Raw genomic sequence first — 57,671 nt, 5'->3', positions numbered from 1 at the left:
TTAAAAGGTAGTGAAGATAACGCTGTTGAGCTATTTAAAGAAATTTATCCGCTTATTGTATTTGGTACACCATACTACAATCCTAAAAAATTAGCTTTTGTAGAACAAATTGAATATATTTTTGCTCAATTAAATAAGAAAAAAATTGGCTTATTTATTGTATTTGATGAATTTGGTCGCTTTCTACAAACGGTGTCTAATCAAACAATATATGATACGATGCAGCAAATTCAAAATTTAGCGGAATTTGCAAACCGTCAATCTAACATGGGTTTAGTATTAATTACACATACTGGTTTACAACAATATTCTGCAGCTAATAAAAATTTATCAAAAGAAGAATTAGAACGTGTAGAGAAACGCTTTTTAGAACATCGTTTAGAGAGTGATTCTGCCATTTTTTATCGCTCTGCACACAAACTAATTAATAAAAAGGACGATACTAAAAGTTTATTCCTCTCAAAAGATTATGAAGATATTAGCTATTTTATTATGAAGTATAATTTATTTGCTGGAATGACAAAAGAAGAAATTGAAGGTGCAATTATATTAGGATGCCAACCAATTCATCCTTTAACGATTCAGCTGTTACCTGCAATATCAAATCAACTTGGACAAAATGATCGCACACTATATATGTTTTTAAATCAATTTGATGCTGCTAGTGTAGAAAATGATTGGTATTACGCAGATCAATTATTTGATTATTTTTATCCTGATGAAGCGATGCTGTTAACATTAGAATCTATGAAGTATTATCGTCTAGCACTTAAATATAAGCTTTCAAATAATGCAGTGAGACTTGTGAAAATTACTACATTATTGAATTTGGTCAATACAATTTTCCCTGTAAATAAAGAGTTTATAGGATTTGCAATGGGTCTATCAAAAGAAGAGACTCATCTTGCTTTTACAGAACTAGAACAGGCAAAACTTCTTCGTATGAATCCATTTACAAAATCATATGAATTATATGAAGGAACTTTATTATCAGTTGAAAATTTAATAGAAGAAGTAGCAGCTACATTTACAATATCAGATAAACAGCGTTGTGAAGCTTTAGAAATAATTCATGATGTACCTTATTATATTCCACTTCGTTATAACACAACGAAAAGTATGACACGTTTTATTTCATCACATTTTACATTTGAATTACCGACACATATTTTAGAAGAACGTAATAATGATGGAGATTTGTATTATGTAATAGCACAATCAGAACAAGAAAAATTGCAATTAATGGATCAAGTCGAAAATCATAAAAATAATAATATTTTATTTGGTTTAATTAATCTAGATATAATGCAAATGTTTAAAGAAGTGGACCATTATTTATTACTTCAACGCATTTTAACAACGCCAGAATTATTAAACCAAGATTATAATTTAAAACAAGAATTAGAAATGCGCATCGAGACAACTAAATATACTATTAAACAGTTTATGATGCCTATCAAAGACTTAACTGAAGAAGCGGTTACTTTTTATCTAGAAGGCGAAAAGCTTGAGCATATGACTAAATCGCAATTTGAAACATTATTAGATCAATGGATGTTTACACGTTACCCATATACACCGGAAATACGCAATGAAAGTTTTAATAAATCAACTGTAATGGGTGTTCAGAAGAAATCAGCTATCCAAATTTTAAATCAGATCTTAAATCCAAGTTTCCATGGAGAATTTAATATTGATGGAAATGGACCAGATTATTTAATTTATGCAACTACGTTTAAAAATTCTAACTTTAATTTTAATGATTTAGACAATCAAGAAAATAAAGATTTTTCTAAATTAAGACAAGCATTGTTAGAAGTCCTAGAAGAGAAAAATCGTAATTCTATTTCAAAATTATTTAATGTAGCATTAAATAAACCTTTTGGTGTAAGAGCGCCGTTAGTTCCATTATTAGTTATATCTCTATTAAAAGATAAATGGCATCAAATGGCTTTTTATGCAAAGGATTTTAGCATTCCAGAAATGAATGCTGAAATGTTGTATGAAATTTTTGAACATGATGCTGCATTTTATGAATATGAAATTTATAATTTAGATCAAGAGGTTGTAGATGTTTTACAAAAATTAAATACAGTTTATTGTGATGGACGCAGTGTGGCGCATCCACATGTATTGTTTAAAGACTTAAATAAATGGTTGTTAAATTTACCACGTTTTACGCAAATAACTAATAAACAAATAAATGAATTAGATGTGTTCAAACAAATCATTCGTTCTAGTGAATCAGATCCTATCTTAGCAAGCAAAAGAATGTTAGAACTTCAATACTCTACTGAGAAACTAAAAGAAATTAAAGAGACTTTAGAGGTATTTATTGAAGAGTTTAAATCTCATATTATCCAAAGAACTTTAGAGATATTTGAAGTGAAAACAAAAAATGAAATTAAAGAAAAATATATTGAGTTAATTAAAAAATCTCCTCAATTATTAGAAGTAACAAAAATATTAGAGGAAGATGATTTTATTGACGAATTGATTTTAAAAATTGTTGGTGTACGTTTAGAAGAGTGGTCTGATATAACATATGATTCCTATTTTTCTACGTTAGAACAATTATTAATTGCAAATGACACAGATATAATTCAACTTGTAGAAGGCAATCAAGTAGTAGATACTATTAAAGAGATGGAACTGTCTGTAAAAGGAAAAACGATTTATAAACAGTTAGAACGTATTGTAACTGCTGGTGGTCGTACAATGAATCCAGATGAAGTAAAATATATTTTATATAAAATATTACAAGAAATGAAATAGATTATAAAAAAGGAATCGCGATTGCGACTCCTTTTTTTTATGAGTATGAACAAATGCAAGGGACCGTGTCATCTTTTTCATTTAAGAATTTTTCAACACCATCTCGTTCTAATTGTTCACGATATGTTTTTAGTGGGAATGGGCCACCATTTCTTTTTAGAATGGAAACATCTTTATTGAATTTTGCACGGAATCTTTCTTCCATTTCTTCTTGTTCTTTAAATTGTTCTGGCCACACTTTATAAAGTAGCGCGTAGTGGCCAAGTCCACCACGTACGCAACGACCTGCACAGTTAGCATGAGAGAAACCTAAATCATACATGCGTGGCAATTTAATTTTCCATTCATTTTGAATGACTTCTTTTGTATCAATATCACCAGTGAAAGTTTCAATCATAGGAAATCGTGTTGCGATAGGTTCAATTGGATTGTGCTCATAAAATGCTTGTAGATTAACTGCTCGATGCTGTTCATGTGGTCCAATGCCAAAGTAAAGAATAGGTTCTAAATTATGTTCATCTCGCAATTCTTCTAAATAAATTAATGTTTGACGAACCTTTAATTCCTCTGAACATTTGGCCATACGAGAGTTTCCTAAGAAATGTGTGTCGAAAAATACTTCTTCAGGTGTACGGCCGTCAATTCGATACGTAATATCAAGGCCGATGTATTCCGCTACCTCTTCCATAAAACGGTAATTATCGACATCTTCCCAGAGAGTGTCTGTAAAAAATAAGGCGCAGTTTTCTTTGCCATATTTCTGAACAATATAATAAGCAACATAAGCAGAAGATGCTCCTCCGCTAAACATTGCTACATGAACAGGTTTTCTGGTTGTATTGAATTCTACTTCACTAGGGTGAAGGATACCGAGAGCACATGACTCTGAAGATTTTTTGGTTTTTGCTTTATTTACGTTCATGTTAACGCCACCTTCAATTTTAATTCACTTATTAGTATAACGCTAGAATTTCTTAAGTTCTATATTTTTTGCTCAATGCTTTCTAAACTTTAGATAAATAGTTAATAAGAACCTTATAAAATGTAGGAAAAACCAATTTAAGTTATTATTATGTTAAGAGATTTAAAAGGAAGAGAGAGGATAAAAGTGGAAAGAAGCTTTTCGTGGTCAAAACCTAACAAGCCACAACTTATTGGCCGTAAATGTGTAGATTTATCGTTAATGGATAATGGAGAGACCGGGATACCAGTAGCTTTCCAAAAATATTTTGATGCAGCGAATTCTCAAAAGATAGCGCCTGGAAAAAAGAAAGAAGTTAAATTCCATTATTATGGTTTAACTTATTCAGCAGCGATTAAAAATATTGCACGAAAAGATAGCGCCAATAATTCATACAAAATAGTGAGTATATCACCAGAGTTAAGAGTAGTATTCCAACAAAAATTTGAAAGAAGTTATCGGTACTTAAAAAATGAATTTGCTATGAAAAGTACTCAGAAACTAAAAAAGATAATTGTTAAATTGCCGGAAGAATTAGAGCAATATTTACTTTTTTACGAAACAGGTAAACCATTTGAATACCGTATTGACTTTGAAAACTTTGTATTAAATGATGAAGAAATAAAACAAATTGAAGAAGAGGTTTATGCTCAAAGAATTGAAGGGAATCTTATAAGAGAAGGATTATCTAAACGATTTTTAACAAATCGATATGAACGCAATGCTCAAAATAGATTAAAAGCAATTCAAGAACATGGAATTTCCTGTATAGTATGTGGTTTTAACTTTGAAAAAGTCTATGGAGAATTAGGGAAAGATTTTATTGAAATTCATCACGCTGTCCCTATTAGCCAAACGGGAGAGATATTTATAGATCCTGTAAAAGATTTAGTTCCTTTATGTGCTAATTGTCATCGTATGATTCATAGAAAGCATGAAGAAACGTTGACAATTAAAGAATTAAAAGCAATTTATAATGAAAAGCTTTAAATAATTTAAAATATTTGTAAAAATATGAATTTTATATTAAAAATATATCAAATTTATGTAATAATGATACCAGATGCAACTTTTAATATGAGGAGGTGTGAAATGAGTTTTAAAAATTTGAATATTCAAAGTGAATATAGGTCATTTGAAGATAATATTGTAGATAGCTTTTATCTCCCCATTTTAAAAGAAAGTGTGCAATATGATAGAGCTGTCGGTTTTTTCTCGTCTACGGTTTTAATTGAAATGATGAAGGGCTTGAAAGGTCTTATAAGAAATGAAGGGAAAATGCGCTTAATTATTTCTCCCAAATTATCGGAAGAAGATATCGAAGCCATTCTAGCGGGGTATGAACAAAGGAGTAAGATTATTGAATTAAATTTCCTATCTTATTTATCGGAAGAACATAATGAAAAAACAAAACAACATTTAAACCTATTAGCAAAATTAATTGCATACGGCATTTTAGATATAAAGATAGCTATTATAGAGCAAACAAATAGTATAGGAATGTTTCATGAAAAAATGGGCATATTAAAAGATAAAGAAAAGAATATAATAGCCTTTACAGGTTCAATGAACGAAACAATTAATGGGCTCTCATATAACTATGAAAGTATCGATGTATTTAAATCTTGGACGTATGATAATGAGAGGGTGCAAAAAAAGGTAAATAGTTTCGATAAAATTTGGAATAACGAAGCGGTTAATATTCTTTCTATGGAATTTTCTGAGACCATTATTGAAAAAATTAATTCTTTCAAGGTTGATGATGGACCGATAGAAAAAGATTTAGATCTACTAAATCAAGAAGACACGCTTCCTAGTGAAATTCAGTCTATTGAAGGGCCTTTTAAACCTTCTCATATAAAATTAAGAGATTATCAAGAAGAAGCTATTGAAGCTTGGGAGTCAAATGACTTTAAAGGTATATTTGATATGGCGACAGGAACAGGAAAAACAATTACTGGTTTATCAGCAGCAACACATTTAGCAAAAATATTAAACGGTAAACTGGCTATTATTATTGTTTGTCCATATCAACATTTGGTGAATCAATGGGTAGAAGATATTCAACAATTTAATATGCGCCCGATTATTGCTCACTCAGCCTCTCGTCAAAAAAATTGGAAGAAAAGATTACAACAAAAAGTAGAGGCTTATAATTTAGGCATTCTCAATCATTTTTGTTTAGTAACTACAAATGCGACTTTTTCTACTGAAAATATTCAGAAAATTTTGAATTCTATTTCAAAAAACTTATTATTAATTGTTGATGAAGCACATAATTTTGGGGCAATTAATTTACGTGAAAAATTGTTACTAAATGCAACGTATAGACTAGCTTTATCTGCTACAATACATCGACATAATGATGAAATAGGAACGGAAAGTTTATTTGAATATTTTGGAACTATTTGTTTGGAATATACATTAGAAGAAGCTATTGAGAATGAAATGTTAACGCCATATTATTATTACCCAATCCCTGTTTTTCTTGAAAATAATGAATTAAATTTATTTAAAAAATTAACATCCCAAATTGCCAAAATGATTAGAAAAGATAAATTTGGCAGAGTGACATTTAGTGAATCAGCACAAATGCTACTGTTAAAAAGAGCAAAAATAATTGCAGGTGCCCAAAATAAATTAAATATATTAGAAAAGATTATGGCCGATTATCAAGATAAATCGCATATATTAGTGTATTGTGGAGCAGCCACGATTCAAGATCCAGGATATAGTGAAATTGAAGATGATGTAGATGAGGTTCGCCAAATTGAATTAGTCACAAGGTTATTAGGAAATAAGTTAAAGATGAAAGTTTCTAAATTTACTTCTGAAGAGAGTGCCCAAGAACGGCATTTGATAAAAAAGTCATTTGAAAATAATGAACCACTTCAAGCTTTAGTTGCTATTAAGTGCTTAGATGAAGGGGTAAATATCCCAAGCATTAAAACGGCTTTCATATTGGCTAGCAGTACTAATCCTAAAGAATATATTCAAAGGCGAGGAAGAGTATTAAGAAAGTTTAAAGGTAAAGAATACGCTGAAATTTATGATTTTATTACGCTTCCTATGTCATTTGAAAGATTAAATGAACTTTCAGATGAAGAGATTTTGCAATTGAAATCATTGCCAAAACGTGAGATTGAAAGAATGCAAGATTTTGCGCGAATAGCAGTAAATTCTTCAGTAGCAGATGGATTGATTGAAAATATTCGCAACAGCTATTTGTTGAACCGAAAGGAGATAAACGATGATGGAATACAAAATTGAAATTGATAATGAAAAACTTGAAAAAATGAAGATAAGAATTTTGAAATTAGAAAAACAAAATTTGAAAACGAAAGAGAAAAATGAAGCCACTATGATATCTGAAATTAAGACTATTATAGTAGAAGAATCCAAAAGAAATTATTAGAGGAGGCAGCTTATGATTGTAAAAAAAATGTTACTAAAAAATTTTCGGCAATTTTATAAAGAAAACATAATAGAATTTGCTCAACATAAAAATCAAAATATTACATTAGTTTTAGGAGATAATACGAGTGGTAAGACAACGCTTTTGCAAGCATTTCTTTGGGTGTTTTATGGTGAAGCAAACTTCAGAAGAAAAGAAGCGTTGCTAAATTCAAAAGTAGCTGAAGAAATGTTACAAAGCAATGAAGAAGAAAATGTCGAAATAGAAATTGAGTTAGAGCATCAAGGGGTCGAATATACAATACATCGTAAATTAACTTATTATTTTGATGATAACGGTGTGAGACCTAATAAAACGAGTGAAGTGAGGATGACCTATAAAGATATAAATGGGGAAACGGAATCAATTGTTCCACATAAAATTCCTAATAAGATCAGCGAAATTTTACCGAAAAACTTATCGCCTTACTTTTTGTACGATACAGAGAGATTTGACTCTGTTGCGACAAAATCAGATGTGGCAAATTCGGTAAAAGGTATTTTGGGTCTTACGGTATTAGAAAATATAAGGGCGCATTTAGGAACTATAGGGCGTTCAAAAAGCGTAATTGGAAAATTATATGCTAGCTTAAACGAAAAAGGAGCAAAAGAGGCTAGCGAAGCATACGAAATTTTAACAGAAAATACAAAAGAAAAAAAGCGCTTAGAAGAAAAAATACAAAACGGTACAGAAGAATTAGAAAATTATCGTAAGTTAATAGCTGAAAAACAAAATATTTTGAAAGATTTAGCAGCAAGCGCTTTTTCACAAGAACAAAAAGAAAAAGCTGTTTTAAATTTAGAAAGTATAAAGGAAAAAAAGTATGATGCCGAAAACGCTTTTCAAAAATTATTTCAACAAGACATCTGGCAATATTTTGGAATGCCTTTATTTAATAGAGTTAAAGATAATCTAGAAGAAACTCAATTGGATCAAAAAGCTATCCGAGACATGAATGTGAATGCGATTGAAGACATTATTGAACGTGGCACTTGCGTTTGTGGAACCAAAATTGAAAAAGGAAATGCAGCTTACGCTTATTTACTAGAAGAAATGCAATATTTGCCACCTGAATCCATCGGTACATTAATCAAATATTTCAAAAAAGAAGCAGTTAATAATTATAAATCAGGGGAAAAATCTTTTACAGGTCTTGAAGCTACCTATAAATCACTTGTAAGTTATGACAATACTATTGGCGATTTAGAAGATGAAATTCAAATTCTGAACGATGAATTGATTCAACAAGATGATATAGGGGAGCATCAACAGCAGTTGCTTTCTTATGAATCTAAAATTCTTCATTTTGAACAACAATTAGGTATCCTAAACCAGCGTTTGGGTATTCTAACAAAAGAGATTATAAGTAATGAAGAAAAATATGAGAAAAATATAGACGTTTCAGAAAAAAATAAGGAAATTTATAGGTATTTAGCGTATGCTGAAGAAATTGTAAATTGGTCTATCAATCAATATACTAGCAGGGAAGAAGCTATTAAAATTCAACTTGAAAATAAGGTGAATGAATATTTCCAACAAATGTACCATGGTTCAAGAAGGTTAGAAATTACAGACAAATTTGAAGTGAAACTAATTACAACAGATTTAAAAATAGAAATTCAAACAGATGAATCTCAAGGTTTAGGAACTGTGAAAAATTTTGCTTTTATTGCTGGATTAGTTGATTTAGCAAAAGAAAAATTAGTTAATTCTATAGAAAAAGATGCAGAAGAATACCCATTAATCTTAGATGCACCATTTTCTAATGCAGATGAAAAACATGTAGAAAACATATCTAATATTTTACCGAAAGTTGCCAATCAATTAATTTTAATTGTAATGGCAAAAGACTGGAATTATGCTAAGAAATCATTGAGTTCAAAAATAGGAAAAGAATATTTATTAGATAAGCAAACAGAAGTCCACACGTTAATTAAAGAGGTGAGATAAACATGTTTGATAAAAATATAATAATAGAAGGTAAACATGCAACGTTTTTAGAAGAACTTGATAATCAAAGTTTTTTTGGAAGAATTATTGACATTTATATGTGTGCAGCGGTAGTTGGTTTCAGATATAATCGGAGGAGTAAGGTTGATAAAAGTGGAATTTATAAGAATCAAAAGAAAAGCATCTTTGCTGAACAAGTCTTAAAGGAAAGTTCAAACTTAACTTTTATTTATCGCTTGATTATGTTATTACATGAACAAGATATTTTAAGTTTAGAAGAACGAACTAAAAGAGCTTTTAAACATGATTCTTCGCAAGAATTAAATGAGTTACATGCAGAGAATATGAAAATTTTTGATTCTTATGTATTTGGTGGTATAGAAGTTTTATATGAAAAACTTGCTAAAGAAGGAATTACGAAAGAAGATTATTTAGCTAATGCATATCAATTTATAATTGAACAAAATATACAAAAAGAACCACAAAGTGCAGATGATTTAATAGAAAGTGATTACCTTTATTAAGAGTGCTTTTTAACTTAACTAATTTTAGACGTAAAATATAGGATAAGAAGTTTTAAAAGGCTGAAGAAAATTCAGTCTTTTTAATTTGTACCCATTATTAGTTTCGTTCATCCTAAATATAAAAAAATAATGTTTTATTTGTAAGCCCGTAATCAAATAACGCATATAATCTTGTAGGCATCTCCGATACGATAAATGTATCAATCAATGGAGGTGCTTTTATTATGTCTACGAACAAACCAATTATCGTCCCCGTTCATTTAGATCCTCTCCCTTTAGAACTCCCTCCGGGATCCTCGCCTCAACAAAAAATCGAGCCAACCTGTGTGATTAAAACAGCAGCAGTTGAAATCTCTTTCTTCAATGGCGTAGATGCACACCTTGTCCAAACCGTATTGAAAGGATTGGTGTTGAAATGAAAACAGATTTCACAAAGGTAAAAAATATTTATATTGTCTGTGGCAGAACGGATATGCGGAAAGGAATTGATGGCCTGGCGGCCTTAGTTCAGGATTCATTCGAATTGGATCCATATAGCGATGCTATTTTTTTATTTTCGGGTACAAGCAAAGATCGCTATAAATGTCTTTATTTTGATGGCGATGGTTTTGCTTTACTGTACAAGCGGTTAGATCAAGGTCGTCTGCAATGGCCGAAAAATGAGCAACAAGTCCGTAACCTTTCGCAGCAAGAATTGCGCTGGCTATTAGAGGGGTTATCTATACAACAGCCAAAGGCGATTACAAAATCTTTAAAAGGTGTCTTTTAATTACTTTGTATAAAATGGTATAATTATCCACAACATACCGAACGAAATGTGGTGAATGATTTGGAAAACGCTTCTATGAACAATGAACGGATTATACAACTTTTAGAAACTCAACTAGCGCACTCGAACAGACAGAATGAAGAATTAACACAGAAATTAGATCAATCGTTTAAACAAATTGAAGCGTTGACTGAACAAGTCCGTCAATTAACAAAAGCTTTATACGGTTCCAAATCAGAAAAATCAAAGTACCAAGTGCCCGATGGGCAAGGTTCTTTATTTGAGGATGATCCGTCTTTTAACGAATCTGAGCAGACAGAAGAAAAAAGCACCGAAACAATTAGTTATACGGTTAATCGTAAAAAGACAAATAAAAAACGTAATGATTCATTTGGAGAGCATATAGAAATTGAAGAAGTTCATTATCATCCAAATGATTCATCTTGCGATTGTTGTCATGAACCAATGGTCGAATTTAGCTCTGTCTTAGTTAGAGAAGAAGCAAAATTTATACCAGCTACACTAAAACGTGTACAGTACTTTGAGCATGTCTATGAGTGTCGATTATGTAAAAATGATTCTTTGAAAAAATCTCAAATTAAACGCGGCCAAGCACCAAAAGGTGCAATTCAAAGAAGTATTGCAGGGCCTACTGTTTTGGCAAAGCTTATTTATGATAAGTTTGCGCAATATTTGCCACTTTACCGTCAAGTAAATGAATGGTCAAGACATGGCTTATTAACAAACGATAAAAATTTATCCAATTGGGTAATACGTGTAGCAACAGATTGGCTGCAACCAGTGTACGAATTGATGAAAAAGCGTTTAATAGCAAAATCCGTTTTACATATTGATGAAACCTTTGCGCAAATTCTTAAGCGTTCCGATGGAAGACCAGCACAATCAAATGCTTATAACTGGGTAGCTCGCAGTGTTCAAAGTGAAGGCCCAGTGATTATTTTGTTTAAGAGTGCATTGTCTCGTGGTCGTGCGACCTTAGAAGATTTCATTCAAGGGTTCAAGGGCACCGTCATTTGTGATGGCTATTCAGCTTATAATCATTTGCCTGATGTTCAGTTCGCTAACTGTTGGGCCCATGTCCGCCGCTATTGGTTAAAGGCTGATAGTAACAATGGTCGAAAAGGCGTGCAATATTGCGATCAGTTATTTCATATTGAGCGTAAGATCAAGCATCTTTCACCGGAAGAACGTGTGAAAATTCGTCAGCAAGAATCCAAACCGATTGTAGATGAATTTTTTGAATGGGTGGATCGTTCGCCGTTCTTCGGAAAAAATGCACTTGCTAAAGCTGCTGACTACACATTGAATCGTAAAGTTGCATTAAAACGATTCCTTGATAATGGCTATATAGCCATTGATAATAACGCTGCAGAAAATGCGATTCGTCCAAATGTGATTGGTCGAAAAAATTGGCTGTTTTCTGTCAGTGAAGCAGGCGCTCATTCAAATGCCATTTGTTTAAGTCTTGCTGAAACTGCTAAAGCCAATGGCATTGATTTCTATCAATACTTGGTGAAATTGATGACAGATTTACCGAACCTGCCTTTTCAGCAGCAACCAGAAATTTTAGAGCGTTATCTACCATGGTCCGAAGATATTCAGGCCACTTGTAGAAAATAAATAGCCGACTTAGTCAAAAATCATTCGACTAATCGGCTATTTGCTGTGCGTACCGTTAAGGTGCGCGTTTTTTTATATTTCGGGCTTACTTTTATTTTGTGTTCTTAATAATTTATAGAGCGATTTTACTAGGACGTGTCTAAAAACTCTACCTTATTGCGTCAACTTGAAAATCGCAGCGATATAAACGAATGCCAAAAAAGAAGTGGCTAATTTGTCGTAACGGGTTGCCACTCGGCGAAAGTGTTTGATTTTATTGAAAAAGCATTCGACTACGTGACGCTCTTTGTAGAGATACCAATCGACAGACCACGGTTCTTTGGCGTTCGTACGTGGTGGAATCGTATAATGTGCGCCTTTACTTGTCAGTTTGTCGCGAATCGCCTTTGTACCGTACGCTTTATCACCTAATACGTTACTGCCCGCGATTGGAAGTTGGTCGAACATATCACAAGCAGGTTGGCTATCATGCACGTTTCCAGCTGTTAGTTGAAATAACAATGGGTTGCCTAACGCATCCACAATGGCATGGATTTTCGTTGTTTTTCCGCCACGACTTACACCGATGTGTTGGGCAACTTCGGTATCGATGGCGTTTTTTTTGCCCCCGCACTATGTTGGTGAGCGCGAACGCTTGTTGAATCGATGCTTACGTTTTCAAAATCAGGTTCGATTTGAAGCGCCTGAAAAATCAAAATGAGTGTCCCGTCATTGCGCCATTTACAAAAGCGCGCATATGCCGTTTTCCAAAAGCCATAGCGTTCTGGCAGATCACGCCAAGGTGCGCCACTACGCGCAACCCACAGCATCGCATTGAACATCTCACGGTTACTTCGTTTCGAAGGACGACCGGTTGTGTACGGTGGGAAGAACCCTTCAATTTGTTTCCACTGTTCATCTGTTAATTCGTAACGACTTGGCGCCATTTCATCCACCCCATTTTCTGATTTACACCATTGTATCATGGGGTGGAAATAGTTTTTAGACAGAACCTAAAATAACTAATTTTATATAAAGCGAATTTAACTTTTAAATTGTTTTATATTGTAAAAAAATAGTTCTTTATATATAATAGTTCTTGTAGTAGAAATTCTTATTACAATGCCTACTATGAAACTGATAGTAGTAAATGATGTATCAGACTGTCAAGCAATTCGAGGTTAGTTTCTGAACTTATTATCAACAAGCAGCTTCTTAATAATAAGTTAACTAGCGAATTGTTAGTCAAGTTAGTCGTTGTCTTCATAAGTACTCCTTCCAGATAAGTGAGAGCCATTGATACAGCTACATCGTAACATACTTGCATGAAAGAAAAGATATTACAAGATAAGAAATTATCCTATCATGTAATAAAAGCTGATCGACTACATAGTTAATAAAAGAGGGCAAAGGTGTAGGGTGTAGCCCCAGTGTCCAGGTTGAACGTCTAATTTTTTAGAAAAGTAATCAGGGCTTTAGTTCTTCCTGATCCAAATAATAGGGTGGTATATATGGTGAAAAATGAAGATGAAATTTATCAAAAGAAACGATATATACACTTTGATCATAGAAAAGAATATAAACAGGTAAAGAGCTATGTTAGTAATCCCGATAAGATTGCAAAACATAGCTTTTTACCATTTATTTATTTTCCAATTATTTTTGAAAAATTTTCAAAAGAGAAAAATATAGAAAAAAATAATAGGCCGGTTAAAGTGAAAAAACGTGAAATTATGTATGCAGGGCACTTAGATAATTTTATTTATAAACATTATTCTATTAAATTAAACAATAAATATAATGAATGGGTGCAGAAGCAAAAAATTGATGAATGCTCTATAGCATATAGAAATAAAGGAAATAGTGAGGAAAATTTTTCTAACATTACATCTGCTGCAGAGGTTATTAATAAAATAGTAAGTTATAACGAAGCTTATATTCTAATTGGAGACTTCACTAACTTTTTCGGGAGTTTAGATCATAAATTACTAAAAGAGCGTGTAAAGGTAGTATTAGGTGAGAACAGGTTGCCAGCAGACTGGTTTAATGTATTTAATTCAATTACAAGGTATGGATTTTATGACAAAGAAATTTTAATTCGAGAAAAAGGAACTGATAAGGATCTAAAAAATAATAGGCAGTATTCGTATTTTAAAAAACTAAGTGACTATCGAAAATTTAGTAGAAGAATACCTTGTAAATCGAATAAAAATAATTATGGAATTCCACAGGGATCTGCAATTAGTGCCGTATTAGCAAATGTGTATGCTATAGATTTTGATAAAAAAGCGAAAGAATTAGCAAGTAAGTATCAAGGTATTTATCGTCGTTATTCGGATGATTTTATTTTAGTAATACCTAAAGGGAATTTAACGTTAACAGATTTTATACATATGCGTAATGAAATTATTAAGCTATCTAAGGAGAATAAAATCGAATTACAAAAAGAGAAAACAAAAAGCTATCTATATGAACAAAAAAAAATTATTAATATCGATAAGGTAGATCATTTTCATTTAGATTATTTAGGGTTTACATTTGATGGGCAAAACGTGAGAATGCGAAATAAAAGTTCTTATAAATTTTATAGAAATGCATATAAGTTAATTCGAAAAGCGCATTATGTAAAAAGGCAGAAAGATTTAAAAAAGTTACCATATCGCAGGAAAATTTATCGCTACTTTACAGATTTAGGGGCATTTCCTGAAGAATATAATACTGAAATAAAATTAGGTGTTAAAAAATATGGGAATTTTATTAGCTATGCGGAGCGCTGTCAAAAATCGTTTAATAAAATTTCGCCCAACACGAATAACTTGATGATGGACCAAATGAAAAATCGAAAAAAATATATTGAAAAAAGATTGGGCTATCGTATACATACTAAAGTTTAATCTAAAAACCCTAGTGACTTCCAATCACTAGGGGTTTTTTTGTGCCTTAAATTTTAAAAACTCATAATATGTTTCCACGTCCTGCAGCACTTTTTGCAAGGTCTCCGCTTCCCCTTCATCAAATGAAAGGGAGGGGCTATTTTCGAAGAAATCGAGGATCGTTTTTTGAGTTGGTGTTATGTTTGCGTATGTATTTTTTTCGTCAGAATACCCTAATAAATAATCAATCGAGACGTCATAAAATGTTGCAAGTTTGAATAATGTGTCAAAGTCTGGTTGGGTCTGAGAGGTTTCGTACCGCGCATAGGTAGAGCGATTGATTTGCATATAATCTGCTAGTTCTTGCTGCGATAATTTTTTTTCTGTGCGTAGTGATTTGAAAATGGCTCCATACTTCATGCGACAACCTCCTCTTTTCTCTTAATTATAGGCGAAAGAGAGTCTTGAAGTATTATTTGTGCAAAAAATACACAAATAAATTGACGTGATACGATAATAACCTTATAATTTGTGTAATAACAGCACTTTAAATGATTTTAAGTGTAATAAGTGCACATTTTGTTAGGGTACAAATCGTATCCATAGCAAAAAATTAAAGGAGGCTCCATTATATGAATTCAATCCTAGCAGAAGGTTATGGCATCATTCCTAAAATCGTTATGCGTGATGAAAAGTTGTCAATTGAAGCGAAGGCGATTTATGCGTATTTAGCAGCGTTTGCGGGCAATCGTTTTGAGGCATATCCTAGTGTTGAGCTGATATGTCATGATTTAACTATTTCAAAAAAACGCTTATTGGCGCACAGGAAACAGTTAGTCGAACGAGGTTATTTGGACATTAAACGGCAGCGTACAGACAATGGTTTTTCAAATAATATCTACGTGCTGAAGCAGTCGGTTTGTTATAGTAACAAATCGTTGCCACACGAAATGGTAGCGGTACAGGGCGTAACCGAACAATCTGTAGCGGAACAACATGTGGCCACTATAAGTAACAGGTTTAATAATAACAGTCTTAATAATAACAAGTTAAAAATACAGCAGCTCACAGAATTTTATGAAGAGCTCACCGGTGAACAGGCACCTGCTCAATTAACGGCATTGCTCACAACGTATCAAGATGTGTCAGCGATCATGGAAGCGTTAAGGGAAGCCCACGCCAAAAAGAAGCCGCTACTTTTTTACGCCGATTATTTACTGAAAAATGCCTGGTCGTCAACGTCATTTGGTGGCACACAAATTCCATTTTAAAACAGAGGAGTGCTGAGTATGAAAAACATACGAGATGTCTTAAGTGCGTTGCAGTGGGACAAGTCCAACTACTGCATGCGGCATGACAGTGATTTTGTTTATTTACCCCCGACTTATCAAGTATCTCAATGCCCATTTTGCGGAACGGAGGCATTGCAGCAGCAAATCGAAGAAGCGGAGCAGCAGCGCTGTTTGGATATTGAGCGATTGGCGCGCTACCGCACACTAGCAAGGCATTCGATTATTCAAGATGAGACGATTCGGCATGCGCGCTTTGAAAACTTTTTAGCTGAGACGGAAGAGGAGCAACTCAATAAAGCGCTGGCTATACGAGCTGCTGAGCGTTTTGTAGCTGGGGACGTGTTTAGTGTGTGGATCCAATCTCCAGAGACCGGGTGCGGTAAAAGTCATTTAGCGATGAGCATCTTACAGTATGTCAACGAAGCTGCGCCGCAAAATCGTCAAACGCTTTTTTTAGATTTTGGACGGACGATGGAGTTAATGCGTGACAGTATTGGCAATCGAGAGAGCATGTATACGCAAAATTATTTCGTGACGCTTGCGAGTAAGGCGGATGTGCTCGTGCTCGATGATTTAGGGGCCGAGACGGGGGATATTTACAGCGATAAACGGGCGAGTGAGTATACGAGTAATGTGCTGCGGAGCATATTAAATAGCCGTCAGCATAAGCCGACGATTATTACGACGAATTTGAGTGGCCAGCGCCTGTTGACCGGGTACCGCGAACGAGATCGCTTCATACCACCGATGTATGACAAAAAAATGATGTCGCGCGCGATGCGGAAAGTGGAACATATTATCTTTAAAGAGACACCGGATAAGCGCTTGCTTGGGTTTTAAAGTCGACATTTTAAGAACGGTGGCAACAATGGCGTAGTTACGGAAGTCAACTAGGTAAATAATTTAATTTTCAAAAAATAAGTCTTTAAACTACCCATTCCTTTCCATTTTGTATTATAATAAAGAGAAAAACCTCATCTCTTAAAGGGAGTGATTTCGTTGAAAAAGTTATGGACGGTCGTCATTATGCTGTTGTTTTTCGTGATGTTACCGCTTCAAAGTTTAGGTGCACAGGCAGCAGCGCCAAAGATTTCGGTTAAGTCGTATAAGACAGAGCAAATTCAATATGCGGTTATTCATGGGGACAAGTATAAAGCAGTGAATGCGAAGATGTATCAACAAGCAAAAGAAGCGTATGCAACGCAAAAGGACTTAGATAAGCAGCTGAAAGAGGACCGGGAAAATGGTAGCATTCCAGATGGTATTGACTATGTGATTGGATTGACACCGATTGTAAAATATAAAACTTCAACGAAAATTAGTATTTTAACCCAAACGTATATTTATAATGGTGGGGCGCACGGTAATTCGTATTATGAAAGCTACAATGTGTATAAAGGCAAACAACTATCGCTAAAAGGCGCGTTTAAATCAGAAGCGGCCTATTTACAAGCGAAACAGTATGCGAAAGAAAAAATGTTAGCGCATCCTGGAAAATATCCATTTGCCGATAACCACACAACAATTGCTGGTCACCCGTATTATTGGGTAGCTTCTGGCGGCATTAAAGTAACGTTTGATCCGTATGAAGTAGCACCGTATGCAGCTGGTATGATGACCGTATCGATCCCAGCAAAATATATGATGAAATAACAGGTAGAGGCCCGGTTCCGCTGGGCTTCTTTTTTGTTATAATAAAGGCATTATGAACAGATTGTAGGGAATGACATGGCAATTTATTTTGAATCATTACAGGCGTTTCAGGCGAATGGCGGTTTGAAACAATCAACGATTACAGCACGGCAACTACTACCGGCGCTTGTGACGCATATTCAGCGCGGGGACCGGAAATTTTCACTCTACATTAATGGGCGACTACCAAAGCCGCTTGGTGAACTGTTGCAGGAGGCATTTACGATTTCGCATTTGCAAAAGCCGTTTCATACACAGCATTGCGCGCGTCAAGACAGCAAATATATTAGCGTGTCCAAAAATCGTATTAAAATCGACTTTTCGATGAAGTACCGCATGTCGCGTGAGCAGCACAAATGGGTGACGGATGAGATTCAGCGTATTTTAGCGCGGTTGATTACAGACGACATGAGCACTATTCAAAAAGTGGTGGCTGTCCATGACTATATTGTGCGCAATCATCACTATGAGATGAATACGACGGGCTCGCCGTTTACGGTGTTTACGTTTATGCATGAGAAGCAAGGCGTTTGTATGGCCTATGCGTTATTATTTGAAAAGATGATGGAGGAGCTTGGCATTCCGTGCTATTACGTCATCGGTAAGGCAGATGGTGAGAGTGATTTGGGGCATGCGTGGAATATGGTGCAGCTTGGCGGCGAGTGGTACCATATCGACGCGACGTGGAATGATTTAGGTTCGAAGATGAAAAATCACGAGATTCGCTATCGTTATTTTTTACGCTCGGATGACTTTATGAAGCGCGATCATCATTGGAATCCCGCGCATTATCCGCAGTGCTTGAGCGAAATGTATAAAGGCATGTCGAATTTTTATGATGTGACGTATATAGGTGATGCGCTTTATTTTCCGCATCCAACGTCGGCACAGCTTATGCAGATGAATGTTAATACGCGTCAAACAACGGTGTTGCTTGACGCTCGCGTGCAGTTTTGTACCGCTTTTGACGATGCGCTCTATTTTTGTCATGTCGATTGCGCGCGTCAGTTATATAAGCTCGAAGCGGGCGCTATTAGTTGTGTCGAGACGCGAGAAGTCGTGAGCATTAAACGGACACTCGGCGCGCTAGAAGTGTCGTTTCGTGACGGGGAGCCGCTGCATTTTGAACAGGCGCGAGAAGAAACAGCACAACTAGAGGCCCTAGATGTCCCACTAGCGGGTTTTGGTGGTAGCTGGTTTGGAAGTTATAAAGGGAAGGCACAACCGCTACGTTTTCATAGTGATGATGGCTTAGAATTGCTGCTGAGAGATGGCTATAAGCAAGTAGCCGTCGATATTTTATGTTTGGATTCACTGCAAATTTCTTTGACGGCGAATAAAAAGCCACTACAGGCTACGCAACCAATCATAGTAACATTACCGGCAGCACTTGCTGAGCGAGTAGGGCAAGCGCAACTAGAAATTACCGGCGACTGTCACGTGCCGTTGCATTAAAAAAAAGAGGATGGGACATACGTGTAAAACCCTCCTCTCAGATGAGCATAAAAAAACCAGAATCGCGCTGTGGCGCGGTTCCGGTTTTTTGTGGCGAACGCTAAAAAAGAAACAGGAGCTGTTTTGTAAAAGCCTCTTTTTAACTATGTATGTGCGGACTTATTAATAATATGCAGAAAAATAAGTTGACCGATGAAAATAATGACTGCAAGAATGCCAACGATCATGAGCGAAGTTAGGCGTAGTTCAGGTGTTTGTATAACACCGCGAGCATCGGCATGACGGGTATAAATAACAGTTGCTAATGCGGAAAACAGGGCAATCCAACATACATTTAAAATCCACCAAATAATTTTCATACGATGACCTCCCTACTAGAACTACGGATGAGTAGCTTAAAAAGTTTCAATTCGTTAGAAAAGGTGCGGTTTTTATGTTATGGTAAAATATGGAGGTGGTTTAGTGACATCACAAAAAGATTTTACACCCTTACTTATTCCTATTGTCTTAATTATTATTGCTTTAAGCCTCTTCGCTATAGCTGGTCAGGGTTCAGATATCATGCTATTTATTGTGCTTGGTATTGTAATGGATATTGGCTTTATTTATGCATTTATTTTAGCGTGGAAAACAAACAATCGCTTTGTGAAAATCGTGAGTATGTTGATGAATGTTTTAGCGTTTGTTGTAACGACAAGCTTCCTTTATTTAACTTTATTAGGAATGGGCATTTCTGAAAGCTAATAAAAAGCCGGATTCACGATGAAATCCGGCTTTTTAGTGTTTAATTATGCAAAACACCCTTTATTAAACAAATACACATCTCCAGGTTCCTCAAAATTATCGAAGCGAGGATTAAGTGCTAGTCCGAGTGCTTCTGCTGTCTTGATTGAAGGGATATTATTGTATTTTGTACGGGCGACAATTTTTGGGTTGGTGTCGATTGTATCGTGAATAAACTGCAAGACAAGCTGATTGGCTTCTTTTGTGTAGCCTTTGCGTGTGTAGGCAGTATCTAGTCGGTAGGCAAGATTAAAAATACGGCCGTTTTGCCAGTCTCGGTAGCGTACACCGCACATGCCAATAACTTCATTGGACGCCTTTTCAATAATGATAAAGAAGCCGATCTTGTCACGCTCCCAATCTTGTATCCATTGCTGTAGCATGGCACGCGTTTCATCTTTCGATTCGTGCAGCTCTCCTGAATGGTAGAGATTGGTCGTTGGATCCGCGTGAATTCGATACATCGCGTCTACATATTGTAAGTCAGGTTGTACGAGTTTTAAACGATTATTTTCTAACGCAATCATGGAAAGACCTGCTACTAAAACATATACCTCTAGCGTTAGATTGAAGTGCTCAAACAGGAACGTGCTCGCGCCGGCCGCTCCATTCTAAAGTACTAAGCGAGTCATAGGATAACTATTCGCTCAAGGTTTGTACCCGATAAATCGGCTGTTGTAGTAGCAGTTTTCACCTCTCTTTCGATATCTATTTTGAGCCTGGCTGCTACTCAATTTTCATTAAACGTTTGGCATCCATCTAGGGATCCCTCCATTACAAATAATATTCCCGAAAACAGAAGAAATAACGCGATTTTTGTAAAAAAAAAGAAGAATCATAGCGAATATGATTCCTCTTTTAAGTTGATATTACACTTTAAATGCGCGAACTTCTTCGTTCAATTGTTGTGCATTTATGCTTAATTCGGTTGCGACGACACTAATTTGTTCCATTGTTGCTTTTTGTTCTTCCATCGAATCGACGATAATGCGAATGCTCTCAGATGTTTGTGAAGAACCATTTGAAATATCTTGAATCGAAGCGGATACTTGCTCTGCACCAGCAGATAATTGTTCAGATGTTGCCGATACGTCCTCAATTTGTGCAGTCATTGTAGAAACCGATGCGGAAATCGTATCGAATGATTGACGTGCATGTTGAATGATAGTGACACCTTGCTGCACCGATACGAGTGACTCTGCAACAGCTTTTTCGACGTTAGCAGTATCTAGCTGAATTTCATCGGTTAATTGTTTAATCGAGTTTGCTGATTTTTTCGATTGCTCCGCTAATTTCCCAACTTCGGCTGCAACGACAGCAAAACCTTTGCCATGCTCACCCGCACGCGCCGCTTCAATTGAGGCATTAAGCGCTAATAAATTCGTTTGATCGGTGATGTCGGTAATAATATTTGTTATCGATGCGATTTCGGCCGTTTGCGTTGCTAGTTTCGCTACGAGTTCACTTACTAAATCTGTTGAGCTATTAATAGAAGTCATTTGCGTACTCGCTTCATTAACCGTTGTCACACCTTGTGTTGCTTGCATACTTGTATCATTTGCTGCTTCATTTAACGTTTGTGCAGACTCTGCAATACGTTGGACACCTTGTGCGGTTTCATCCATTGCATAGGCACTTTCATTTGAAGCGGAAGCAGAAGCAACTGCTTGGTCGGCCGTCATTTCAATTTGCGCGGTTACTTCTTGACTTGCCGCGCTCACTTCCTCGGTGCTTGCTGATAATTCCTCTGCAGCAGCAGATAGTTGTTCAGCATTTACTTGTAAGTTTTGCACAAGGTGATGTAAATTGTTTTTCATTGTATTGACGCTTACTGCAAGCTGACCAATTTCATCTTTTGAATGTACAGGAATATCATGTTGTGTCAAATCACCCTCAGCAACAATATTGACCATATTCGTCATAGTAGTTAATGGATTAACGATATGACGGCGAATATAGACAATAAAGAATAAAGTAATGGCTACGCTAACAATTAATGCAATAATTGAAATCCATTTTGTTAAGTCAATTAACGACGTTGTTTCGTCAGCGATGTCTTCCATTTTCTGATTTTGGTATGTGCGCATCTCATCGGCAATTTGTACTAAATGGCCATTTGAATCGGCAATTTCTTCAACAATAATTCGTTTTGCTTCTTTCAAATCATTATCGTTTACAGCTGCTCTAAATTGCTCTATTTGCTCGTTAAATGATTGATTGTATTGCTCCATTTCTGCCCATTGTTCTTTCATTTTTGCACTTACTAAAAAGTTTTTTAACTCAGCAATTGAATCATCGACACCTTTTGCACTCGCAGCTAATAAATCGCGATTGCTTTGTGTATCATCAATAATAATCGCACGCGCATATAGCCCTTGCTGATACATATCAATCATGATTTCATCAATTAACTGCACTTGTACTACGCGACTATGAAATGCTTCTTCGACCTTGCTATTAATTGCGACAATATTAACTACTGCTATCGAAATTGAAATAAACATAACAATCAAAATCGATATAAAGGCCATATTTAATTTTTTGCCAACACTCACAAAATTTCCTCCTCAAATTTAAAGTAATGCTTCAATTGCTTGTTCGATATCAAGCAATGAAGTATCAGGTTCAAAGCGCTGAACAACGCGCCCTTGTCGGTCCACTAAAAACTTCGTAAAGTTCCAACGAATATTGGGGGTTAATAAATAGTCTGGATAATGCTCTTGAATGTGTGCATGTAGCATTTTTTGTTGCATTGTCTCGCGCTCCATATCTGCGCAAGGTACTTCATGTTTTAAATAATTAAATAATGGATGCGCTGTAGCGCCATTAACATCTACTTTTTCAAATACAGGGTAAGACACACCATATTGCAGTTTGCATTGTGCGGCACTTGTTTGCCCATCTTCGGGATTTTGTTCGCCAAATTGATTGCAAGGGAATGACAATACCGTCAAACCTTGATGTTGATAACGTGTATAAAGTTTTTGTAAATCTTCGTATTGGTACGTAAATTGGCACTGACTTGCTGTATTCACAATAAGCATCACTTGGTCACGATACGTTTGCATCGATAAAATTTCATTATTAGGTTTTTGCACCAAATAATTATAAATGCTCATTAAAATAACCTCTTTTCTTTGTATATTCTAGTTCTAATTATATACAGTGTAAACTAAAAGACTATAAAGATGGATGAAGTGAGTAAATACCTTTTAAACTATACAAGATTGAGACAAAAAAAGAAGAAGCGCTTAAATTTAGCCCCTCTTCCGCTAGTGTTTATAATAAAATAATACTTTTCATAACAAATAAATAAGTTGAAACTGCAGCAATGATGCCAAACACAAATGTTACATATGCTGGCACTCTTGGTAGTAAAAATGTCGCTAAAAAGACGCAAATTCCAATCGTCGCGGTAGCTAAAAATGCTACAGCGACACCCGAAAAGGCAAAGTTCATTACGGTATCACCGTCGATAACGGCGCCGCCATGTAGCCACTGGAATACCGGCGAAACCATCGATTGTGTCAATTCGTGTACAGGCGGCTGTTGTTGCGTGAAAATAGCTGTAATCACTAAAATAATGACTAAAAAACTGCTTTCTACGCGCACCCATGGAAGCGGGTTAAATGGAAGCTCGCGTTTAATCATAAAGCGTGCCACCGCTGTATTCGCAAAGGCTAACAAAACGATTGGTATTAAGAAAACATGCTTAAAGAATAAGCCTTGTCCATAAGTTGTTAGCCACGATGTCATATAGCTAGGTACAAGTACACCCATTAACAACAGACCGCTAATGACGATTGTAAATAGGCTGGCTGCCGCCATAATTGAAAACCACTTTAAAAAAGCGAGCCAATTTGTCGTGTTTTTTGCAAAAAAGCTCACAACAAACAATGTACCTACCCATAAACTCATCGCCAGTGTATGAAGAAAATCACTAATGATGCCGGTCGCAAAGTCCATCGATGTCGCATGGCTTGCCCACGCGAGTGTCATCATTAAAATGACCATAATCAGGAGCCCAAAACGCGCAAACATACCGCGCGCCACTAAAATAATGAGCATGATTGAAAAGGCGAGCGTCATGACCCACGCAAGTCCGACCGTTGTTGATGTCAGGACGAGAATCGTCGCATCGACATAACCAAGACGCGCACCTAAATTTGCGATGACTTCAATTACGGCGACAAAAGCTAGAATCGGAATCGCGCTTGCACTCGTCAAGAGCCATTTTTGGGGCACAGCGATATCAGGACGTTTTTGTGCAGGCACGCTATAAAGCACAAAGGTTCCTGTTAAAATCGCTAAACAAATATAAAGTAATGCTTGCGAAATTTCGAGCATTATTTTTTACGCAATAAGAAGAATAAACCGCCGCCAATTACGACAACGAGGCCACCAAATACAGCTGCAAGCATGCCCATTGATGGACTTGTTACTTCATCGCTCGTATCTGCCTTTGGCGTGTCCGCTTCTTTTTCCACTTTTTCTTCAGTAGCTTCTTCTTTTTCTTCTACTACATCTTCTTTCTCTTCAGCTACTTCTTTTGCATCGACAGAAAATGAGTACGTGCCTTCTACTGGGTGACCATCGCCACTTAATACGTTCCAATCGACATTGTATGTGTCGTTATCTAAAGGCTCGTCAAATGTAACCGTCATTTTTGTATTGTCAATTGTCAGTTCTTTTGCATCCATTTTGTCGCCTTCTGAATCTGTAACGGTAATATCGCTACCTTTTTCGATTTTTCCGCTAAATGTAATCGATACTTCATCAAGCTGTTCTTTTACGACCGCACCATCTGTTGGTGTCGAGTCTGTTAATTCTGAATGTGCAAAGGCAGGTAAGCTCATTGTTGTTGTCACAATAGCTGCTGCTGCAACGGGAATGAAACGTTTCATCATGTTGTTACCGTCTCCTTTTAATTAAGCTATTAATCCATCATCTATTGTACAAGAAAATCATGAGTAAATTGTGAATAAATGTCCATAAATGATGCGGAATGTGTAAATGGTTTTACAAATTCACATGGCTGTCACAAAAGATACTGATTGACAGTCATTCACGTTTTCCGTTACGATAGAAGTAACAGAAGGGGGGCGCATACATGGCAAACAAGAAGGAGCGTATTATCGCTGCAGCACAACAAGTATTTTTAGCGCAAGGAATTGACAAAACGAAAGTATCTGACATTGTAAAACTTGCAGGTATTGCTCAAGGAACATTTTATTTGTATTTCCCAACAAAGGCCGCTGTTATGCCTGAAATTGCGAAACAAGTAATTGTTGAAATTCTGGCGTATTTACAACAAGAAACAAAGCAATCGACATCAGCAGAGGAACAGCTCAATGACATGATTGACGCGATGATGCGCTTTAACCTGGAACAAAAGGATCGGTTACAGCTTTTATATGCTGGACTTGCAAAAAGTGAGTACATCGGCGAATGGGAAGAAATTTATTCTCCGTTTTATGATTGGGTAACACAATTGATCGTGCGCGGCCAGCAAGAGCAGACGATGTACAGTGACTTGGACGCTTTTAGTACGGCACGTATTTTAATAGGGACGATTGAATCGACAGCAGAGCAACTTTATTTATTCGATAAAATGGTCGATGAAGCATTTGCTGCACAACAAATTCGCACGTTAAAAGTGTTCGTTCGTCGTGCCCTTGGTATTCAGTAAAATACTGAATGCTTTTCTTTTATTTTAAAAATGACTCCTAGTCAGTCATTACTAGTTGGAGGATTGTTATTCATGAAAAAAGACTGGATATACGTGGCATTGACCAGTCTCTGCGAAATTTTATGGCTTTTAGGATTTTCATTTGCAACGGCTTGGTGGCAATGGGTATTGATTGTCGCATTGATTGTACTGGATTTCCACTTTTTAGCGAAAGCCTGTGAAAACTTACCAACCGGTACCGTGTATGCGATTTTTGCTGGTGTTGGTACGTTTGGTACGGTATTAATTGATTTAGTCATTTTTAATAAACCGTTTGATCTAATGACAAGCGCATTTATGCTTATTTTAGTAGCGGGTATTATTGGTTTAAAATTAAGCGATGGTAAAAAGGAGGAGGCATAATATGGGCTGGCTCTTTGTATTAGTAGCTGCTTCCTGTGAAATTGGTGGTGTCGTTGGTCTACGCTTATATAGCCAATCGAAAAAAATGTGGCAGCTTGCGATGTATATGGGGGGATTTGGCTTATCGTTTTTCTTCCTTTATCAATCGTTTAATTATTTACAGTTAAGTATTGCCTACGTGATTTGGATTGGCATAGGAACCGTTGGAGCAGTAGTCGTCAATATTTTATTTTTTGGTGAAGCAAAAAATAAAATGCGTTTAGTCAGTATGGCGGCGATTATTGTCGGGTTAATTGGTTTAAAGGCGATGGCATAATTCGTTTGTTACCTCTCTAATGTGAAAATTAGAGAGGTTTTTTTATTATTTCTTCGCAAAATATGCCCAACTTGCCATACGACCCTCGACCGCGATATCAATGCCAACTGCAATATTTTAGCGGAAGGATTACGACTTTCGAGCCAACAGACGGGGTTCGCCTACTACAAGTCAGTTCAGCTTCAAGTATGGCATAGTTATATAGACTCTCAATCAAAAGGTTCATTCTTTTTAGAATACGAAATGGTAAACTCTTTAAGGTTTGCATTTTTTATTATGAGGAGAGTTGTAATGAAACGATTTTTAGCAATATTTCTTTTCACTATCATTGGCTGTCTTGTACCTCTACATGCTCAGGCAGAGGATACATTTCAAACGGATTTATTTCGTTACAAAATAGTAGATGGAGAAGTTGAAATTACGAAATACCTTTCAAATTATACAATTGATGTGGTTGTACCAAAAACAATTGATGGGAAACCAGTCACGCGTATTGGAGATTCAGTATTTGAATCAAAAAGTATTAAAAGTGTAACTTTGCCGGAAGGTCTTATATCCATTGGAGCGAAAGCCTTTTATCGTACAACGGATATTGGAGAACTCAAATTACCTTCAACACTTAAAGAAATTGGGGAGATGAGTTTTTCGAGTGCTGGTGTTACCGCAGTAACAATACCGAAAGGCTTAACAACTATTAGCTTTTCAGCGTTTGGTTTTAACCAAATTAAAAGTGTAACAATTCCAAGTACAGTACGAGAAATTGGAAGAGGTGCTTTTGCATACAATGCACTTACAGATATAACGATTGAGCCGGGGGTTACAGTCATTGGTGCAAAAGCATTTGAAGGAACGAAATTAACAACGGTTACAATACCAGATACGGTCGTATCGATTGGCGAGTTAGGATTCGGGAATACGCCATTAACAACCATAAAGCTATCATCAGCGCTTGAAACAATCGAGAAACGAGCATTTTATAAAACAAAGTTGACGAATGTTACGTTCCCGAAAACAATTGAACTAATTGGCGATGAAGCATTTAGTGAAACATTACTCGAAAATATTCACTTTACGCGTTCAGCGAACACAACGATTGGTAAAAAGGCATTCTATAAAACGAAATTGACAGCACTAACATTACCAGAAGGGGTTAAGGAAATTGGCAGTCAAGCTTTTATGAAAGTTTCGAGTTTAACAACCATTTCACTTCCACAATCATTGAAAAAAATTGGTGCAAAAGCCTTTTATGAATTGCCGATTGAAAAGGTAACGCTACCGAAACAGTTAACAGAAATTGGCGACGCTGCTTTTTATAAATCTAATTTAACATCCATCGCGATTCCAGGAACCCTTCAAATAATGGGGGAAAGTGCCTTTGCGAACAATCAATTGAACGATGTGACAATCGGGGAAGGTGTCCCTTTGATTGCAAAGAGCGCATTTAAAAATAATCAAATTAAAACGATAACACTTCCAGATAGTGTAACGATGATTGGTGAATCGGCGTTTGAATATAATACGCTTACGGCGCTGACATTACCGAAGCATGTGACAGCAATCCATGCACGTGCGTTTAAAGATAATTTACTGAGTACACTGATACTTCCAAATACTTTAACGGAACTCGGCGTGTCTGCATTTGAGAACAATGGGATTGAAAGTTTAATATTACCTGCAAGTATGCCCGTCATTCCAGCAGGTGCATTCCAACGCAATAGTATTCGAACATTGATTTTGCCAAGTGATGTGAAAGAAATTGGCAAGGCAGCATTTGAGGAAAACGGATTGAAAGTTGTTACATTACCATCAGCTGTTGAAGCGATTGGTGACGATGCATTCCAAAAAAACGATATCGAACAAATTAATTGGAACACGAAGCTTCAAACAATTGGTGCGAATGCTTTCCGTAAAAATAATCTTACGGCAGTGACACTTCCAGCAAATGTACAAATAATAAAGGAATTTGCTTTTGCGCAAAATTTGATTGATGAATTGGCATTGCCAGTATCATTAACAGCTGTAGCACCAACTATTTTAGGGAATGCTACGACGAATTCAGAAACGGAAAATCACTTTTATCGAAGCATAAAAGAGATTTATACTGATGCAGCGAAAACAAAGCTATGGGATGGACAACAATTAGGTGTGATACTTTATGTGAAGTGGCATCATCTGGCACGTTTTGAGCATTTAACCTACCCTTATATTCCTGTCAATTCAACATTTGATCCCCTAAAAGTAATTCAAGTAGAGGATGAAGAAGATGGCGATATTACAACGCGTACAACTGTATTAGGTACAGTCGATACAACAAAAATTGGCAGTTATACTGTGCATTATCAAGTGACAACAAGTACGGGGTATACATCGGTAAAATCTCGTACGTTTTATGTGACACGAAATGCGAAGCCAGTCATTTCTGGAGAAGCTATACAAACGATACACTTAGGCGATAAGCTATATGTACGTCAAAATATTACAGTAAGTGATGAAGAAGATGGCGATTTGCTACAACAGACAAGAATTTCTATACCGACTATCAAGTCACCTGGCCGATATGAGGTACATTATTCTGTTACAGATTCAAACAATAACACGACAACCTTTACACGCGTAATTTATGTGATTCCATCAAGGGTTCAAGCGTTGGTGGTGACAAGTAACCCAACTTCACTTTATATGAAATGGGCAGATCAAAAAGGCGTTACGGCATACAAGGTAAAACTTTATGATGCAAAAGGAAAGCTGATACGTACAGTAAACACAGCAGAAGCAGATGTTATTCTCGATAAATTACCACCAGGTACAAACTATCGTGTGAAAGTGCTTGCTTATTTAAAACTTCCTGGTAAAACGATGCTAAGTGATTATAGCGAAACGATATCGACAATTACTGCACCTGCAACGTCCAATGTTATGAGTTTAAAAGTAGTAAATCAAACAAGTTTTAAAGCAACGTGGCGCAAAAGTACAACTGCAAGTGGCTACAAATTACAGTATGCAACGAGTAAATCATTTAAAGATGGAAAGACGGTAACGTTGCGTTCATCAAAAACATTAGCGAAAACAATCAATGGGTTAAAAAAAGGTCAAACGTATTATGTGCGTGTGAAACCATATCAAACATTTAACAAGAAAAATATTTTCGGATTATGGTGTACAGCAAAAAAAGTAACTGTAAAATAACGGAAGAGGCTCTGCTTAATTTGCAGAGCCTCTTTTTTTAATGAGATAGTAACAAAAACATAGCGAATTTTTGACCTGAGCTCTTTTTTTGTTCTATAATAGGCAACGAGATTATTAAAAAAAGTAGGTCAGAAATATGATAATAAATATTGTTCTTTTAGTGATTGTCACGCTGATTAATGTCTTTACGCTATTTTGGGATAAATATGTCTATAAGATGAAGGAGCGCCGCCTTGAAGAAGCGAATCAAACGGCGATTGATCATCTAAGTAAAGGTGCAGAAATTCGTGTTGGGAAGCCATTAACCGATGAAGAAAAAGAGGCAATTCGCGAAGAGTTAGAAGAAGCGAAGCGCGAGCCATTTTACAAACGTATTAGTGGTACGAGTAAAGTATTGTTTTTAGTAAATCTATTGCTAGCGATTTCTGTAGGCTATAGTTATTATCAAGCAACGGAGACGGTACAAATTCAGCAGGAGTACGATATGATGGAGTATACACAAAATTATACATCGTATCGCTATTTAGGCAACACACCAATGATTGATAAGAAAACAAAGATTGAAACGGTCAAATTGTACCAAACGAAAATTAACGATGACTTTTATGTGAAAGGCTATAGTGAATATAGCGGTAACTTTTACTTGAAGTTGACTGCGGCTGATCAAGAGGATGCGGCCTTAAAAATGAAGGCTACAACGGAAGTAGTTAGTGCAAGTGGTGTCACTGTATATGAAGGTACATTGTTCATTAACAAAAAAGACAAAGAAATTAGCTTGTTGCCATATGGTTATAAACAAGAAGCAGTTAAGAAGGAAAAATAAAAATAGCCTCTCAGATGAGCATAAGAAAAACCGGAATCGCGCTGTGGCGCGGTTCCGGTTTTTTGTTGCGAACGCTAAAAAAGGAAAATCAATCGCTTCTTCCCATCAAGCCAACTGTGCCATGTATGTGGGCATCAAAAAAGTGAAGCAGCTGTTTCGAGCAAGTAGGAACAAGCACGCACTGTTCGTAGGAATCCCCCACTTCAAGTGAGTTCATCAGAACGGCTAAGTGGGGGTAGTTCAATTAACAGCTGTTAATGGCTGCCCAACAAGTTTATCGAACAACTCGGCTGATGTTTGTCGGTCAAGTTGTACATGTTTTTGTTCGCCTTCAACAAAAATTTCCGCTTTATCCTTTGATGGATTTAACCATACACGATAAGTCGCTGATTTGACGTCGGTTGCCGAATTTGAAAATTGGAATGTATAGTCAGGGGCATGCACTTTGGCGATATTCGCCTCTTGCCAATCAAGGGTGCTTAAAAAATTGCGCGTGTCTGTTGCGCGTGTCTCTGTTGCCAATGTTTTATAATCCTCACTGGCGCTATCGTATTGTTTAATTTCAATGTATTGTTGAATTTCAGGAGCCGCAGATTGGCAGCCCGCTAAAATGAATAAACAGAAACTTGTAAGAACTAAAGGGAATGTTTTTTTCAACGGAATGTCCTCCTTGTAATAATCATGTTCATGTTACGAAATTCTTGCTAGCAAAGCTATATCGATGACGTAACTGCATAAAAAAGAGGAAGCAAAACGATGAAACTGTACAAATAACAGCAAAGAAAAAAGCTGGTCATAGGCGATGACCAGCTTCATAAGGATTAGGAGAGAGGGTAATCTCTCCATTGATTTATTCTAATACTACGCTCTTTTTCTTACAAGCGTACATATTACTAATGTATTTTCGTTCTTTTATCGCATTAATAACAAAAAAATATCATTTTATCTAGGCATAGCTACAATGAAAATGGTGTGTTAAATAATCAAAAGTACGCAATTTTTTGAAAGATATTCTAAATGAGCATTATTGAAAAGTGTATTTGAGCACGAAAAAACGAGGCGAATAGCGGGATAAACGTCAAAAAAAGAGTAAGCCACAGAAAAAATAATTGATTATTTAGATAATTATTTGTGTTTCATAGTATAATATACTTAAAGAACTATATGGGAAGATGCGGTGATAACTAATGACAATCGAAAAAATGAAAATTCTCGTGTCACGAGCCCGTTTTGAAGAAGCGTTAGTTTTAGGTGAAACGTATTTACCAACAGCAACGGAAGAAAAACCCCGTCTTTTACAGCTTTGTCTTGTTTGCGCTCGAAATTTAAGTAATAAAGAGGCAGCAAGTTCCTACTATAAACGTTTTATGAATGAAGTGAAACAACATCGTACAATCGAGGAAGAAGTACTTTATTTACATGTTCAAATTCTTTATTTATTTTATATGAAGCAAGAACAGCAAGCGAATGCGTATTTGAAAAAATTTATTGAACTTTTACCCTCTTTAGTGGACAAAGAAGAGGCGCTTTACACGTATGCAGCGATGATTTATTATAAAATTTTGTATTTCATTGATGAAAAACGTTTTTTGGAAGCGGTTAAATTGTATAACCAAATCGAGAATCATACAATTGAAACGTTGTATAATCAAAATCCTGCACTGTATTTGTATATTCATGCACATCTTGCTGGTGCTTACATGCAATTGGGAAAATGGCGCACAGCGCGTCAATTATTGGAGGAAATTCGAACGGTTAGCGTGATTGATGAAAAACCATACATGTTTGTCATGTCACAGCTCATGCGCCATTTATTAGATTATTTATTAGACGATCAGCCATTGAATGCGTCATTAATTGCCGAATATTATAAAAAGTTACAGCCGATGACTGTTTTCCATCGCCAGTTGTTGCAACGAGATATCAGGAAAATTAATGAAAAAAAACCAAGTCCATTATTGGCAGCTTTTACAAAGCATCCTATTGAAACGCCTATTATGGATTAAGCAAGAGACCTTATGTTAATGTGGAGGGTCTCTTTTTTTGTTGGCAAATCATTACATGGAGTGCGAGTTTTTAATTTTTGACGGAAGCGGAATAAATATACTTGGCATGGTGTGGATTAGCAGAGCTTCTTTACGGATGACAACATCGAGTGATGATGTCACCACAATCGCTAGCAGGAGGTTGGAAAGTAACATCATGTTCAACGTACCGCTTGTAGTAAGCATCTTACTTCTTTTACATATGGTTAGTTTCAGACTTTATTATGCGTTGACTGTTTAATGTTAGCTTTTTCATTGGAAGTCTGTTGAGCAATCGTTATAATGAAACTAATTGTCTGTAGATTGGAGAGAAGGATATGAAAAAGTGGTCAATCGTGTTTCTATTGGCATTTGTAGCGATTCTTGCAGCATGTGGCAATACGAGCGACGAAAACAAAGAAAAAGAAACAGTGAATGCGGGATATGAAAAAGATGTAAAAGAAAATCCTATTGTGACAATCACGATGGAAAATGATGAAAAAATCGTCATCGAGCTTTATCCCAAAGTAGCGCCAAATACGGTAGCAAACTTTATTGCATTAGCAGAAGCGGGCAAATATGATGGGTTAATATTCCATCGTGTCATTCCTGACTTTATGATTCAAGGCGGCGACCCATCAGGAAATGGTACAGGTGGCCCTGGTTATGAAATTGATGGTGAGTTTAGCGACAATCATTTTACAAATGATTTAGCGCATGATCGCGGCGTTGTGTCAATGGCGCGTTCAAACGATCCAGATTCAGCAGGTTCACAATTTTTCATTATGGTAAAGAAAAACGAATCGCTTGATGGTAAATATGCATCATTTGGTAAAGTGACAAGTGGCATGGAAACGGTTGATGCTATTGTGCAAGTACCACGTGATGGTGCAGACAAACCGAATAGTCCTCAAGTAATGAAAAAAGTGGAAGTCGATACGAAAGGTTTTGACTACCCAGCACCAGTTACAAATAATTAAAAAAAGAGTCACGTAGTTGCTTACGTGGCTTTTTTGGTTGAATTATCTGATAATTCGCGCTATAATAAAAGGAACAAATGTTCTAATGGAGGATAAACCAATGGAAAATTGGAAACGGACGATTATTTTATTTTTGACAAGTCAAACAATTTCTTTATTTGGTTCAGCACTCGTGCAATATGCCATTATGTGGTATGTCACGTTAGAAACAAAGTCCGGTATGATTATGACGCTGTATATTTTATTTGGCTTTATTCCAACTTTTATTTTGTCGCCATTCGCTGGGGTTTGGGTAGATCAGTTCAATCGCAAAAAACTGATTGCCCTGTCAGATAGCGTCATCGCTGTGACAACACTTATTTTGGCGATTACATTTATGATGGGCTATCAAGAGATGTGGCTATTGTTTTTAGCAGTCGCTATCCGAGCTTGTGGAGCAGCCATTCAAGTGCCAGCAGTAAGCGCGATTTTACCGCAAATGGTGCCAGAGGATGAGCTTGTGCGCGTTAATGGTATTAATGGGAGCATTCAAGCAGCGACGATGTTAATTGCCCCTATTGCCAGTGCATCGTTGTTAACTTTTGCAAATTTGCAAAGTATTTTCTTCATCGATGTTGTGACGGCCGCGATAGGGGTTGGGACGTTGTTAGCATTTATTCATGTTAAAACCCATGAGAAAGCGACACAGGAAAAATTACGCTATATCGATGATTTGAAGCAAGGGTTTCATTATATTAGCAATCAAAAATATTTAAAGCCCTTCTTTTTATTTTTTGCGATTATCTTTTTCCTCGTTGCACCAATCGCTTTTTTAACGCCGCTTCAAACTGTACGTTCTTTCGGTGATGAAGTATGGCGCCTGACAGCAATTGAATTAGCCTTTATGGGTGGCATGGTGCTTGGTGGCGGTTTAATTGCGCTCTGGGCAGGTTTTCGTAATCGTATTAAAACAATGCTTGGAGCCTGTTTCATTATTGCGCTTGGGACAGTTGCGCTTGGATTAGTGCCGAACTTTGTGCTCTATCTCGTATTTATGTCTATCAGTGGCTTAGTCATGCCTTATTTCAACACCCCATCAATGACGATGCTACAAGAGCGTGTGGATCCGAATTATTTAGGGCGTGTCTTTGGTATTTTTAGTATGATTTCATCGTCCATGATGCCAATTGGGATGCTTGTTTTTGGTCCAATCGCCGATATTGTAAAAATCGAATGGCTTTTAATTCTTACAGGGACGCTGATGTTCATACTAGGTATGATTTTCATTCGTAATAAGGCTTTTATCGAGGCAGGAGAGCCAATTAAAAAAAATGATGTTGTTGAAGAAAAGGGATAGAGGCATGGCTTTAAAAATTATTCGAGAAAGTTGTTTTACTATTGCAGCTATTTTTGCAGGGATATGGTTTTTTACCGAACAAGTTATGCTCCGACAATTGATGATGATTTTTTAACTATTAACTGTATTAATAGTCACTTTTCAGCTTTGGTTAAAACAGCAGTATATTATTAGTATGCTGTTTGGTTGTATTGTGATACTGTCTGTAATCATAATGGTAATAATTGAAAATATTTCTAGTTTTCATTATGCTTAACGTAATTGAGCAAAGGGGCGAAAATCTTGATATTACTCATTGTACGTGTTGTTTTAGCGCTTATTATTGCAAGCTTTGCGGTGTACGGCCTCATTACGGAAGATTTTAGCTATCAAGCTTATATGATCTTTTTCTTAGGGTTGTTAATGCTTGTAATAGCTATTGAAGCCTTTAAAAAAGGACAGAAAGTAGCGGGGAGTTTCGCTTTTGCAGTGTTTATTTTTATTGTAGTGGCGCTACTCACATAATAGTAAAAGGAGGTCCAAAACAATGGACCTCCTTTTTAATACCCTAAGTCACTGCGCAAAATCGCGTAAAGTTTCACATCATGATAACGACCTTTCACAAATTTTCCACGCCGCTGTGTACCCTCATAAAACAGTCCTGCTTTCTGAAGAACGCGCTCAGAACTAATATTCTCAGAAAAATAGCTTGCTTGGATACGCTCTAGTTTTAATTCTGAAAAACCATAGCGAATGAGCGCCTGCGTTGCCTCGCTCGCATAGTCATTTTTCCAATAAGATTTTGCAATGACACAGCTCATCTCCGCAATTTTTTCATCGCGTCGATATTCACTAAACTCAATAATGCCAACTAATCTGTCATTTTCCTTGACCATAATGCCCCAGATAAGACTCCCGTGCTCATATTTTTTAAGTAATTCGTTTAAAAATGCCTCTGTCTCATTTAACGATTGATGCGTATCCCACACTAAAAACGTCGTTACGTCATCATCTGTCGCAAATTGTTGGATCCCTTTAAAGTCTGCTGCTGTAACTTGGCGCAACCTGAGTCGAGGTGTTTCTAATGTTGGTAGCATTGTCATTACCTCATAATTGTGCTTTCTATTCTATTCCCATATGAGGTGAAAATAGTCTTTTAATTATAAATTGGTGCTGCAATGCGGGCGTTGGCAGTTGTTTAAGTTAGGCTCATTGGCTGGCACAAATATGCTGTTACAAAAGAACATTGTACTTGAAATGGGCGGGTATGATGAATTTGCACTCGCTGAAGATGCCGAGCTAACGATTCGCTTGACGACAGCGGGCTATGTTATTCCTGTTGTTGCAGAAGCGCGTACATGGGAGCAGGAGCCAGAAAATTTGAAGACATTTATTAAACAGCGTACACGTTGGCTCATTGGGAATATTTACTTGCTTGAAAAATTAGTGACGTCATGGTCATTTTGGAAGAAGAAAGCATTTCATTTATCGCTACAGCATATTTTAGTATATTTATTATTTGTCGTGTTATTGTTATTTTCACATATTTTTCTGATAGGTAGTTTTTTTGACTGGTTTGAGCCAAAATATACAGCGCCTGTGTTGTTTATTTGGTTTATGAGCTATGTTGTATATACCGCACAGCTATTTAGTGCCATTGTCGTCGATGGGAAAATTACACCAATTAAAATAGTTGTTGGCATGGTCATGTATTTTACGTATGCACAACTATTTTTAGTATTGTTGACACGAAGTCTAGTCATTTATTTTTGGAAACGTTTTGTAAAACGTGAAGCAATTAATTGGGATAAAACGAATCGCTTCAAAAAGAATCTACAACACGCAAAGGGGTAAATAGATGAAAAAAGCATGGTTGCTCGTTATTATGGTGCCTCTTTTCTTAAGCAGTTGTACATCGAAAGTTGATGAAAGGACTTGGACAAAACAACAGTTTATCGATATTGTGGAGCAGCATTATATAAATGATAAAACGGGCACGATCCGCACGTATGGAACAACAGATAATGAGGAATATTTGTTAGAATCTATGGGACTTTATTATGCGTGGCTTGTAAAAGTAGGCGAACAACAAAAAGCACAAAAGATAGAGCAAGCGATTTTTTCACAATTTGCGCATCAGAAGCAGCAACAATTATTTTTGAGCTGGCGCATAGAAAATACTGAAAAAGCAACCTCAACATCATGGATTGATGACCGGCGAATAATTGAACAACTGCCTACTACATCGACTGAAAAACAGCGATTACTAGCAACGATTGAACAGACACAAATGGTGGGAAATCTCGTGATGGATTTTTACGATTGGCAGCAAAAAAAAGCTAGTAAACGGGTCGTACTTAGCTATGGTGGCGATATGCCAGCATTAAAGCAAGTGTATAGCAAAGCAGTTAAACAAGGCGCGCCATTTTTCCCCGAGTATTATATGGTCAAGACGAAGAAATTTACAACGCTAAATAAGGTTCATATGGTCGATCAATTGTTGATTGCGATGAATAGCGAACAAGCTGGCGAATCAACGCATCAATTTTGGCAGTGGTTGGAGCAAGAATGGCAAACGCAAGATAAGTTATCGGGCAACTATAATCGCCAATCAAAAAAAGGGGATGGCGTTCAGTCTGCGGCGGTGTATGCGTTAGCTAGTCAATATGCGACGATGAAAAAGAATGATGCTCTTGCGAATGCATTAAAACAACGTGGACAAGCACTTTTAGCAACGAATGACTATAAAAAAATTCACTTTTTTGATTTGATTTGGTATGCACCAGAAACAAAAAAATGAGGTTGGGATCATTCCCAACCTCATTTTTTATGTCTATTATGACATTGTTTGATTTGCTAATTGTTGCTCTTTTGTTGCGACTGTATCGGCTAAGTTTTTCGCATGGTCGCCGATGCGCTCTAGATTGTTAATAATATCGGCAAACACGATTCCCGCCGTAGGAGAGCAAAGCCCTTCATTTAGACGGCGAATATGGCGTTTACGCAATGTGCGCTCCATATTATCGATACGCTCTTCATCATCATAAACCGTTTGAATGAGCGCGGCATCTTGTGTATCGAGTGCTTGTAAAGCATTTTTAACCGATTGCATTGTTAATTTATACATCGTCACAAGCTCTTCGTACGCTTCATCACTTAACCATACTTTGTTATTATCTTTAAATTGAAGCAGTTCGACAATATTTTCGACATGGTCACCGATACGTTCGATGTCGCGAATATTTTCAAATAAATTATGTTGTAAATCGGAGTCATTACCTGATAGAGATTGTTTCGACAATTCTACTAAATAGGCCGTTGTTTTGCGGTCTAGATTATTGATTGCCATTTCGAGCTGTTCTACATTTTGAATGGCTTTCATATCTTTATTGTCTAATACGCGTAAAGCTTCTGTTAAACTTTGTACGCTATAATCACCCATGCGTAACACTTCTTTTTTCGCTTGACCAAGTGCGACAGAGGGAGACTGTGTTAAAAGATTTTCATCTAAGAATTTTGGTTTATGTTCAATTGCTGTGTCTTCACCCGGAATGAGTTTTGTCACAATCCATGCAAGTAACCCGATAAATGGTAATTGGATTAATGTATTTAAAATATTGAACGTTCCGTGTGCAAACGCAATTTGCATTTTGTTTTCTAAGTCTAGTACACCTGAAATCCATTCAACATACATCGTAAATGGCGTTAATAAAATCAGGAAGATAATTGACCCAATTAAGTTAAATAGTACGTGAGTAGCAGCAGCACGACGCGCGGCAACACTTGCACCTAATGCAGCTAAAACAGCTGTGATGGTCGTCCCGATATTGTCACCAAATAAAACAGGAAGTGCGCCATGAAGCGGAATTAAGTTTTCTGCATAAAGACCTTGTAAAATACCTACTGTAGCAGAAGATGATTGTACGATTAATGTGAAAATCGTACCAACAACAACACCTAGAATTGGTAAGTCAGACATTTGTACCGTTAAATCAATAAATGGTTGGAAGTCGCGTAATGGTTTCATCCCATTACTCATCATTTCAAGACCGATGAATAAACCGGCGAAGCCAAAGATAACTTGTCCCACATTTTGAATCGATGTCTTTTTGAAGAAGAATAATAATACGGCACCTACCGCCATAATTGGGTAAGCATATTCCCCAACATCAATCCCGATAATAAAGGCAGTTACGGTTGTTCCGATGTTAGCACCCATAATAACGCCGATTGCTTGGCGTAACGTCATAAAGCCGGCGCTAACTAGACCTACTGTAATAACGGTTGTTCCAGAACTAGATTGAATTAATACCGTTACGAGCATACCAACAAGTACACCCATAAACGGGTTTGTCGTAAAGCGATCGAGAATGTCGCGTAAACGATCTCCAGCAGCTTTTTGTAATCCATCACCCATAAATTTAATGGCGAATAGGAATAAGCCGAGCCCGCCTAAAAATTGAAAAATCATCTCTTGTACATTAATATCCATGAATTAATTCCCCTCATTACTTATTTCATGTCTATCATGCCAATAAGTCAGCCGGATGTAAATGCTATTTACATTCTCTTTACATAACCCAAATATCCCGGTAATATGACCGTTATAATTTCGACAAAATTCATTGTTTTCTTTCATAAAAGTAAATTTTTGTTAATGATTTCAGTCCATTATTAATCACGTATCAACATGAATTAAATATTATGTTAATTATTGTAAATTCATTTTATGTTGTTGAGAGGACAAATTGTACAATGTGTTTTAGCAGCTGTTTGATAATAACGACAGCATGTTTTTCGTATTGGTGAAAAATTTTCAATGTGCATTAAGGCGGTCAACGGGTTATTTGGAAACCCTGCGCTACACAATGCCGAAAATCGAAGTAGCAGCTACGCAAATCACAGCTGCACTTGGCACGTATTGTTGGGAGCGCGGCTGCGTAGATAAAATTGACTCTGCATCAACATTACTAAAGGGGATTGCGCCAACTGATGTTGAACCAGGAGCAACGATTACGGTAAAATTTACAACGCGACTGGGACCAATGAAAATAACGATGTCCAGATGGTTAGCTGAAAATAATTATAAAAATGTCATGTTTAAAAACAATCAACTGATAGCCCCAACAAAAGCGGGGACGTATTTTTATATTATTTGGACCACATGGCAAGAAGGGGATGCCGCGTATTCATTTGCAATTCGTGTAAAATAATAAAATTTAGCAGAAAAATCCAATCTTGACTTTCAAAATTAAACGGTGTAACATGTATCGAGTAGACCAATCGTTATAATTTTTAGGAGGCCCATTTTATGAAAAATAATACGACGCGCGATCATTTGTTAGAGGTTGCGACGAAACTTTTTCATTCACAAGGTTATCACGCAACAGGGCTCAATCAGATTTTGAAAGAATCTGGGACGCCGAAAGGGTCACTCTATCATTATTTTCCAGATGGTAAGGACCAGCTTGTCAAAGAGGTTGTGCAATCTTCATCAAATCGATTAGTTGAAGATATTAAAGCTTATTTGGACTCGCATCCGAATCCAGTAGTAGCGATTCAAAATTATTTAGATAAAATGAGTGAACGCTTTGAACAGCTTGATACACCTGATGCACTCGATATGCCGCCATTTTCGTTAATTTCATTAGAATCAGCATTTGCGAATGAAGAAATTCGCCTTGTATGTCAAGAAAATTACGAGCAAGTGGAGCAGCTTTATTATCATAAGATTGTTAATTCAGGGATTGCTCAACTACAAGCACATGCCTTAGCAGTATCGATTTGTGCTGCGATTGAAGGAGTATTGATGCTATCGATTACAAAAAAATCGAATGAGCCGATTAATATGTTACGAAAAACAATTCCAGGATTCTTTGCATAAGAACCTCGTAATTGTTTTTTAATTAAATATATATAGACTAGTCTAATTTTTTGCAAATAAATTATATAGACTGGTCTAGAAAAGGGAGTTCGTATGAGTACAAAAGAACAACAAAGAAATCCAAAACCGATGATTGCGTTATTAATGATTGCCGCATTTATCGGTTTATTTGGAGAAACAGCGATGAACATGGCAATGACCAATGTCATGAATGATTTCCACGTCAACGCTGGTACAGCACAATGGTTAACAACAGGTTATTTATTAGTATTAGGGATTTTAGTACCCATTTCAGCATTAATTATTCAATGGATTTCAACGCGCAGTATTATTATCGCGTCATTTATTTTCTCGATTGTCGGCTCGGCTGTTGGCGCCATAGCACCAACATTTGCCATGTTACTATTTGCACGCGTAATACAAGCTGTCGGGACCGGTCTTATATTACCGCTTCTAATTAATGTTATTTTAATTGTAGTCCCAATCACTAAACGCGGAGCTACGATGGGTTTAATGGGTATGGTCATCACACTAGCACCAGCGATTGGCCCAACACTCGCTGGTTTTATTGTGGATGTTTCAAGCTGGCATTATATTTTCTGGGTAAGCGTTGTATTATACATGATTTTAATTGCTACATTACTGCCAAAAGTATTCAATGTCACAACATTAACAAAACCGAAAATCGACTATGTTTCGATTCTTTTATCAACAGTCGCATTTGGCGGTATTATTTACGGCTTAAGTACATTTTCGGAAGGATCCGTCGTTTCAACAACGATTTTAGTTGTCGGAATGATTGCCTTGCTATTATTTGTATGGCGCCAATTTACAAGCGACGAGCCAATGATTGATTTGCACGTATTTAAATATCGTAATTTCACAATTGGCTCATTATTACTGTTTATTGCCTTTGCGTTAATTTTAGCAATGGCGATTTTAATGCCACTGTATTTAAAGGGCAGTTTGTTATTAACTGCAACGAGCGCTGGTTTAGCGATGCTCGTTGGGAATTTGATTAACGCGATTTTAGCACCAGTCGTTGGGAATACATTTGACCGCGTAGGTGCAAAAATTTATTTGACAGCTGGCTATTTGTTCTTCGTTGTTGCAGCGGTGCTATTATTTGTCGTTGTTAGCGCTTCAACACCACTTTGGATTGTTATCGTTGCATATATGATTTTCTTTATAGGGGCTTCAATGATTATTATGCCAGCTCAAACGAATTCGCTAAATGAATTACCAAAAAAATTGTATTCGCACGGCTCAGCAGTATTGAATACATTCCAACAAATTGCAGGCGCTGCAGGGACGGCCATTTCGATTACATTGATGACAACAGGGCAAGTAAGTTATGCGGCGGCGCATCCGAAAGCAGGCGTCGAAACATTGATTGCCGCTGGGACAGAGCATGCTTTCTTCTTTATCGTGATGTTAGCAGTCATTGGCTTCGTGTTATCACTCTTTGTTAGTCGTCCAAAAATGACTTCATAATCTAAAAGCAGAGGTTGCTACTTCTGCTTTTTTTTTGAGAAATTCTTTACTTTCTGAACATAAATGCGTATGATGAAAAAGTTATTTATTTAACTAGGTAAATAAATTAGAAGGAGTCTGTTATGAATCCATTAGTTTTACAATTGTTTCAAACAAACCGCTCAATTAGTCAGCAATTAAATGAGGTGTTAAAGCCATTTGAATTATTCCATTCACAATGGACCATTTTATATTTATTACAGCGCCAAGGTGCAATGACACTCACTGATATTTGGCAACAACTTCATGTCGAGGCACCGACTGTGACACGTACCGTCAATCGCCTTGAAGTACTTGGCTGGGTTGAGCGCCGGCAAGGAGCCGACCAGCGCGCAAAAATTATTGCACTAACGGCATGGGCAGATGAAAAACTACCTGCTGTTGCAGCAGCGGTCAAACAATATGAAATGCGTATTAGTCAACATCTGTGTGCAGACGAACAACAGCAACTTCTTCATTTATTACAAAAAATGAAAGGCTGAGATGATGGAAAACGACAATCAAATTTTTACGAAACGCTTTATTAGTTTATTTTTTACAAACTTATCTATTTTCTTAGTGTTTTATAGTTTAATTACGACGTTGCCACTGTATGCGAGTGGGATATTAGACAGAACGGATGATGAAGCGGGTCTTCTTGTGACGGCATTTTTAGTATCGGCGATTTTAATGCGCCCATTCAGTGGAAAATTATTAGATTTATACGGCAAAAAACGCTTACTACTCATTAGTTTGCTTATTTATTTAGCTTGCACGATTTTATACGTCGTTTTTAAAGAATTTACGGTGCTGCTAGGCTTGCGCTTTTTCCAAGGGATTTGGTTTAGCATTGCAACGACAGCGGCCGGAGCATTAGCGGCTGACATTATCCCTAACAAACGCAAAGGGACAGGGCTAGGCTACTTTACAATGTCTACTAATTTAGCGATTGTAATTGGTCCATTTATCGGGCTGCTCGTCATTCAATATGCGAGTTTTGATGCGTTATTTCTCGTATTGGCCGTAGTTGTAGCTATTGGTTCGGTGCTTGCGCTGACGTTAAATACGCGCGACCTTGTACAACCGAAACAACAGCAAAAATTCCGTTTAACGTTTAACGATTTATTTGAGAAAAAGGCTTTGCCATTAGCTATCGTTGCCTCGGTCATTGCCTTTGCTTATTCAAGTATTTTATCGTTTTTATCATTGTATGCAGAACAGCAAGATTTACTAGGTGCCGCTAGCTACTTTTATGCGGTGCTTGCCGTGGCGATGATCGGGGTTCGCCCATTTACAGGACGCATTTACGATACATATGGTGCAAAATATGTTATTATTCCATCATTTATGTTATTTGCGATTGGACTTGTGTTATTAGGAAATGCCGATAATCCGGCACTGTTACTAACATCGGCGATTTTCCTCGGTATGGGGTACGGCACATTAACAACGAGTTTTCAATCGTTATGTGTGCAAGCAACTGCACCCGAACGTACAAGTTACGCGACAGCAACATACTTTACATTGTTTGACTTAGGCATTGCGGTAGGGTCATATGTGCTTGGGATTGTAGCGGTTTCAATTGGTTACAGTGCGATTTATATGGTTTCAGCCGCATTAATGCTCGGTATGTTATTGATCTATAGTTTAATTTTTGCACGTTCCGCTAAAAATTAAACGTAAAAAAGCAGAGATTCTACTAAAGAATCTCTGCTTTTTGTTATAAAAATTTTGGTTCGCGTTTTTCTAAAAAGGCATGCAATCCTTCTTGACCTTCTGCATCAGCAATTTTTTTCGCAATCGATAACGATTCTTTTTGCATTTGGGATTCGAGTGTTTCTTCGAATGAATGGTAAAATAGTGTTTTCGTTGCACCGAAAGCATTTGTAGGACCTTGTGCCAATTGTTCGGCAAGTTGTTGAACCGTAGATTGCAGCTGTTCAGGAGCTATGACAGCATTAACAAGGCCCCAATCGTGCGCTTCAGCCGCGGTTAATAAGCGATTTGTGTAAAGTAATTCAAGCGCGCGTCTAATGCCGACGATGCGTGGTAAAAAGTAGCTAAGTGAGCCATCTGGTGTGACACCAATTTTATTATAAGCCGCAACAAATTTCGCCTTATCTGAAGCATAGACAATATCACAAGCACATACTAAACTCATGCCAGCGCCCGCTGCAACGCCATTTACGGCTGCAATAACAGGCTTTTCCATGCGTGCAAAATGAGAAATCGCTTGGTGCAAATAACCGGTAACACGTTTTAAATGTGTATTAATCGCTTCATCTGCGCTCGCAAAACTTTTCAAATCACCGCCTACTGAAAAAACAGTATCACTACTTGTTAGCACGACAGCACGAATATCATCATTTTCGGCACATTCAAGCGCCACATCTAATAAGCGTTTTGCCGTTTCTAAATCAATGGCATTTTTCGCTGCGGAGCGGTTCATTATTACCGTAGCGACATGGTGTTGAAGCGTTACATCAATCATCTAAAAATCCCCTTTACAAAATCCATTTTTTTCTAATTATAAATGAAAGATACATAAGAGTACAATATCGGGAATGAATCGTTTGATAACTCGATAGTCTATATAAAAAAGAGCACTCGCATCATAATGCACGTACTCCTTCACTCTTACTTTTTAACATAATGCACATTAACAAATTGATTAAATGTCTCCGTTTTTACGAGTTGCCATTCCGACGCATAATCCCCTTCAGGGAATAAACGAATGCCTTTACCTAATAGCACAGGTGTTAGCGTCAAAATCATTTCATCGACTAAACCAGCCGCCAAGAAATCACAAATAAGCTGACCACCACCAACAATCCAAATGTCTTTACCAGGAGCTGCCTTTAAACGTTCACCAAGAATCGCAACAGGCTCTGCTGTATACGTGACATGTGCTGTATTTTCACGCTGTTGGTGTGTATAGACATAGCTTGTCTGCTCACTATACGGATAATCGCCGTTCATTTCATTCATAACCCAATCATACGTCGTGCGGCCCATAATAACGGTATCGATGTCTGCCATAAACTCGCCGTAACCATTGTCACCTTCGCCTTCAACGCTCATCAACCAGTCTAGGCTATCATCTAATGTCGCAATATAGCCATCCAATGTCGTAGCGATAAATAACTTAATTTTTCGCATCAAATCACTCCTTTTGTGTCATAATCATAGCAAAATGAAAAAGATTTCTCAATGTGCTATGATACGCGTACTAAATAAGATGAGGGGCACGAAGTATGCGAATAAAAACATGGTTGAAATGGCTCGGTGGTATGTTGCTAATCGCAGTCATAACAGTTGTGATTGCCTTTGAAGTGTCACCAAAGCCGGGTACAAAATTAATTCAATTTGCGTTTAATCGCGAAGTACCGATTCGTGATGCCGGTCATTTTGCGCAAGCGAAGGAAACGGTCAATGTCGTAAAAAATGAGCGCTATGATTCAAAATATGCGCAAAATACATTTGATATTTACTATCCGAAAAATTTAAAGAAGCATGATCAAGTGCCCGTTATTTTTTGGCTGCATGGTGGCGGCTATCTCGCTGGTGATAAATCACTTGTCAATGAGTTTGCACATTATGTAGCCACAAAAGAGCACATCGCGGTGATTTCAGCAAATTATGAATTAGCGCCAGAGTTGCAATACCCAGGACAAGTGCAGCAGCTTGAGGATGTTTATCGGTATGTGACAGAGAATGCGAAAAAGTATCCTTATATAGATTTTACAAAAGTGGCATTTGGCGGTGACTCGGCAGGGGCGCAAATTGCCGGACAATTCGTGCTAATTCAAACAAATCCAGCCTATGCTAAGCAAATGAATATGCCAGCCACTGTGCCAATGGACCGTTTAAAAGCATTCATTTCGTACAGTGGACCAGTCGATTTACAGCAGCTCAAAACATTACCCGCAACGAACTTATTTATGAAGTTTTTTGCGCGAACAGTCGCATGGGATTTAATTGGCGATAAAGAGTGGAAGCAACATCCGGCAGTTGACGAGGCATCGATTGCACAGCATGTTACAGCGGATTTTCCACCAACGTATATAACAGATGGTAATACCTTTTCATTTCCAGAGCAGGGGAAGGCACTTGAGCGTGCATTAAAGGCTAAACATGTGCCGGTCGAAGGGTTATTTTTTGATAAGGATCATGGCGACATTTATCATGAGTATCAATTTAGTTATCATTTAAAAGAAGCACAGCAAGCGTTGGATGAAACATTATTATTTTTACGAGACTATATGAAGTAGTTAAAATCCTTTACTTGAACTACCCCCACATTAAAAAATCAAAATGGTAAAGATTTTCAATCTATGCTATACTTGGCTCGCAACTAACACATACTGTAAAAAAAGAGGTTCATAGCAACAACCCTCTATAAAAAACTATGGGAATATGACGATCTGTCCGTATCCGCATAGGGTACGGCTTTTTTTATGGCCACTTTTAGTTGTACCCATCAAAAAAAGAAAGGTTCGTGATGACACATGCTCACACAATATTATCCACATCCTCAACACAACTACGCGTATGAATTAAACAAAGATATGAATTTTTCAGCTGCGCACTTTATTCCAGATGTTACTGCCGGAAACTGTGCCAATATGCATGGACACACGTATATCGTCAATGTTACGATTGCCGGCGATGAACTCGATGACACGGGGTTTTTAGTGAACTTTCAAACGTTGAAAGAACTTGTGCATAAACGCTACGACCACCGCATTTTAAACGATTTAGAAGAGTTTTCGGCGGAACATTTTCCAACAACAGAAGTGATGGCACAGACGATTTGGCAACGTATCGAAGCCCATTTAAGCACAACGCAAAATCGCCCACATTGCTTACAAGTGCTCGTTCGCGAAACGCCAACATCATACGTCATGTACCGTCCGAAAGGGGAGGCGTAACATGGCCAAAAAAGTACCGATTATGGAGATTTTTGGACCAACCATTCAAGGAGAAGGCATCGTGACGGGACGTAAAACAATGTTTGTACGCACGGCTGGCTGCGATTATTCGTGTGTTTGGTGTGATTCGGCATTTACATGGGATGGTAGCGAACGTGGTCAATTAATGACCGGTGAAGCAATTTGGGCGCGGTTAGTCGACATCGGCACCAGAGATGGCATCCTTAATTTCAATCATATTACGATTACAGGAGGCAATCCGGCACTATACGATGAGCCGATTGCCGCATTAATTGCGTGTGCACATGCACATGGTGTTCAAATCGGCCTTGAAACGCAAGGCTCCCGCTGGCAAGATTGGTTTTTAGCAGTCGATGATTTAACGATTTCCCCTAAGCCTCCTAGTTCTAAAATGGTGACAGACTGGACCATGCTTGATTCAATTATTGAGCGACTTCCTACCTATTCATTAAAAGTGGTCATTTTTGATGATGCGGATTTCGATTACGCGATTGAGGTAAATAAGCGTTATACACCACAAGAGCTCTATTTATCTGTTGGCAATGGTCATTCACAGGAAGCGGGCGAGATTGCGGGGCGCTTACTCACAAAACTTGAATGGTTATGGAACAAAGTCATCGCCACGCCGTCTATGAATAATGCAAAACCGCTGCCACAGCTCCATGCACTTGTGTGGGCAAACAAAAGAGGGGTTTAAGCTTTCCAATTTTAGGTTATTATTTGAAGTATAGTTCAAAAATCTGTATGATGTACAGAGAATAGTCAATTAGGAGGTTTTTCGAATGAACAAAACTGAATTAGTCAACCAAGTAGCAGAAGCAACTGAATTATCAAAAAAAGATGCAAGCAAAGCGGTGGATGCTGTATTTGATACAATCCAAAATGCCCTTGCACAAGGTGATAAATTATCATTAATCGGCTTCGGTACATTTGAAGTACGTGATCGTGCAGCTCGCACAGGACGCAACCCTCAAACTGGTAAAGATATTCAAATTCCAGCAAGCAAAGTGCCTGCCTTCAAACCAGGTAAAGGCTTAAAAGACGCAGTAAAATAATACTTAGCAATACAAAAGGACCTCGCTTATAGCGGGGTTCTTTTTTTGTAAAATCGGGAACAGGTTGCAAAGGAGGGATTCCAATGAAACGATTGTTAATCGGCTTGGCTAGTTTTGCGCTCGCTGGCTGCGCTACACAGGATGCAGTTGCGCCCAAAAAAAGCGCTGAGCAAATAGTTGCTCATAATCTCGATACACCATGGGCAATTGAACGCAGCGATAATACATTTTATATTACAGAACGACCAGGTCATATTGTGAAGGTGCAGCATGGTGATATGAAACGACAAAACATCACATTGAGCGCTCCACTCGCAACTGCTGCTGAGGCAGGACTGCTTGGTTTTGTATTGGCACCAGATTTTACAACGTCGAATCGCGCTTTTGCATATTACACGTATGAAAGCACAAAAGGGCAGTTTAATCGCATTGTTGAACTACGTTACGATGAAAGTATGTGGCAAGAAGAAAAAATTTTACTCGATCACATTCCAAGCGGTACTTATCATCATGGTGGTCGTTTGAAAATCGGTCCCGATCATAAACTTTATGCCACAGTAGGCGATGCATCAGATCCTAATTTAGCACAACAGAGGACCTCGCTCGCTGGGAAGATTTTACGCTTAAATTTAGATGGCTCCATTCCACATGATAACCCTTCAAGTCATTCATACGTCTATAGCTATGGACATCGTAATCCACAAGGTATTGTATGGCTTGGGCGTACGATGTATGCGAGTGAGCATGGCAATAGCGCGCATGATGAAATCAATCGCATTGAACCAGGGCACAACTATGGTTGGCCGATTATTGAAGGAACCGCTACAAAGCCAATGATGGAAACACCGCTCTTCACATCAGGAGCAGATACGACGTGGGCACCGTCTGGCATGGCCGCTTCCGGCAGCAAGCTTTATGTTGCAGCCCTGCGCGGTACCGCCATTATTGAATTCGATTTGAAAACGAAAAAGCAACGAACAATTGTGAGTGATGTCGGACGCATTCGCGACGTCATGTTAGTCGATAACACGCTTTATTTCATTACGAATAATCGTGATGGACGCGGCACACCACAAGAAGGCGATGACTATTTAATGCAACAAACAATTAAGTAATTATGATACAATAACACCGCAAGTATTCCCACTTAAAGGAAAAGAGTTAGAAAGATGGATTCAAGACTTATTTTAGCGATTATTACGATTACACTTATAAGATAGGTGTCTTCGCAGAGCGTCGTGCAGGAGATTTAAAAGGGAAACATGTGGCGTTTTTTGCGCTCGGCTTATTATTTGATGCAGCTGGAACAAAGTTTATGGCAGCAATTGCCGCTTCAAAACCCGCTGTGGCAGAACAAGGATTACCACTTCACCAAATTACAGGTATGGCCGCCATTATTTTAATGGCACTGCATTTAATTTGGGCTATCTATGTACTAGTAAAAGGCACACCACAAGCAAAGCAAAATTTCCATAAGTTCAGTTTAGTTGTTTGGTTATTTTGGTTAATCCCGTATATTGCAGGACTTATTTTAGGAATGCAAAATTAAAAAAGAGTAAGGACTGTAAATCCCTAGAATATTTGGATGACTTCTTACCGGTTGTGAAAACTCAAAATCAATTATTCGCTACACCTAAAGATAGTTGTGATAAACTTTGGTAGCTAAATATAGGACACACTAAAAAGAAGCGGATGGAACAAAAGAAAAAATGTTTCATTTAGCCAAGAAAATTACTACTCAAATTTTATCTCTTGATTAAATCGTTTTTCGACAATGTAAAAGCAGAAGGAATTTCTTCTGCTTTTAATCGTTCACTGCCTTATTAAAAGCTGCAAGTGTACCATATTCTTGCTTTTTCCAAATCCACAACCCTCTCTCAGCATCGAAATGATTGTCTTTCACAATCGTGTCACGATTTGTCCGAGCAACATTCGCAATGTATAGACCGGAATCACTCGCTGTAAAATCATTATTGTCGATACGGTTCGCCTGCGTATGATGTTGAATTAATAACTGTCCACCCTCTAAATTTTTCGTATCATTATTGACAAGTTTATTATGCGCAATAATGGTGTTTTTTGTACCTCCGCGTGCTGCATCATATCCGCCAATCGCAATCCCCGTATAATAATTGTCGCGTACTTCATTATGAAGAATACGTATATTATCGGCGTTGCGACCACGATGTTCCGAAGTCGCTTCGATTCCTATATCACTGTGCGCAATATGATTATGGGCAATCGTAATATTTTTTGCGCCATCTACATAAATACCACCTGCGCTATATTCATTGCCATATGCCGGATTGCCATACGATGAAATCGCGTAAATCGTATTATTTGCAATCGTTCCTTCACGTACAAAATCAGCATGCTTCGTTTGCGCTACGCCTTCATAACCAATCACATCAATTCCTACATTATTACTCCGCCGAATTGTATTATTTGCAATCGTGAAATGCTCAATATTTCCATTAAGTACTAGCGCCTCGCTTGCACCAAGCTCTAAATCTTCTAGCACATTGTGCACCACCTCGATATTTTTCATAGCACCCGTACCATAAAAAGCGATGCCATGGCCGTTTCCAGCTGTTTTGATAGCACGCACATGGTTGTTTTTTAGCGTAATATTGCGCGCCGTACCACTAATATACATGCCCATCACCGTATCGTTAGGCGATGTTGTCGTCACATTTTGTACCGTCAAACCTTCGATTGTCACATCCTGTTGATTATGAATCGTAATCATCGCCTTATTGCCATCAATACTTTTTGCGTTGCGACCATCTAAATAGACCGCTTCTTGTTTATACGCCTTGAAATGGACATCACTTGTCGTCACATATAGCGGCTCATCATACGTGCCGCCGCGAATCCATATTGTCGTTCCTGGTGTTGCCTGATCTGCTGCTTTTTGTAGCGTACGAAGCGGCGTTAATTTTGTCCCTGTAGCCGCATCATTGCCATTTGGTGCTACATACAACACTGCTCGTTGATTCAGTACATATACGCTTACCACAATCACAAGCATCAGCACGAATAAGAGTAATCGTTTTTTCACAGTACACACCCTCTTATCATTTTGTTTTCGTATCTATAGAACAGCTTACTGAACAAGCCAGCGATGGGCAATATTTTTCATGGATTTTAGCTAGTAAGTGTGAAAAATCATTCCAACGTCGTAAGGATTTTTCGCACTTTTCTTTGTAAAATAAAAACAGAAGGAAAGGAGATGACATAAATGGAATCATTTGTACAATTTCGTATTGCACGACCGACAGATAACTTGGCATTACTTGAACAATTCTACTGTAATGGACTAGGCCTTTCAAAAATTGGCGATTTCACCGGTCACAGAGGTTATACAGGTATTATGATTGGCGTACCGGATGCGAGCTATCATTTAGAATTCACGCAGCATATTGACGGCAGCCCCTGCCCAGCACCGACCGACGATAACTTACTTGTCTTTTACATACCTGACAAAAAACAAATCGACATCATCGAAACACGCCTAGCAGCAATGGGGTATCTAGCTGTACCACCGGAAAATGCTTATTGGCAAGAAAAAGGTGCGACGATTGCAGATCCAGATGGTTGGCGTATCGTGCTTATGAATACAAAAGGCATTTAAAAAAGGAGGGCTCCTAGATGGCGTCCTCTTTTCATTTGGCTGTTTGCAAGTGCTTCGGCATCGTTTGCACAACGATTAGCGAACAAATACGATTTCTCATAAGCGCTTGTGTCAACATATGTTAAAAATTCGAAGCGGTCACACCAAATCGCTCGTGAGCCCAAGAAGCGTGTTTTGGATACAACATAGTTGAAAATAAGTGTCAAACAAGGTCAATAAACGCATAGAAAATAGCGCTTTTAGTAAGCATCATGCACAAAGCTGTCAATGAAAATTTTTATTTATTATTAAAAAGCATATCATTATTATTTTCAAGAAATGATTTTAGCCCATTTTCACCCGGAATGAGCAAAAAAGGGGTCGTTTTGTGTCTCTGACGGGTCATTTCAACACAAAAAATACGACGGTTAAATGAAGAATGTCATTTATTCAAAAACAGACAAAATGCGACACGCTACGTTAGATCCTTCAACTAGCGTGTGTGGAAATAGCTCATTATCGCCGTAAAAAGGAGCAAAATTGAATCGTAACGGGCATTTTTTGTCCGCTTTTCGGCAGCCTTTGTTACAAAACTATCGTAACTATCGCTACATCTTTAATAACTATGTTACATCTGAAAATTTGAAGCAAATGATTATCTTTTTTGTAGGCTTATTCACCTAGTGCTGACGCATATTTAAAATTATGTTGTACCCAAAACACGCTTTTCGACGTCATCGCTAATTTCTGAACGCGCTATTTCCATCAACGTAACTTTTTTTCAAGAACAATTCTGTGCCGACCTTTCGCATCTGTATACATGCGCATAATGTCAAAACCATTTTTCAAATTTAATATTAACATCTCGTGCCATGTGTTCATCATCTTTGTTTGTCCCGTTGTATAGCCTTGCTGCATTATTGATTAGTCCGATCCCCAAAACGTTAAGAAATGCACCTTTAAATAACTCTGCATCAGACGATATAAAAGGAAATATGTTACATAAATGGAGGATTCAATGACTATTCAATTAGCAAGTAATCATTACTTAACTGACATTAAAAAAGAAGGTATGAATCGTTTAACAGATGATTTATTTTTAGGAAAAAAGAAAAAAACGAAGGCAAGCTATGAAATTAAAAAAGAACATGGCTATATTCGTCATTATGTCACGAAAGTTAATGGCGAAAAAATAATCGTTAAAGAAACAAAGTTACCTAAATCGCAAGAGCATGAACAACATAGTGGCGAGATAAAAGATATTGCTACCGAACTGTTGATGAAGCAATTATCAAACGTTTTGGACAAAGAACAGCTTAAGCAACTGACTAAAACAGGGCTAGCCGGTCAAAAAGCAAAGCAACTCGAAAAATATTCTACTAGTATTTAATTAATTTATTTTTAGTATCAGAATGCTATGATTTCAAGTTGATGCCCCGATACGTTACACTAACTATAGGAAGAGGTCGACTTCTTCAATAGCTAATGAATGGAGATTTAATATGGACAATAATTGGGATATCGCGATAAATGCCCTTTCTAACATCAACGTTTTTTCTCATCCAAATAACGATCCTGTAACGATTCGTGGTATCACGGATGAGTTAAAGTGTATTGGTGTTGGAACAGATGCAGCCGTTTTTCAACATATCGCTGCCCCGGGTTATGCCTTTAAAGTGTATGCCTACGATAAACGAGATAAAATAAACGTGGAGGCACACGTCTATGAAACATTAGGGGATTCGACGTTCTTCCCAACTTGTTTCGCTTCAACTGACAAGTACCTTGTTTTAAGTTATGAAAAAGGGCTAACGCTGTTTGATTGTATATTACAAGGGATTCACATTCCTAAAACAGTTATAGATGATGTAGAAGAAGCAAGAGCATATATCCGTAGCAAAGGTCTTAATCCGCGAGATATTCATTTGAAAAATATTATACTCCAAAATGGAAAAGCCAAAATTATTGATGTCTCTGAATATGCGCTACCTGGCAATGATTTACGATGGGAACACTTGAAAAAAGGCTATGAGCAATACTATCATTTAATCGATGGAAATTCTGTGCCTCTCTGGCTAGTCGAAACCATTCGACGCTGGTATAACCAACAACGAAAAAGTTCCTTTTCATATGATGACTTTACAAAAGCGATATTAAAACTATTTCATTTAACTTGAACTACCCCCACTTAGCCGTTCTGATGAACGCACTTGAAATGGTGGATTCCTACGAACAGTGCATGCTTGTTCCTCCTTGCTCGAAACAGCGGCTTCACTTTTTTAGTAGGCGAGCCCCGTAGTCCCTACGGTTGGGTTGTTTCAAAAAGACGTAATCCTTCTGCTAAAATAGTGCGACTCGCATTGACATCGCGGTCGAGTATCGCGTGGCAGGCTGGGCAGACCCATTCGCGGATTTCTAAGGATTTCTTGCCATCACGGTGCCCACATACATGGCACAGTTGGCTTGATGGGAAGAAGCGATTGGTTTTCACGATTGTTCGGCCATACCACTTCGCTTTGTACATCCGTTTTTGCACAAACGAGGACCACGACACATCGCTGATTGCTTTTGCTAGTTTATGATTTTTTAGCATGCCTTTAGTGTTTAAATCTTCGATACAAATGACATCGTGCTGACGAATGAATGCCGTCGTCAACTTGTGTAAAAAATCCTCGCGCTGAAACACGACTTTTTCACGTAAACGCGCGACTTTGTTTGAATTTGACGAGTCCTAATTTGGGTAACTTGATTTTGTTACCGACAATCGCGATATTGTGATTCGTATTTTTGGTTGTATAGCTTTGTACGGGGTTTTTCTTGCTTTTGAAACGGGGATAACGGTTTTGTTTCTTGAAAAAACGACCGAATGCATCGATCAAATGTTCACAGGAGGTTTGTAGGGCCACACTATCTACGTTGCGCAACCAGGCTGTGTCGTCTTGTTTTTTCATCTTGGTTAACATTTTAGACATGGTAGAACGATTCAACCCTTTTCCTTCTTCTTTATAGGCTGTATGCCACACCTCCTTGTTTGTCATCTAGTTTAACGCAAACAAACGTTCGTTACCCACTTTTAAGCACCGCATTCATCACCCACCTACTCGCTGTACTCGTTGAGGAGGGTGTCTTCTGCGAAAAAATGATAAATAAGAAAAACCGGAATCGCGCTGTGGCGCGGTTCCGGTTTTTTGTGGCGAACATTAAAATTTGTCCATTGACTTCTTCACCTAACAATAGATGATGTTTATTTTCATTTAAGGAAACATTAGCACAATATACTGCGATGCGACATAAGCTGTTTTTCCTTTGTATTTGATTTTATACCAGCCATCTGTGGCACCTTTCTTATAAGGTTTTGCGAAAGTCACGCTGTCCCCATTTTTAAGAGTCCCTAAAATTTTACTTTGTGTCGTAGGTTTTTGACGAATTTTTAATGGGACATCGCTATTATTACGCACCATACCAATTTTTGTTGTTTGTACAGGAATTGCAGCGAAGCTAATATATTTAGAAGACACATAGGCTAGTTGATTTTTATAAATAATTTGAAAAAAAGCATCTTTTGACGAAGCCGTATAGTTTTTTGTTAGTTGAACGCTCGCACCTTCTTTTAATGAACCAATTTTTTTCGTTTTACTAGAAGCGCCTGCTCTGACGGCTAATGCCACGCCATCTGTATTTTTCACATATCCTTTTTTCACTACAGCTGGAAGTGGTTTTTTCGCAGTGACATATTCCTTGTAAACGTAGACGATTTCATTGTTGAGTAAAACTCGATACCACGATTTTTGTGCTATGCCTATTACTTTAATCGCCGTGTTTTTTGGAATAGTTGTCACAATATCAGAATCTACACTTGGGGCATTACGAGCATAAACACCTTGGCTCGTATACATTGTTGTTGTTTTAAATGACACTTGTGTGACTTCGGCATGAGATAGGGTAGGGAATGCCATACTTCCTGCTAAAGCCATTGTTAAAAATAGAGATTTTTTCATAAAATAATCCTCCTAATAATTAAGTTAATTGCAATCATTCAATGATACTGCTTAGTATAAGTATGCAAGGTTAAAACGAGGTTAAAACATTCCAAAGCAGTGCTTTTTAATCAATTTAAAAATTCCCCACTGTTCAACAATGAGGAATTTTTATTATTTATTGTAATCCTTCTAGCTGTGAAATCGTCACACATTGATAACCTTGTTGTTCTAAATACGTCAAAATCGAATCCAATGCATCTGCTGTCGTTGGATGAATATCGTGCATCAGGATAATCGCACCAGGATAAATATGCTGCTGCACCTCTTGAAATGTAGAAGCGGCATTACGCGTTTTCCAATCAAGTGTATCGACGCCCCATAAAATCGTAGGCTGTGAAGAGAGCTGTTCTAGTTCGCTATTGCGAGCCCCATATGGTGGACGAATCGTCAACGGTTCGCGACCTGTCGCATTTTTAATCAATTCATTGGCTTTATTAATGTTGGCTTCAGCCTCTGCACCGGTCATTTTTGATAAATTCTCATGTCCATAAGAATGATTGCCGATTTCATGACCGTCCGCTAAAACTTGTTGTGCTAGTTGTGGGGCTTTTTCAACAGAGCTACCGAGCATATAAAATGTAGCCTTCACCTGATGCTGTTTCAGCGTATTTAAAATGCGCGGTGTCACCGCCTCACTAGGGCCATCATCAAATGTTAGTGCGACATATTTTTTGTCATTTGTATTCAAACGAAATACCGGTGTATCAAGTTTTTTATCAATATTCACAAGCGGAATGCTGATGGAAGATAAGCGATTTTTTAGTGTATTTGGCGCATAAAATACTTTGAAATTTTCACCATCTACCGCAAACATCTCAAACGTTTTCCATGTCGCATCCGTTAATTGATCGATTTGCTGCGCACTCAGCTGAAGCTGTTCATTTTGTCGTTGGATTTCTGTCCGCACTTCCTTCGACAAGCGATTAAGTCGCGCTTCTGTATCGATAAACTGCTCAATCGTTACTAATTTTTTATGTTGGCGATCATATGTAAACGTCTGTACGGATTTTGTAATCGCATCTTCGTTATTTTTAATGACAAAACTAATGTAATTTCCCGATGTAGTTGCTGAAATAGAACTGTCTAAACGAGTTGCTTCAGACGCTACAAAAGCATCGCGCTTCGCATAAACCGCATCTTGAATCACTTTATCAACAGCCGCTTCTCCAGTCATCGGATAAACGAGTTTATAATATTTCGTATCGGATTGTTCCTTTATATACGAAATCCCTTCAAAGGGCGATTTTTCCTTCACTAGAATAGAGTCATTGTCCAAATCCTCTTGCGTTGCACCTGCTGAATGGTGCTCGGTTTTGTTATATCCAAGCAACCCTAAAAACATGCCAACACAAAGCGTCAAAACAGTAAGTAACACTAAATTGATTTTTCCTAATTTTGTCTTAGGAAGCCATTGCATTTTTGATTCCTCCTGTAATAATCTCGTTGCGTATTTTACCCAACTTCTTGTCGTTCTTCTAATTAGACGTAGCTAAATTGTAAAAAGTTTGTAATATTGTATAGAAATTTTTAAAAATTTTACAGTGCGAGGCCAGACTCCTACAACATGTTTTGTTTGCACATTCTCTTTTTGTTATTTTTTCAGTAAACCCCTTTATTTAATTGATAGTTAACCTAGTTAATTTAAGATAACTTTATATATTAATTTAATTAAATATAGGATATTTAAAGTATTTTCGCTAATACCGATAATGCACCCTTATGCGAATTTGCA

General features: G+C 37.3%; 57 protein-coding genes, 1 pseudogene and 1 riboswitch (1 of these 59 running past the window's edge). Of the genes and pseudogenes, 40 read left to right on the top strand and 18 right to left on the bottom strand.

Annotated elements, in window-relative coordinates; translation table 11 throughout:
• Window positions 1-2,775 carry the 3' portion of a hypothetical protein gene (locus V514_RS0116585; RefSeq protein WP_029500976.1) on the top strand. The gene continues 543 nt to the left of window position 1, outside the view, so the window shows 2,775 of its 3,318 coding nt (coding positions 544-3,318); its start codon lies off the left edge, out of view; the stop codon is at window positions 2,773-2,775.
• Between the two features lie 37 nt (window positions 2,776-2,812).
• Here V514_RS0116585 and V514_RS0116580 read toward each other — a convergent pair whose 3' ends face one another.
• On the bottom strand, window positions 2,813-3,697 hold the full coding sequence (locus V514_RS0116580) for a phosphoadenosine phosphosulfate reductase domain-containing protein (RefSeq protein WP_029500975.1): 885 nt from the start codon (window positions 3,695-3,697) through the stop codon (window positions 2,813-2,815).
• 150 nt (window positions 3,698-3,847) lie between these two features.
• On the opposite strand from V514_RS0116580, the gene V514_RS19845 reads away from it, so the two are divergent.
• From V514_RS19845 to tnpC, 8 genes are all read left to right on the top strand, one after another.
• The gene (locus V514_RS19845) at window positions 3,848-4,726 is read left to right on the top strand and encodes an HNH endonuclease (RefSeq protein WP_081715086.1); all 879 of its coding nucleotides are present in this window, start codon (window positions 3,848-3,850) and stop codon (window positions 4,724-4,726) included.
• A 102-nt stretch (window positions 4,727-4,828) separates the two neighbouring features.
• Entirely contained in the window at window positions 4,829-7,006 is a 2,178-nt protein-coding gene (locus tag V514_RS0116570; RefSeq protein WP_029500973.1) for a DEAD/DEAH box helicase family protein, read from the top strand.
• The gene (locus tag V514_RS20450) at window positions 6,987-7,151 is read left to right on the top strand and encodes a hypothetical protein (RefSeq protein ID WP_161630212.1); all 165 of its coding nucleotides are present in this window, start codon (window positions 6,987-6,989) and stop codon (window positions 7,149-7,151) included. The genes V514_RS0116570 and V514_RS20450 overlap by 20 nt, the downstream gene beginning before the upstream one ends.
• Before the next feature lie 12 nt (window positions 7,152-7,163).
• A complete protein-coding gene (locus V514_RS0116560; RefSeq protein ID WP_029500972.1) occupies window positions 7,164-9,140 on the top strand; it encodes an AAA family ATPase in 1,977 nt (658 codons plus the stop codon).
• Between the two features lie 2 nt (window positions 9,141-9,142).
• Window positions 9,143-9,664 (top strand): hypothetical protein, encoded by a 522-nt coding sequence (locus tag V514_RS19390; protein ID WP_029500971.1) that lies wholly within the window; start codon window positions 9,143-9,145, stop codon window positions 9,662-9,664.
• A gap of 224 nt (window positions 9,665-9,888) precedes the next feature.
• The gene (locus V514_RS0116550; protein ID WP_029497974.1) at window positions 9,889-10,083 is read left to right on the top strand and encodes a hypothetical protein; all 195 of its coding nucleotides are present in this window, start codon (window positions 9,889-9,891) and stop codon (window positions 10,081-10,083) included.
• On the top strand, window positions 10,080-10,433 hold the full coding sequence (tnpB, locus tag V514_RS0116545) for an IS66 family insertion sequence element accessory protein TnpB (RefSeq protein ID WP_029499882.1): 354 nt from the start codon (window positions 10,080-10,082) through the stop codon (window positions 10,431-10,433). Before V514_RS0116550 ends, tnpB begins: the two co-directional genes overlap by 4 nt.
• A 60-nt stretch (window positions 10,434-10,493) precedes the next feature.
• Window positions 10,494-12,074, top strand: a complete 1,581-nt coding sequence (gene tnpC, locus V514_RS0116540) for an IS66 family transposase (RefSeq protein ID WP_029499883.1) — start codon at window positions 10,494-10,496, stop codon at window positions 12,072-12,074.
• A 153-nt stretch (window positions 12,075-12,227) separates the two neighbouring features.
• Here the strand turns inward: tnpC and V514_RS20095 are convergent.
• A protein-coding gene (locus V514_RS20095) for an IS5 family transposase (protein WP_152528980.1) occupies window positions 12,228-13,000 on the bottom strand; the annotation gives its coding sequence in 2 pieces (ribosomal slippage) (window positions 12,228-12,685 and window positions 12,685-13,000; 774 coding nt in all).
• Between the two features lie 564 nt (window positions 13,001-13,564).
• On the opposite strand from V514_RS20095, the gene V514_RS0116525 reads away from it, so the two are divergent.
• Window positions 13,565-14,947: a reverse transcriptase domain-containing protein gene (locus V514_RS0116525; RefSeq protein WP_029500970.1), complete on the top strand. Its 1,383-nt coding sequence runs from the start codon at window positions 13,565-13,567 to the stop codon at window positions 14,945-14,947.
• Between the two features lie 27 nt (window positions 14,948-14,974).
• Here V514_RS0116525 and V514_RS19840 read toward each other — a convergent pair whose 3' ends face one another.
• On the bottom strand, window positions 14,975-15,346 hold the full coding sequence (locus V514_RS19840) for a helix-turn-helix domain-containing protein (RefSeq protein WP_029500969.1): 372 nt from the start codon (window positions 15,344-15,346) through the stop codon (window positions 14,975-14,977).
• Between the two features lie 212 nt (window positions 15,347-15,558).
• On the opposite strand from V514_RS19840, the gene V514_RS19835 reads away from it, so the two are divergent.
• The 4 genes from V514_RS19835 to V514_RS0116500 all read left to right on the top strand — a co-directional run bounded on the left by V514_RS19835 (window position 15,559) and on the right by V514_RS0116500 (window position 19,365).
• On the top strand, window positions 15,559-16,197 hold the full coding sequence (locus tag V514_RS19835; RefSeq protein ID WP_029500968.1) for a helix-turn-helix domain-containing protein: 639 nt from the start codon (window positions 15,559-15,561) through the stop codon (window positions 16,195-16,197).
• Window positions 16,198-16,215: 18 nt separating this feature from the next.
• Window positions 16,216-17,058, top strand: a complete 843-nt coding sequence (locus V514_RS0116510) for a P-loop NTPase family protein (RefSeq protein WP_081715085.1) — start codon at window positions 16,216-16,218, stop codon at window positions 17,056-17,058.
• Window positions 17,059-17,217: 159 nt separating this feature from the next.
• Window positions 17,218-17,871 (top strand): DUF3298 and DUF4163 domain-containing protein, encoded by a 654-nt coding sequence (locus V514_RS0116505; RefSeq protein WP_029500966.1) that lies wholly within the window; start codon window positions 17,218-17,220, stop codon window positions 17,869-17,871.
• A 75-nt stretch (window positions 17,872-17,946) separates the two neighbouring features.
• Window positions 17,947-19,365, top strand: a complete 1,419-nt coding sequence (locus tag V514_RS0116500; RefSeq protein WP_029500965.1) for a transglutaminase domain-containing protein — start codon at window positions 17,947-17,949, stop codon at window positions 19,363-19,365.
• Window positions 19,366-19,508: 143 nt separating this feature from the next.
• Here the strand turns inward: V514_RS0116500 and V514_RS0116495 are convergent, their stop codons facing one another.
• On the bottom strand, window positions 19,509-19,724 hold the full coding sequence (locus tag V514_RS0116495; RefSeq protein ID WP_029500964.1) for a DUF3923 family protein: 216 nt from the start codon (window positions 19,722-19,724) through the stop codon (window positions 19,509-19,511).
• A gap of 79 nt (window positions 19,725-19,803) precedes the next feature.
• Between V514_RS0116495 and V514_RS0116490 the strand changes: the two genes are divergently transcribed.
• Window positions 19,804-20,109 (top strand): hypothetical protein, encoded by a 306-nt coding sequence (locus V514_RS0116490; RefSeq protein ID WP_161630211.1) that lies wholly within the window; start codon window positions 19,804-19,806, stop codon window positions 20,107-20,109.
• Window positions 20,110-20,153: 44 nt separating this feature from the next.
• On the opposite strand, the gene V514_RS0116485 is transcribed toward V514_RS0116490, so the two are convergent.
• The 5 genes from V514_RS0116485 to V514_RS0116465 all read right to left on the bottom strand — a co-directional run bounded on the left by V514_RS0116485 (window position 20,154) and on the right by V514_RS0116465 (window position 25,055).
• Window positions 20,154-20,675, bottom strand: coding sequence for a GNAT family N-acetyltransferase (locus V514_RS0116485; RefSeq protein ID WP_029500962.1), 522 nt, complete (start codon window positions 20,673-20,675; stop codon window positions 20,154-20,156).
• A 342-nt stretch (window positions 20,676-21,017) separates the two neighbouring features.
• Window positions 21,018-22,703 (bottom strand): methyl-accepting chemotaxis protein, encoded by a 1,686-nt coding sequence (locus V514_RS0116480; RefSeq protein ID WP_029500961.1) that lies wholly within the window; start codon window positions 22,701-22,703, stop codon window positions 21,018-21,020.
• A gap of 18 nt (window positions 22,704-22,721) precedes the next feature.
• The gene (locus V514_RS0116475) at window positions 22,722-23,267 is read right to left on the bottom strand and encodes a glutathione peroxidase (protein ID WP_029500960.1); all 546 of its coding nucleotides are present in this window, start codon (window positions 23,265-23,267) and stop codon (window positions 22,722-22,724) included.
• 160 nt (window positions 23,268-23,427) lie between these two features.
• On the bottom strand, window positions 23,428-24,495 hold the full coding sequence (locus V514_RS0116470; RefSeq protein ID WP_029500959.1) for a copper resistance D family protein: 1,068 nt from the start codon (window positions 24,493-24,495) through the stop codon (window positions 23,428-23,430).
• Window positions 24,495-25,055, bottom strand: a complete 561-nt coding sequence (locus V514_RS0116465) for a copper resistance CopC family protein (protein ID WP_029500958.1) — start codon at window positions 25,053-25,055, stop codon at window positions 24,495-24,497. The genes V514_RS0116470 and V514_RS0116465 overlap by 1 nt, the downstream gene beginning before the upstream one ends.
• A gap of 203 nt (window positions 25,056-25,258) precedes the next feature.
• Between V514_RS0116465 and V514_RS0116460 the strand changes: the two genes are divergently transcribed.
• From V514_RS0116460 to V514_RS0116440, 5 genes are all read left to right on the top strand, one after another.
• A complete protein-coding gene (locus V514_RS0116460) occupies window positions 25,259-25,837 on the top strand; it encodes a TetR family transcriptional regulator (RefSeq protein ID WP_029500957.1) in 579 nt (192 codons plus the stop codon).
• 72 nt (window positions 25,838-25,909) lie between these two features.
• Window positions 25,910-26,239: a DMT family transporter gene (locus V514_RS0116455; RefSeq protein ID WP_029500956.1), complete on the top strand. Its 330-nt coding sequence runs from the start codon at window positions 25,910-25,912 to the stop codon at window positions 26,237-26,239.
• Window position 26,240: 1 nt separating this feature from the next.
• Window positions 26,241-26,555, top strand: a complete 315-nt coding sequence (locus V514_RS0116450; RefSeq protein WP_029500955.1) for a DMT family transporter — start codon at window positions 26,241-26,243, stop codon at window positions 26,553-26,555.
• 291 nt (window positions 26,556-26,846) lie between these two features.
• Entirely contained in the window at window positions 26,847-29,741 is a 2,895-nt protein-coding gene (locus V514_RS0116445; RefSeq protein WP_029500954.1) for a leucine-rich repeat protein, read from the top strand.
• Window positions 29,742-29,877: 136 nt separating this feature from the next.
• A complete protein-coding gene (locus tag V514_RS0116440; RefSeq protein ID WP_029500953.1) occupies window positions 29,878-30,564 on the top strand; it encodes a hypothetical protein in 687 nt (228 codons plus the stop codon).
• A 240-nt stretch (window positions 30,565-30,804) separates the two neighbouring features.
• On the opposite strand, the gene V514_RS0116435 is transcribed toward V514_RS0116440, so the two are convergent.
• Window positions 30,805-31,221, bottom strand: a complete 417-nt coding sequence (locus V514_RS0116435) for a hypothetical protein (RefSeq protein ID WP_029500952.1) — start codon at window positions 31,219-31,221, stop codon at window positions 30,805-30,807.
• Between the two features lie 530 nt (window positions 31,222-31,751).
• Between V514_RS0116435 and V514_RS0116430 the strand changes: the two genes are divergently transcribed.
• The 4 genes from V514_RS0116430 (at window position 31,752) to V514_RS0116410 (ending at window position 35,408) form a co-directional block, all read left to right on the top strand.
• A complete protein-coding gene (locus tag V514_RS0116430) occupies window positions 31,752-32,570 on the top strand; it encodes a tetratricopeptide repeat protein (protein WP_029500951.1) in 819 nt (272 codons plus the stop codon).
• A gap of 356 nt (window positions 32,571-32,926) precedes the next feature.
• Window positions 32,927-33,568: a peptidylprolyl isomerase gene (locus V514_RS0116425; protein ID WP_029500950.1), complete on the top strand. Its 642-nt coding sequence runs from the start codon at window positions 32,927-32,929 to the stop codon at window positions 33,566-33,568.
• Between the two features lie 100 nt (window positions 33,569-33,668).
• A complete protein-coding gene (locus V514_RS0116420) occupies window positions 33,669-34,904 on the top strand; it encodes an MFS transporter (protein WP_081715083.1) in 1,236 nt (411 codons plus the stop codon).
• 282 nt (window positions 34,905-35,186) lie between these two features.
• The gene (locus tag V514_RS0116410) at window positions 35,187-35,408 is read left to right on the top strand and encodes a DUF3953 domain-containing protein (protein WP_051392497.1); all 222 of its coding nucleotides are present in this window, start codon (window positions 35,187-35,189) and stop codon (window positions 35,406-35,408) included.
• Window positions 35,409-35,443: 35 nt separating this feature from the next.
• Here V514_RS0116410 and V514_RS0116405 read toward each other — a convergent pair whose 3' ends face one another.
• Window positions 35,444-35,980 carry a GNAT family N-acetyltransferase gene (locus V514_RS0116405; RefSeq protein ID WP_029500947.1) on the bottom strand — a complete coding sequence of 179 codons (537 nt, stop codon included), beginning with the start codon at window positions 35,978-35,980 and terminating at the stop codon, window positions 35,444-35,446.
• 97 nt (window positions 35,981-36,077) lie between these two features.
• On the opposite strand from V514_RS0116405, the gene V514_RS0116400 reads away from it, so the two are divergent.
• Both V514_RS0116400 and V514_RS0116395 read left to right on the top strand, forming a co-directional pair.
• On the top strand, window positions 36,078-36,737 hold the full coding sequence (locus tag V514_RS0116400; protein ID WP_051392496.1) for a glycosyltransferase: 660 nt from the start codon (window positions 36,078-36,080) through the stop codon (window positions 36,735-36,737).
• 4 nt (window positions 36,738-36,741) lie between these two features.
• Entirely contained in the window at window positions 36,742-37,683 is a 942-nt protein-coding gene (locus tag V514_RS0116395; protein ID WP_029500945.1) for a hypothetical protein, read from the top strand.
• A gap of 36 nt (window positions 37,684-37,719) precedes the next feature.
• Here the strand turns inward: V514_RS0116395 and V514_RS0116390 are convergent, their stop codons facing one another.
• Window positions 37,720-39,375, bottom strand: coding sequence for a Na/Pi cotransporter family protein (locus V514_RS0116390; protein ID WP_029500944.1), 1,656 nt, complete (start codon window positions 39,373-39,375; stop codon window positions 37,720-37,722).
• 376 nt (window positions 39,376-39,751) lie between these two features.
• Between V514_RS0116390 and V514_RS0116385 the strand changes: the two genes are divergently transcribed.
• The 5 genes from V514_RS0116385 (at window position 39,752) to V514_RS0116365 (ending at window position 43,956) form a co-directional block, all read left to right on the top strand.
• Window positions 39,752-40,096, top strand: coding sequence for a hypothetical protein (locus V514_RS0116385; protein WP_029500943.1), 345 nt, complete (start codon window positions 39,752-39,754; stop codon window positions 40,094-40,096).
• A 98-nt stretch (window positions 40,097-40,194) separates the two neighbouring features.
• A complete protein-coding gene (locus tag V514_RS0116380) occupies window positions 40,195-40,767 on the top strand; it encodes a TetR/AcrR family transcriptional regulator (protein WP_029500942.1) in 573 nt (190 codons plus the stop codon).
• Window positions 40,768-40,860: 93 nt separating this feature from the next.
• The gene (locus V514_RS0116375; protein ID WP_029500941.1) at window positions 40,861-42,261 is read left to right on the top strand and encodes a DHA2 family efflux MFS transporter permease subunit; all 1,401 of its coding nucleotides are present in this window, start codon (window positions 40,861-40,863) and stop codon (window positions 42,259-42,261) included.
• Window positions 42,262-42,383: 122 nt separating this feature from the next.
• Window positions 42,384-42,782, top strand: a complete 399-nt coding sequence (locus tag V514_RS0116370) for a MarR family winged helix-turn-helix transcriptional regulator (RefSeq protein WP_029500940.1) — start codon at window positions 42,384-42,386, stop codon at window positions 42,780-42,782.
• 1 nt (window position 42,783) lies between these two features.
• Window positions 42,784-43,956, top strand: coding sequence for an MFS transporter (locus tag V514_RS0116365; protein WP_327059475.1), 1,173 nt, complete (start codon window positions 42,784-42,786; stop codon window positions 43,954-43,956).
• A gap of 43 nt (window positions 43,957-43,999) precedes the next feature.
• Here the strand turns inward: V514_RS0116365 and V514_RS0116360 are convergent, their stop codons facing one another.
• Window positions 44,000-44,770, bottom strand: coding sequence for an enoyl-CoA hydratase/isomerase family protein (locus V514_RS0116360; RefSeq protein ID WP_029500938.1), 771 nt, complete (start codon window positions 44,768-44,770; stop codon window positions 44,000-44,002).
• Window positions 44,771-44,916: 146 nt separating this feature from the next.
• Entirely contained in the window at window positions 44,917-45,438 is a 522-nt protein-coding gene (locus V514_RS0116355; protein WP_029500937.1) for a dihydrofolate reductase family protein, read from the bottom strand.
• A 95-nt stretch (window positions 45,439-45,533) separates the two neighbouring features.
• Between V514_RS0116355 and V514_RS0116350 the strand changes: the two genes are divergently transcribed.
• From V514_RS0116350 to V514_RS19375, 6 genes are all read left to right on the top strand, one after another.
• On the top strand, window positions 45,534-46,550 hold the full coding sequence (locus V514_RS0116350; RefSeq protein WP_029500936.1) for an alpha/beta hydrolase: 1,017 nt from the start codon (window positions 45,534-45,536) through the stop codon (window positions 46,548-46,550).
• Between the two features lie 98 nt (window positions 46,551-46,648).
• Window positions 46,649-46,695, top strand: a riboswitch (PreQ1 riboswitch).
• Between the two features lie 92 nt (window positions 46,696-46,787).
• On the top strand, window positions 46,788-47,210 hold the full coding sequence (gene queD / locus V514_RS0116345) for a 6-carboxytetrahydropterin synthase QueD (protein ID WP_029500935.1): 423 nt from the start codon (window positions 46,788-46,790) through the stop codon (window positions 47,208-47,210).
• A 1-nt stretch (window position 47,211) separates the two neighbouring features.
• A complete protein-coding gene (gene queE / locus V514_RS0116340) occupies window positions 47,212-47,928 on the top strand; it encodes a 7-carboxy-7-deazaguanine synthase QueE (protein WP_029500934.1) in 717 nt (238 codons plus the stop codon).
• A gap of 85 nt (window positions 47,929-48,013) precedes the next feature.
• Window positions 48,014-48,286 (top strand): HU family DNA-binding protein, encoded by a 273-nt coding sequence (locus tag V514_RS0116335; protein WP_029500933.1) that lies wholly within the window; start codon window positions 48,014-48,016, stop codon window positions 48,284-48,286.
• A gap of 83 nt (window positions 48,287-48,369) precedes the next feature.
• Window positions 48,370-49,401, top strand: a complete 1,032-nt coding sequence (locus V514_RS0116330) for a PQQ-dependent sugar dehydrogenase (RefSeq protein WP_029500932.1) — start codon at window positions 48,370-48,372, stop codon at window positions 49,399-49,401.
• A 149-nt stretch (window positions 49,402-49,550) separates the two neighbouring features.
• Entirely contained in the window at window positions 49,551-49,835 is a 285-nt protein-coding gene (locus tag V514_RS19375) for an HsmA family protein (protein WP_235073527.1), read from the top strand.
• Between the two features lie 255 nt (window positions 49,836-50,090).
• Here the strand turns inward: V514_RS19375 and V514_RS0116320 are convergent, their stop codons facing one another.
• The gene (locus V514_RS0116320) at window positions 50,091-51,347 is read right to left on the bottom strand and encodes a right-handed parallel beta-helix repeat-containing protein (RefSeq protein WP_029500931.1); all 1,257 of its coding nucleotides are present in this window, start codon (window positions 51,345-51,347) and stop codon (window positions 50,091-50,093) included.
• A gap of 180 nt (window positions 51,348-51,527) precedes the next feature.
• Between V514_RS0116320 and V514_RS0116315 the strand changes: the two genes are divergently transcribed.
• The 3 genes from V514_RS0116315 to V514_RS0116300 all read left to right on the top strand — a co-directional run bounded on the left by V514_RS0116315 (window position 51,528) and on the right by V514_RS0116300 (window position 54,076).
• On the top strand, window positions 51,528-51,920 hold the full coding sequence (locus V514_RS0116315; protein ID WP_029500930.1) for a VOC family protein: 393 nt from the start codon (window positions 51,528-51,530) through the stop codon (window positions 51,918-51,920).
• Between the two features lie 997 nt (window positions 51,921-52,917).
• Entirely contained in the window at window positions 52,918-53,289 is a 372-nt protein-coding gene (locus tag V514_RS0116305; RefSeq protein ID WP_029500929.1) for a hypothetical protein, read from the top strand.
• Between the two features lie 112 nt (window positions 53,290-53,401).
• The gene (locus tag V514_RS0116300; RefSeq protein WP_029500928.1) at window positions 53,402-54,076 is read left to right on the top strand and encodes a serine/threonine protein kinase; all 675 of its coding nucleotides are present in this window, start codon (window positions 53,402-53,404) and stop codon (window positions 54,074-54,076) included.
• Window positions 54,077-54,201: 125 nt separating this feature from the next.
• Here the strand turns inward: V514_RS0116300 and V514_RS20935 are convergent.
• The 3 genes and pseudogenes from V514_RS20935 to V514_RS19365 all read right to left on the bottom strand — a co-directional run.
• Window positions 54,202-54,922: pseudogene (locus tag V514_RS20935) on the bottom strand (RNA-guided endonuclease TnpB family protein); the annotation flags it as partial.
• Window positions 54,923-55,153: 231 nt separating this feature from the next.
• A complete protein-coding gene (locus V514_RS0116285; RefSeq protein ID WP_029500925.1) occupies window positions 55,154-55,897 on the bottom strand; it encodes an SH3 domain-containing protein in 744 nt (247 codons plus the stop codon).
• Window positions 55,898-56,054: 157 nt separating this feature from the next.
• The gene (locus tag V514_RS19365; RefSeq protein ID WP_029500924.1) at window positions 56,055-57,356 is read right to left on the bottom strand and encodes a polysaccharide deacetylase family protein; all 1,302 of its coding nucleotides are present in this window, start codon (window positions 57,354-57,356) and stop codon (window positions 56,055-56,057) included.
• Between the last annotated feature and the right edge of the window lie 315 nt (window positions 57,357-57,671).

The organism is Kurthia huakuii LAM0618 (genome assembly GCF_000505545.1).
GTDB classification, from domain to species: Bacteria; Bacillota; Bacilli; order Bacillales_A; family Planococcaceae; genus Kurthia; species Kurthia huakuii.
This window is presented reverse-complemented; position numbering and strand designations above follow the sequence as displayed.

What these genes read in the sequence shown, in the direction of transcription:
- V514_RS0116580 (WP_029500975.1), bottom strand. Translation starts at nt 3,697, where the DNA reads ATGAACGTAAATAAAGCAAAAACCAAAAAATCTTCAGAGTCATGTGCT.
- V514_RS19845 (WP_081715086.1), top strand. Translation starts at nt 3,848, where the DNA reads ATGTTAAGAGATTTAAAAGGAAGAGAGAGGATAAAAGTGGAAAGAAGC.
- V514_RS0116570 (WP_029500973.1), top strand. Translation starts at nt 4,829, where the DNA reads ATGAGTTTTAAAAATTTGAATATTCAAAGTGAATATAGGTCATTTGAA.
- V514_RS20450 (WP_161630212.1), top strand. Translation starts at nt 6,987, where the DNA reads ATGATGGAATACAAAATTGAAATTGATAATGAAAAACTTGAAAAAATG.
- V514_RS0116560 (WP_029500972.1), top strand. Translation starts at nt 7,164, where the DNA reads ATGATTGTAAAAAAAATGTTACTAAAAAATTTTCGGCAATTTTATAAA.
- V514_RS19390 (WP_029500971.1), top strand. Translation starts at nt 9,143, where the DNA reads ATGTTTGATAAAAATATAATAATAGAAGGTAAACATGCAACGTTTTTA.
- V514_RS0116550 (WP_029497974.1), top strand. Translation starts at nt 9,889, where the DNA reads ATGTCTACGAACAAACCAATTATCGTCCCCGTTCATTTAGATCCTCTC.
- tnpB (WP_029499882.1), top strand. Translation starts at nt 10,080, where the DNA reads ATGAAAACAGATTTCACAAAGGTAAAAAATATTTATATTGTCTGTGGC.
- V514_RS0116525 (WP_029500970.1), top strand. Translation starts at nt 13,565, where the DNA reads ATGGTGAAAAATGAAGATGAAATTTATCAAAAGAAACGATATATACAC.
- V514_RS19840 (WP_029500969.1), bottom strand. Translation starts at nt 15,346, where the DNA reads ATGAAGTATGGAGCCATTTTCAAATCACTACGCACAGAAAAAAAATTA.
- V514_RS19835 (WP_029500968.1), top strand. Translation starts at nt 15,559, where the DNA reads ATGAATTCAATCCTAGCAGAAGGTTATGGCATCATTCCTAAAATCGTT.
- V514_RS0116510 (WP_081715085.1), top strand. Translation starts at nt 16,216, where the DNA reads ATGAAAAACATACGAGATGTCTTAAGTGCGTTGCAGTGGGACAAGTCC.
- V514_RS0116500 (WP_029500965.1), top strand. Translation starts at nt 17,947, where the DNA reads ATGGCAATTTATTTTGAATCATTACAGGCGTTTCAGGCGAATGGCGGT.
- V514_RS0116495 (WP_029500964.1), bottom strand. Translation starts at nt 19,724, where the DNA reads ATGAAAATTATTTGGTGGATTTTAAATGTATGTTGGATTGCCCTGTTT.
- V514_RS0116490 (WP_161630211.1), top strand. Translation starts at nt 19,804, where the DNA reads ATGGTAAAATATGGAGGTGGTTTAGTGACATCACAAAAAGATTTTACA.
- V514_RS0116485 (WP_029500962.1), bottom strand. Translation starts at nt 20,675, where the DNA reads ATGATTGCGTTAGAAAATAATCGTTTAAAACTCGTACAACCTGACTTA.
- V514_RS0116475 (WP_029500960.1), bottom strand. Translation starts at nt 23,267, where the DNA reads ATGAGCATTTATAATTATTTGGTGCAAAAACCTAATAATGAAATTTTA.
- V514_RS0116470 (WP_029500959.1), bottom strand. Translation starts at nt 24,495, where the DNA reads ATGCTCGAAATTTCGCAAGCATTACTTTATATTTGTTTAGCGATTTTA.
- V514_RS0116465 (WP_029500958.1), bottom strand. Translation starts at nt 25,055, where the DNA reads ATGATGAAACGTTTCATTCCCGTTGCAGCAGCAGCTATTGTGACAACA.
- V514_RS0116460 (WP_029500957.1), top strand. Translation starts at nt 25,259, where the DNA reads ATGGCAAACAAGAAGGAGCGTATTATCGCTGCAGCACAACAAGTATTT.
- V514_RS0116455 (WP_029500956.1), top strand. Translation starts at nt 25,910, where the DNA reads ATGAAAAAAGACTGGATATACGTGGCATTGACCAGTCTCTGCGAAATT.
- V514_RS0116450 (WP_029500955.1), top strand. Translation starts at nt 26,241, where the DNA reads ATGGGCTGGCTCTTTGTATTAGTAGCTGCTTCCTGTGAAATTGGTGGT.
- V514_RS0116445 (WP_029500954.1), top strand. Translation starts at nt 26,847, where the DNA reads ATGAAACGATTTTTAGCAATATTTCTTTTCACTATCATTGGCTGTCTT.
- V514_RS0116440 (WP_029500953.1), top strand. Translation starts at nt 29,878, where the DNA reads ATGATAATAAATATTGTTCTTTTAGTGATTGTCACGCTGATTAATGTC.
- V514_RS0116430 (WP_029500951.1), top strand. Translation starts at nt 31,752, where the DNA reads ATGACAATCGAAAAAATGAAAATTCTCGTGTCACGAGCCCGTTTTGAA.
- V514_RS0116425 (WP_029500950.1), top strand. Translation starts at nt 32,927, where the DNA reads ATGAAAAAGTGGTCAATCGTGTTTCTATTGGCATTTGTAGCGATTCTT.
- V514_RS0116420 (WP_081715083.1), top strand. Translation starts at nt 33,669, where the DNA reads ATGGAAAATTGGAAACGGACGATTATTTTATTTTTGACAAGTCAAACA.
- V514_RS0116405 (WP_029500947.1), bottom strand. Translation starts at nt 35,980, where the DNA reads ATGCTACCAACATTAGAAACACCTCGACTCAGGTTGCGCCAAGTTACA.
- V514_RS0116395 (WP_029500945.1), top strand. Translation starts at nt 36,742, where the DNA reads ATGAAAAAAGCATGGTTGCTCGTTATTATGGTGCCTCTTTTCTTAAGC.
- V514_RS0116390 (WP_029500944.1), bottom strand. Translation starts at nt 39,375, where the DNA reads ATGGATATTAATGTACAAGAGATGATTTTTCAATTTTTAGGCGGGCTC.
- V514_RS0116385 (WP_029500943.1), top strand. Translation starts at nt 39,752, where the DNA reads ATGCCGAAAATCGAAGTAGCAGCTACGCAAATCACAGCTGCACTTGGC.
- V514_RS0116380 (WP_029500942.1), top strand. Translation starts at nt 40,195, where the DNA reads ATGAAAAATAATACGACGCGCGATCATTTGTTAGAGGTTGCGACGAAA.
- V514_RS0116375 (WP_029500941.1), top strand. Translation starts at nt 40,861, where the DNA reads ATGAGTACAAAAGAACAACAAAGAAATCCAAAACCGATGATTGCGTTA.
- V514_RS0116370 (WP_029500940.1), top strand. Translation starts at nt 42,384, where the DNA reads ATGAATCCATTAGTTTTACAATTGTTTCAAACAAACCGCTCAATTAGT.
- V514_RS0116365 (WP_327059475.1), top strand. Translation starts at nt 42,784, where the DNA reads ATGATGGAAAACGACAATCAAATTTTTACGAAACGCTTTATTAGTTTA.
- V514_RS0116360 (WP_029500938.1), bottom strand. Translation starts at nt 44,770, where the DNA reads ATGATTGATGTAACGCTTCAACACCATGTCGCTACGGTAATAATGAAC.
- V514_RS0116355 (WP_029500937.1), bottom strand. Translation starts at nt 45,438, where the DNA reads ATGCGAAAAATTAAGTTATTTATCGCTACGACATTGGATGGCTATATT.
- V514_RS0116350 (WP_029500936.1), top strand. Translation starts at nt 45,534, where the DNA reads ATGCGAATAAAAACATGGTTGAAATGGCTCGGTGGTATGTTGCTAATC.
- queD (WP_029500935.1), top strand. Translation starts at nt 46,788, where the DNA reads ATGCTCACACAATATTATCCACATCCTCAACACAACTACGCGTATGAA.
- queE (WP_029500934.1), top strand. Translation starts at nt 47,212, where the DNA reads ATGGCCAAAAAAGTACCGATTATGGAGATTTTTGGACCAACCATTCAA.
- V514_RS0116335 (WP_029500933.1), top strand. Translation starts at nt 48,014, where the DNA reads ATGAACAAAACTGAATTAGTCAACCAAGTAGCAGAAGCAACTGAATTA.
- V514_RS0116330 (WP_029500932.1), top strand. Translation starts at nt 48,370, where the DNA reads ATGAAACGATTGTTAATCGGCTTGGCTAGTTTTGCGCTCGCTGGCTGC.
- V514_RS0116315 (WP_029500930.1), top strand. Translation starts at nt 51,528, where the DNA reads ATGGAATCATTTGTACAATTTCGTATTGCACGACCGACAGATAACTTG.
- V514_RS0116305 (WP_029500929.1), top strand. Translation starts at nt 52,918, where the DNA reads ATGACTATTCAATTAGCAAGTAATCATTACTTAACTGACATTAAAAAA.
- V514_RS0116300 (WP_029500928.1), top strand. Translation starts at nt 53,402, where the DNA reads ATGGACAATAATTGGGATATCGCGATAAATGCCCTTTCTAACATCAAC.
- V514_RS0116285 (WP_029500925.1), bottom strand. Translation starts at nt 55,897, where the DNA reads ATGAAAAAATCTCTATTTTTAACAATGGCTTTAGCAGGAAGTATGGCA.
- V514_RS19365 (WP_029500924.1), bottom strand. Translation starts at nt 57,356, where the DNA reads ATGCAATGGCTTCCTAAGACAAAATTAGGAAAAATCAATTTAGTGTTA.